This is a genomic window from Micromonospora sp. NPDC048898 (assembly GCF_043198035.1).
In the GTDB taxonomy this organism is placed as follows: domain Bacteria; phylum Actinomycetota; class Actinomycetes; order Mycobacteriales; family Micromonosporaceae; genus Micromonospora.
The window spans coordinates 57206-113666 of record NZ_JBICUF010000019.1; the positions used below are offsets into that span (position 1 = coordinate 57206).

Here is a 56461-nt window from a genome sequence, read left to right on the forward strand (position 1 = left end):
GGCCAAGCACAACCTGCCCGAGCCGACCACCGGGATGACCTGGGAGCAGCACATCGCCTGGGCCGAGCAGGTCACCGCCACGACGAAGGTGCCCGGCACGCAGGACCCGAGCGCCGACTACAAGGCGTTCTGGGTGTGGCTCCGGCAGCAGGGCAAGGATCTCTACAAGGGTAAGGAGCTGGGGTTCACCGCCGAGGACGTGACCACGTGGTTCGACCTGTGGAAGGGCGCCCGGGACCGTAGGGCCACGCCGACCGCCGACGTCATCCACGAGGGCAACTCCAGCGACGTCACCAAGCAGTTGGTGGTCACCGGCAAGTCGGCGACCTCCTGGGTGTGGGCCAACCAGATGCCGGACCTGAAGAAGAACACCAAGGACGAGTTGGGCGTCATCGCGTACCCCGGTGATCCGAGCGCGCAGTGGGCGCGGGCCTCGATGTACTGGTCGGTGTTCCGGGGCAGCAAGAACCGGGACGTCGCGGTCGACGTGATCAACTTCCTGTACAACGACCAGGAGGCGGTCACGCTGCTGGGCACCGACCGGGGCCTGCCGTCCAACCTGGACCTGCGCCGGCTGGTCAGCGAGGGCACCACCGACCCGGCCATGAAACAGTCGATCGCCGTCGAGACCGAGCTGACCCAGAAGTTCGGCCCGTCGCCACAGGTGCCCATCAAGGGACACAGCAAGGTCAAGTCCGAGCTGATCAAGGCCGCCGAGAACGCGCAGTACGGCCGAACGAGCACCGCCGAGGCCGCCGCCCAGTTCCTCGAGGCGAGCAAGTCCGCCATCGCCTGAGCGCCCACCAGCCGAGGAGAGGAGCCGTTCGTGGCGTTGACCACGGCGCCCGACCCGACCCGACGCGACCCCGGAGCCACCCGAGCCCGCGGCCGAGGGCCCGGCCGCGTCCGGCACGGCGAGGGTCGGGCGGGGTACGTCTTCCTGTCGCCGTGGCTCATCGGCCTGCTGGGTGTCACGGCGATCCCCATGCTGCTGTCGCTCTACCTGAGCTTCACCAACTACGACATCCTCACCCCGTTCGCCGAGGTGCAGTGGGTGGGGCTGGCCAACTACGAACGGATGTTCACCGCCGACCCGTCGTACTGGCACGCGGTGCGGGTGACAGTGACCTTCGCGTTGATCGCCGTACCGCTGAAGCTGGCCGCGGCGCTCGGCGTGGCGCTGCTGCTCAACCGCGCCTGGCGCGGCGTCGGGCTGTTTCGTGGGCTGTTCTACCTGCCGTCGCTGCTCGGCGGCAGCGTCGCGCTGGCCATCGTCTGGGTCAGCATGTTCAACCGCGAGGGCGCGTTCAACTCGCTGCTGAGCCTCGTCGGCATCGAGGGCAAGCCGTGGGTCAACGACCCGGACTGGGCCCTGGAGACGCTCATGGTGCTGGCCATCTGGCAGTTCGGCGCACCGATGGTGATCTTCCTGGCCGGGCTCAAGCAGGTGCCCACCGAGCTGTACGAGGCCGCGTCGGTCGACGGCGCCGGCCGGCTCCGGCAGTTTCGCAACGTCACCCTGCCGATGCTCTCCCCGGTCATCTTCTTCAACCTGGTGCTGGAGACGATCAACGGGTTTCAGGGCTTCACCGCGGCGTTCGTGCTCAGCAACGGCACCGGCGGCCCGGTCGACTCCACGCTGATGTACACGCTCAACCTCTACATCACCGGCTTCACCGACCTCGAGATGGGTTACGCCTCGGCGATGGCCTGGGTGTTCCTGCTCGCCATCGCGGTCATCACCGCGATCTTCTTCAGCACCGGGCGGTTCTGGGTGCACTACTCCGACGGGGAGGACCGGTGACGGTGACCCAGGCGCCGGTCGCCCCGCGACGCCCGACCGGTCGGCCGGTGCTGCGACTGCTGATCCTGGTGGCGATCCTCGCCGTGGTGCTCTACCCGCTGATCTGGATGGTGGGCACCTCGGTCAAGTCCCCGGAGGAGATCGTCAACAACGTCGGGCTGCTGCCGGAGCGGTTCACCCCGGGCAACTACACCGCCGGGTGGTCCAACTTCGACGTGAGCTTCGGCCGGTTCTTCCTCAACAGCGCGATGGTCAGCCTGCTCACCGTCGTCGGCAACGGGCTCTCCTGCCTGCTGGCCGCGTACGCCTTCGCCCGGCTGCGGTTCCGGCTGCGCGGGGTGTGGTTCGCCGTCATGATCGGTACGCTGCTGCTGCCGCAACACGTGCTGATCGTGCCGCAGTACATCCTGTTCCGCACGCTGGGCCTGGTCGGCGGCGAATGGCCGTACCTGCCGCTGCTCATCCCGCAGTTCCTGGCCACCGAGGCGTTCTTCGTCTTCCTGATGGTGCAGTTCATGCGCGGCATTCCCCGCGAGTTGGACGAGGCGGCCCGGATCGACGGCGCCGGCCCGTACGGCATCTTCCGGCACATCATCCTGCCGCTGAGCCGCCCGGCGCTGGTCACCACCGCGATCTTCTCGTTCATCTGGACCTGGAACGACTTCTTCCGTCAACTGGTCTTCCTGTCCGAACTCGGGGACTACACCGTGCCTGTCGCGTTGACCCTGTTCATCGACTCGACAAGCCAGAGCGCGGTCGGGCCGATGTTCGCCATGTCGGTGCTGTCGCTGCTGCCGGTCTTCCTGTTCTTCGTCGCCTTCCAACGGATGCTCGTCGAGGGGATCAACACCGGTGGCATCAAGGGCTGAACCGGCAAACACCGGCGGCCGGCGGGACTGGCGCGATGTCCTGCGCGACGCCGCCGACCTGGCGTTGCTCGGCATCCTGCTGACCCTCGCCGCGGCACCGCTGCTCACGGTGGCGCCGGCGGCCGGCACGGCCAGCGCGGCGGTGCACGACTGGACCCGTACCGGAAGCTGGCCGTCGGCACGTGTCACCCTGCGCCGGTTCGGCCGCTCGGCGCTGCCGGGCGTGCCGGTGAGCCTGCTGGCGCTCGCCGTGGCCGGGCTGCTCGCCGCCGACCTGGCGGCGTTGGCCACCGGCCGGGTACCGGGCGGCCCGCCGGCGCTTGTGGTGACCGCGCTGGTCACGGCCGGCCTGACCGGGTACGCCGGGCTGGTCGTCGTCGAGGTAGGCCGCAACGGGGGCGGGCGGTGGCGGGCGGCGGCCGGGTCCGCCGCCCGTGCCTGCCTCGACGCGCCCACCCGCTGGGCCGCGCTCGCCGGGGTGACCGCGCTGGCCGGGCTGCTCGCCGTGCTGGTCACCCCGGTCGCGGTGCCGATCCTCGCCGGCTACACCGTGGTCGCCCTGCACGCCGTCGCCGGCCGTCGGCCGGTCTCCGCCGGTGTCGTCGCCCGCCGGCCGGTCCCTGCCGGTGTCGTCGGCCGTCGGCCGGGCCCTACCGGTGTCGTTGGCCGCCGGCCGGTCCCCGCCGGCGGCGCTGACCGCCGGCCGGCAGCCGCCGACCCGGAGTCGCCGTGAGCGCCGAGCGGGAGCCGGTACGGCTGGTGGTCGGGGCGACGGAGGTGGCCCGGTACGTGGTCGACCCGGAGCTGGACGCGCGGCACGGTCCGCGACCGTACCTGCATCCGGTCCGCACCCTGGGTGGCACGGTGGTCACCGACGCGCTGCCCGCCGACCACGTGTGGCACCTCGGCGCCTCCCTCGCCGTGCAGGACGTCAACGGCAGCAACCTCTGGGGCGGGCGCACCTACGTCCGCGACGTCGGCTACACCTGGCGCGACGACCACGGGCGGATCGCGCACACCGGCTGGGCGCGGCGGTCCGCCGACCGGCTGGCGCACCTACTGGAGTGGCGCGACCCGCGCGGGGCGGTGCTGCTCACCGAGGAGCGTCGGCTCAGCGCCGTCCCGTCGGGCGGGGACGTGTCGGCCTGGCGGCTGGACGTGGACTACACGCTGCGGGCCCCGGACGGGCAGGACGTACGGCTGGGCAGCCCGGCCACCAATGGGCGCCCCGACGGCGCCGGCTACGGCGGGTTCTTCTGGCGGGCGGTCTCGACCGGGCCCGCGTCGGTGTTCAGCGCCTCGGCGACGGGGGAGGAGGCGGTGAACGGTTCCGCCGAGACCTGGATCGCGCTGGTCGGGACCGGGCCGGACGGGCGGGCGTACACCCTGGTCTTCAGTGGTCTCGGCGACGGCGACAGGTGGTTCACGCGGACCGCGATGTATCCGGGCGTCGGGGTGGCGTTCGCGTTCGAGCGGCCGGTGACCATCGCGGCCGGTACGACGCGGCGGGGCCGGCACGCCGTGGTCGTCGCCGACGGTGCCCTGGACCGCGCCACCGCCGCCGCTCTGGCCGCGGGATCGGGGCCGCCGCGCGGGCGTCTGGCGACGTGACCGGGGCGCGGGGTTCGCTTTCTCGGCATCCCCGCCCCGACGGGTCCGCGGCCACCTATCCTCGGGAGGATCCCCAACCGTGGGCGGGTGCCGTCCGCACGACGGCGTGCAGGAGGCCGAGATGAGTGGGACGGATCGACCCGAGGGCATCAGCCCGACAGCGGTGCAGGGGGCACCGGGACTGTGGCGCGTCGATCTCCAGAAACACGATCTCAGCATTCCCGGGCGGGAGGTCATCCAGAGTCGGGTGGAGTTCACCCCCGACTCGCCGCCGTTCAAGCACTTCCATCCCGGCGAAGAGATCATCTGCGTTCTGCAGGGCACCCTGGAATACACGCTGGAGGGCCAGCCGCCGATCGTGTGCAATGTCGGTGACACGCTGACCGTCCCCTACGGCGTCCACCACCAGGCCCGCAACGTAGGCGACGGCATAGCGGTAGAGCTGGCCACCTACGTGGTAGAAAAGGACAAACCCCTCCTAACCAAGGTGGACTAACCCGCCCTCCACCCCCGCCCCCATGATCACCGGGGCGGTGGGTGGGTGGCCGGCAGGGCGGCTGTCACCCGGATGGCCTTCACGATCGCCGGGATCGACCCGATCAACAGCACCAGCCCCCAGATGATCGCGATCACCGCGAAGACCAGCGCCGCCACGTCGTCGACGATGCTGACCAGGATCACCGGCACCAGGTGGTGCAGGAACTCCAGGACGACTGTGCACAGCAGGGTGGTGAGGATCAGCAGGACGAGGCCCTTGTTCTGCAGGAAGCGCGGCTGGGCCAGCACCAGCAGCCCGGCCCACACCAGCTTGAGCAGCAGCACCAGCCCGAGCAGCACCGCCGCCTCGCCGACCGGGAAGAAACCCCACAGCGCCAGGTACGCGATCGTGCCGAACGGGACGGCCAGGAACAGCGACACCATGATCATCAGCTCCACGAACGCGATGACGAGCGCGACCAGCCCGACGATGATCAGGATGATCGAGAAGATCAGGCTGGCGACGCCCTGCACCCGGCCCTGGACCCGCTCGGGCAGCAGCATTCCCAGGCAGAACAGCCCGGTGCTCCAGACCGCCACCGCGTCGATCAACGCCAGGTAGCCGGTGCCCCGGCCGGACGGTTCGCTGACCCCGGACACCTCGTCGAGGTCCACGTCCAGCGCGCCGGCACTGTCGGCCAGCGCCGCGCCGGCGTCGGCACCGCCCAGCAACAGCCCGGCACCCAACTCGACGCCGAGCGCCAGGACGATGGCGAGCATCGCCAGCAACAAGAACGGCTTACGCAGGTCACCCATGTCGGCACCTTCCCTCGGCTCAGGACGTGGCCACGACGACCGTGCAACCACCGAGGCCGGGACAGGTCAGGCCCACCTCGGTGGCCTGGTCGACGGCGACCTTCGCCACCGCCCCGGTGCCGTCGGACGCCGGCTCGACCTCGTCGCGGATGGTGAGCTCGGCGTCGCCGGGCGCCGGCGCGACGACCGTGAACCGCGCCGCGCTGCGCAGCACCAGGGTGCGCAGACCACCCGGGTCGGCGACCCGCACCACGCAACTGCCGGAGAACGTCAACCGGCCGTTCCCGTCGGCGCAGTCGGCGTCGACGGTGGCCGGGTCCACCGCCGCGCGCTCGCCGGCCAGCGCACCGAGCCGGTCGACCAACCCGTGTCGGGCACCCGGATCACCCCGGTCGTCGCGGCCCGCGCCCACCGCCACCACGAACAGCGCCACCAGCAGCACGGCGAGCAGCCCCAGCAGCGTCTTCTGCCGACCACTCATCGCGCCACGGCCTGCGCCACGACCTCGGTGAACCGGATCGTGTCCACCCCGGCGAAGTAGGAGTTCGTGCCCTGTGTCTTGCCCACCACCAGCAGCGTGACCTGGTGCGGCCCCTTGGCCAGCCGGACCGTTCCGACGTCCAGGAAGTCCGTCTTCTGCACCTTCGGGGTGAAGCCGAGGAACGTGCCGCCAACCTGGTTGCCGTCGATGGTGAAGACGGTGTTGGCGTAGTCGGGGGCCGTGGTCCGTGCCGTGGCGAACCGCCAGGTGCCGTCGGCCGGGATCTGCACCGTCACGGTCACCCGGTCGCCGATGGCCAGCCCCGTGAAGAACAGTTGCTTGTCGTCGGACCAGGTCACCCCGCAACAGTTGGCCTGCGCACCCACGGCCGCCTTGCTGTTCTGCGGCGACTTGACCACCACCGCGCCGTCCACCAGGCTCTCCGCCTCGACGGTGACCACCCGCGGCTCGCCGGGGGTCGGCTCGCCGTCGCGGGTCAGCAACACCACAGCCACGGCCACCACCACCAGCACCAACGCCGCCGCGGCGGCGATCCACAACCAGGGGGTACGCCGTGGCGGCGCGACCGCCCGCACCTCGTACGTGACCCGGCCGCTGGACCGGGAGCTCTCCTCCGGCGCGGTGTTCGCCGAGTACGCGAACCCGGTCATGTCGTAACGCCGCGGCGGCGTGCCCGCCGGCACGGCGAGCGTGACCAGGAACGACACCGAGCCCTGGCCGGGCACCACCCGCTGCGGCTCGGCGACGGTGAACCACGCCCGCTGGGAGCCGTCACCGGGCGCCACGTCGAACACCACCGTGTCCGGCGCGGTGCCCGGGTTGGAGACGGTGAAGGTCAGCTCGCCGCCGTTGCGCGGGTCGAGGGTGAACTGCTCGGCGGCGGCGACGACCGCCCATTCGGTGGTCATGACGACTCCTCTTCCAGGACGATCTCGACGGTGGTGGAGGCGGGTTTCTCCGCCTCGACGATGCGGGTGAGCACGGCGAGTTGGCCGGCGGCGGCAGCCGGGACCCGCACCACGACGTGGAAGGGCCGCTCGGCCGGCTCGTCGATCGCGAAGCCCGGCACCCCGGTGGCCAGCTCCAGGGCCCGCCGCATGCCGTACGGGGTGCCGCGCCACCGGGCCAGCAGCGCGGCGTTGGCCACCAGGTCACGCAGCCGGCCCACCGGCAGCGGCAGGGGTGCGTCCGGCCGGGGCGAGGCCACCACGTGGTCCATCGCCACCCAGCGGGTCAACCGCACGACCAGCCCGTCCGGCGCCCGGTACGGGTCGAACAGGGCATCCACCTCGGCGAGGATCGCCTCGTCCGGGGCGTGCAGCCCCTCCATCACGTCCAGCAGTGCCCAGAGCACGCTGCCGGGCACGCAGGCCCGCTGGTAGGCGGCGGGCAGCAGCCGTTCAATCGCCGAACGTCGCATCCTGGCGCACCACCTCTATGTCGTGCTCGCCGGAGCAGAGCAGCCAGGTGTCCGGAACGGTCACCACGTCGGCGGTGGCCTGGTTGGCGCTGGGCACCCAGTCCACGGCGGTGGCGCTGCGGTGCACACCGCGTTCGCCGCCGGCCAGGATCAGCCGCTCCGCCGCGCCGGAGCCGCCGGCCGTGCCCCCGCCAGCCGTGCCCGCCGCGCTGGTGCCGCCGGTCGTGCCAGTCGTGCCGGCCGCACCGCCCGCGCCGCCGGCGGTCGGGCCGCTCACCGCGACGGCGTCGACCGGCACGAACCGGGTCCGGTCCCGCAGCGGCAACCCGCAGTTGACCGACACCGCTTGCCACTGCGGCTGCGCGCCCAGGGTGTCCAACCGCAGCACCCCGCCGCTCTGCGTCGCCGCCACCGCGAGCTGACCGGCGAACGCCAGGTCGCGGCAGGTGCCGCCGACCCAGCCGGTCTGCACCGGCTGCCACTTGACGTCGGACTCGAACAACCGGGTGCGGTGGCAACCCTGCCCGGGCTTCTTCGGGTCCGGCTCGCCGGCACCGCTCCACAGCAGCGTCGCCGGGCCGTCGTACTGCACCGCGAGCACCCGGTTGTCCACGTTGGCCAGACCGACGTGCGCGAAGCTGCCCGGCCGGCCGCCGGCGGTCGACAGGTACACCCCGAAGCTGGCCTGCGCGGCCACCGCCACCCCGGGCGCACCCCGCTCGGAGACGAACGCGCGCACCGCGTAGAACCCCCGGTCGGCGTCGGACGGGTCGACCAGGATCTGCAACGGCACCGCCCCGGGCAGCAGTGACACCTCGAACAGGCCGGTGTCGGTGGCCACCAGCAGCGCGCCCGCGCCGTCGCGGTCCAGCCAGGCCACGTCGGAGATCCGCGCGTCCAGGTCGGTGAGCAGCGACCAGGTCTCGCCCAGGTCGGTGCTCAGGTGCACCCGGGAGCCGCCGGACGACCGCAGCGTCACCACGGCCACCGAACCGGGACGCGCGACGATGCCCGGGCGCACCGGGGCGGGCGCGGGCGCCACCCGCAGCACCGTCTCGTCGTCGAACCGGCCGGCCGGCTCCCACCCCGCACCGCCGTTGCTGGAGCGGAACAGCACCGGGCCGCGCCCGGCGTACCAGGTACGCGGCTGGTACTGGTCGACGGCGAGGGCACGTACCTCGGCGTCGGGGGCCTCGTCGACCACGAACCGCACCGACTCGACGTAGCGCACCCCCGGCTCGGCCTGCTCCAGCAGCCGGTACACGTTGGACGCCCGCAGTGGCTCCCCGAACGGCCAGCCGGTCGGGTTCAGCGCGGTCGGCAGCGGGCTCAACGTCTGGTGCAGCCGGTCGTGGATCCGGCGGCGCACCGCGTCCGCGTCCTCCTCCCGGCGGACCACCACCCGGGCCCGCACCGACACCGCCTTGAACCGGGCCCAGGTGGCCCGGGACCGGATGCCGACCATCCGGCGTTCCTCCAGGTCCGCCTCCACCCGGCGCCGCGCCTCGGGCACCTCGTGCTCGCGCAGCACCGCCACCGGCAGTCGGCCACCGGGGCGGGCCGCCGACGGCACGTACGGCACCAGCACCACCTCGACCTCACCGGGCCGGGCGAAGCTGTACACCGCCGCGCGGGTGAACGCCCGAGCCCGCGCCACCGCGCCGGAACTGGTGGCGAGGACCTCGAAGTCGCGGGCGGTGACCGCCCGTTGCTGGGCGAAGAACTCGTACGGGCCGCGCAGCAGCACCGACTCCAACGCCTCCATCTCCCGGCCGCCGGCCGCCGGCGTGGGGTTGTCGACGCGTACCCCGGGCAGTGGGTCGCGCAGGCTGGTCAGCGTGCCCGCCGCCACGTTGCCGGTGGGCCCACCGCCGGCGCGGTACCAGAGCCGGACCTGCCGCCCGGCCGGCGGCACCGCCGCCACGGTCACCGGGACGGGCGGCGGTGCCGGCGCCGTGTCGCCGGGCGTTGCCGGCGGTCGCAGGTCCAGGGCCGGGGCGAAGGTGACGGTGCCCGAGCAGCGGTCCACCAGGTACGCCTTGGCCTGCGGGCCGAGCCCGGCGAAGCTGTCCACCGGTCGCCAGATCTCGAACGTGCGGCCGTCGTGCTCGCGGGCGGCCGCGCCCAACTCGACGGTCCCGGGTGGCACCTCCACGCCGAGGATCAGGTCCAACGCCTCGGCGGTGTGCGTCAGCGGGGCGTGGGCGGCGCGCAGCACCTGGCCCGGTTGGCCGGTGCCCACGCCGAGCAGTTCCGCGTCGACAGGTTCGCAGTGGTGCATCCGTACCGTCACCGACGCCTCGTCGGCGGGCAACAGGGCCGGCTCGGTGGTGACGAACACGACCGGCCGGGGGTCCGCGCCGCGCGCCGCCGCGACCCGCAGCCCGGCCGGGATCCGGACCGCGGCGCGGTCGGTGCCGCCGCGGGTGAACCGGACGTCCGCCCAGGCCGCGGTGGGTGCGTGCCGGGCGACCCCGAGCAGGTTCAGAAACGAGACGTACGCCTTGTCCGGCAACTGGTTCAGCCGGTAGATCATCACCTCGGTCAGGTGCGCGAACGCCTCCACCAGGGCCATCCCGGGGTCGTGCGCCGACAGGTCGGTCCACGCCGGGCAGGACTGCCGGATCCGTTCCCGGGCCTCGGTGACGAGGTCGAGGAACCCGCGATCGTCCAGGTGCGGCACGGGCAGCGTCATGAGGGTCCTCCCTGCGCGGGTTCGTCGGCCGGGAGCAGGTCCACGGAGAACACCAGTTGCCCGGGGGTCAGGCTGGCGCGCACCCGGTAGTCCAACCGGATCACCAGCCGCCACGCGTCGTCCGGGTCCGGCCCGGCGTCGGTGTCGATCACCTCGACCCGCGGCTCCCACCGGGCGATGGCCTGCCGGACGTAGTGGATGGCCAGCCCGGCCGTGGTGTCGTCGTTGGGCGCGAAGACGAGCCGGTGCAGCCGGGAGCCGTACCCCGGTCGCATCAGCCGCTCGCCCGGCGTCGTCGACAGGAGCAGGAACAGCGCCTGCCGTACGCTCTCGTCGCCCTCGGTCATCGCCAGGCCGCCGGCCGCGGTGAGCGCCGGGCCGCCGCCCCGGCCGGCGTCGAAGCCGGCGCCGACGAACCGGAAGGCCCTCACCGGTCGGCCCCCACGAGGCGCTGGCGCGGGTCGCGCACGACGTGGTGGACCGCGTTGGGCGGGGTGCCGTTGGTGAACCCCTCCAGGTTGTCGAGCACCACCCGGTGCCCGTCGACCCGCAGCCAGTCGCTGTAGCCGACGCGGAGGCTCTCCGTCCTCGTGCACGGCTTGACGGTCGGGCCGTAGTTCGGGCAGGCGACGATCGCGCGTCCCGCCGGGTCGTCGTCCACCAGCACGGGCACACCGGTGACGGTCACCCACTGCTGCGAGGGTCGGTTCTCGACCCGGCCGTCGTGATCGCAGGTGATCACGGAGTCACGGTGGATCCAGCGCATCAGCCGCCTCCTTCGTGGTGGGCGCGGGCCAGCGAACTGGCCTGCCGCGCCGCGGTCGTCGGGTCCTCGGTCGAGTCGGCCCGCAGGAAGTCCACGCTGCGGGCGCGGACCACCATGGCCCGGCCGGGTGCGGAGATCACCAGGTCGGACGCCGCGTGCAGGGTGGCCAGGTCCGGGGTCAGTTCCAGGAAGCTGCCACCCTCGGTGGCCAGCCGCAGACTGCGCCGCACGTCGTCGACGACTATCGACTGCCCGCCAGCGGTGCGCAGCGTCCAGCGGCGGGCCTTTCCGTCGTCGACGCCCGTGTCGTACGGCTCGACGGTGCCGAACAGCGAACCGAGCACGATGCCCGAGGCCGGCTCGCCACCGGGCAGCACCACCAGCACGGTGTCGTCCGGATCCGGCAACGCCACCAGCCCCTTGCCCCGCCCGGCACCGGGGCAGAGCACGGCGAGCCAGCCGGCGTCCAGGTCGCCGTACGCCGGCAGGGTCAGCCGGACCCGGCCCAACCCGTCCGGGTCGGCGACGTCGGTGACGGTGCCGAGGGTGACCACCGCCGCGCCGGGCGGGGCCGCCGGGGTGGCCGGCGGCACCGTGGAGAACCGCGTCAGGTGCCCGTTGCCGTCCACGGTGTGCACCACCTCGGTCAGCACGTACGCCCCGGCGACCGGCTCGGGCACCCCGCCCAGGTCGATCCGTCGGCCCGGCCGCAGTGCCGGATCACCCTCGGCCACCCCCTCGGCCGTGACCAGGGTGGCGGCCCGGGTGTCCAGCCGCGCCTGGGCCAGCGCCGCCAACTCGTCGTCACTGCGACCCGGCTGGTCCACGGCGGTGCGGACCCCGTCGGCGCCGACGTCGGCCGGGTCCGGTCGGTCGAACGCCGGCCGGCCACAGCGCGCCTCGTCGACCTGCTGGCTGATCACCTCGGCCCGCTGCGGGTGCCAACCCAACGCCGCGCTGGCACCGCTGGCCTGGTCGGCGTTCGTGGACAGGCGCAGGGTGTGCACCCCCACACCGAGGGTCAGCGCGACCGGCTCCCCGTAGCCCGCGAGGGTGACCAGCCGGACCCCCTCGCCGTCGGCGGCCAGGTGCAGCCCGGCCCGGCCGGCCACCTCACGCAGCAGTTCCAGATCGCTGTGCCGGTGCTGCGACAGCCGCTCCAACCGTGGCCCGTCGACCTCCGCGCTCACCTCCAGCCCCACCGCACCGCACAGCTCCCGGGCCAGCTCCACGGCGGTCACCGAGGTGAAGACCCGCAACCCCTGCCGCTTGCGCAACCGGTGCAGCCGGTCGTACGCCCGCAGCCGCAGCACCGCCGCCCCGTCACCGGCGTACTCCACCTCCACGGCGGTGACCTCCCCGCCGAACAGGGCGTCGGCATGATCGGCCAGCCGTACGTCGAGGGTCGTCCCGAGGCGCACCGCCGGGTCGAACGCACCGACACCGGCGGCGGTGGCGAGCACCAACTCCGCCTGCGTGGGCTGGTCGAGCCGCGCCGCCACCCGCAGCGAGCGCACGCGCGGACGAACCGCGCCGCTCAGCTCGACGCCGTCGAGCAGGACGACCAACGCCGGGGGCGCGACGCTCGTCACGGCGTACCCCCGGGGTGGGGATCGGTGGGGGAGGGGCCGGTCGGGCCCCAGGCGGCGGGCGCGGTGGCGATCGAGGCTCCGACGAACGCAGCGCCGGCACCCACCCCGCCGGCCAGCGCCCGCGCGACTCCGGTCACCGCGCCCACCACCGATCCGCCGCCACTCGGCGCACCGGGTGGTGGCACGGCCAGGGTGGTGCCGGCCGGCACGGCGAGGGGGTCGGTGATCCGGTTGTGTTCGGCCAGCAGCCGCCAGCGCAGCGGCGAACCGAGCGCGTCGTTGGCCAGCAGGTCGAAACGCACACCGGAACGACCCGGCTCGGCCGCACCGTCACCGGCCGCGATCACCGCGCTGCCCGGCGCGACGGTCGGGGTGTTCGCGGCGGCCAACTCCTCGGCGAAGCCGGCCTCGGCCTGGTCGGCGGTCTCGGCGACGCGAACCAACTTCAGCCGCAGCCAGGAACGCCGGGGCGAGCCGGTGCCGGTGAACGCGTCGAACCGCTCCGCCACCGCGACGATCACACCTGGCACGTTCCAGGTCTTTCCCCACACCAACCGGACCAGCGGCGGGCGCAGCCACCCATGCTCGGCCGTCGAGTTCTCCGCGAGCATCCACAGCGGACGGGTGAGGACCCGCACGTCGACCGGCCGAACCTGCGTCTGGACGAAGTCGACGTCGAAGAGCAGGTCGAGCACCAGCTCGGTCCGGCCGCCGCCGGTGAAGACCAGCGGATCGTCGGCCAGCCCGGCCCCGGAGAGCTGCCCGCCGGCGACACCCCGATGGCGTACGCCGGCGAGCCGGGTCACCTGCACCGTCTCCGGATTCAGCAGGCAGTCGACCCGTTCGCCGGAGGAGTCGATGAGGAAGGCGACACGTTCCATCAGCCGCCCGCCTGTTCCCGATCCAGCCGGGTCAGCTGGGTGGTGTCCCACGCCGCACCGGCAACCGACCACAGTGTGGTGTCGTCGGGCAGTGCCGGCCACGGGTCGAACGCCGTCGCGTCGGCCGTGCTCTCCGGCCCTCGTCCGCCACCCGGATTCCGGTACGCCGAGCCGATCCAGGCCACACCCGCGTCCCGCACGGCCGGACCGTTGCGGGGCCCGGCGTGCCGTCCGCCCCGCTCGCCAACCTGCTGCCCCGACCGCGCCCGCTCGTCCGGCAGCTCCGGCCAAGGCCCGCGGCCGTTCCCCGTCCCGTTGCCGTCCGCCGTCCCACCGCCAGCTGGTCCGTTGCCGTTCGCCGTTTCGCCGCCTGCTGGTCCGTTGTCGTTCGCCGTTCCACCGCCAGCTGGTCCGTTGCCGGCCGCTGTCCCGCTGCCGGCCGCTGTCCCGCTGCCGCCAGCCGTGCTGCTGCCGCCAGCCGTCCAGCTGCTAGGTGTTGTCCCGCCGCTGGCCGCCGCCGCATCGCCGGCTGGTCGCCCGTCCCGAGCTGCCGTCCGGCTCGGCCACGCCCCGCCGAGGCCGGCGGGGTCAGTTGTGGACCTTGGAAGGAAAGTGCCCCTGGAGGGGCCGAAATCTTCCAAGATCTCGGCAGGGAGGGTGTTGCGGGGAACGTTGGCCGGGACGGTTGGCGCTCCGAATCGGGACTGCTCCCTCATGTCGGTGGCCGCGGTGTCGTACCGCGCCGATCCTGTCGCCGCGACCCGTCGGGATGACGCGCGCAGACGACGCCAACCGTCCAACAGCCGGCCCGGCCACCGCCGCCCGGCGTCCGCCGCGAGGAGCGTCACCGCGACCTCGGAGGCGTCGCTGCCGCCCCGTGGGCTGGCGCCGCCCATCCCCGGGCCGCCGGACCGGTCGGCCGCCCCCGACGCGTGCGTCGACCTTCCGGGTGCACCCGTCCAGCGCGACCCGCCCGACCGTCCAACCTCGCTCAGCGACTCCGGTCCGTCGACGCCGTACGCAGCGCCCACCGTGCCGCCGCCACCCATCGCGCCGTACGCCGCGCCTGCGGTGTCTCGTTCACCCATCGTGCCGTAGCCCGCGCCCATCGTGCCGCCGTCACCCATCGCGCCGTATGCCGCGCCCATCGTGCCGCCGTCACTCACCGCGCCGTATGCCGCGCCCGTCGTGCCGTTGTCACCCACCGTGCCCGGACTGGCGGACGCCGGGCGGCCACGCCCGGAGGAGTGCAGGGCCGCGTCGGGGCCGCTCATGCTGGTCGTGCGGCCGGTCCCACTACCCGTGCCGGTGGAACGACGGCCTACCGCGCCCGGGGCGGTACGGCCCACCGTGCCGGTGGAACGACGGCCCACCCAGTCGGCAGGGAACCCGGCACCCTCCCCGGCGGGCCGAGGCGGTTGGGTCACCGCGGTCCACCGGTCCGGCCCGTCCCGATCGATCCGATCGCCGAACCCGGACCCGGACCCGGACCCGGACCCAGACCCAGACCCAGAGCCGGAGCCGGAGCCGGACCCAGACCCAGAGCCGGAGCCGGACCCAGATCCGGGGCCGGACGCGGACCCAGATCCGGAGCCGCTGGCGTGGTCATCGCGCCCCGCCGCCGGTGCGGCAGCGGGGTGATCGAGGTCCAGGTCGTGCAGCAGACCGGGCGCGTGGGCGGCGACCAGGTCCAGCCAGTGCTGCGGGGGTTCCCCGAAGCGGCGCGGTGTCGCCCCGGGAGTCTCCGACGGCGGCTGCGGCGCACGGTGTCCGGCGGGTGACCGGTGCTCGGCGGGCTCGACCTGCCCGGCGAGGCGCTGGGCCGCCCCGGCCGCCGCGCGTAGCCGGCCGGCCAGCCAGTTACGCGGGTGTCGGCGCGGTGGCACCGCCGGTCTCCAACTCCAGACCCTCGTAGCGCAGGGTCAACGCGGCGATGGCGATCTCGTGGCTGAGGGTGTTGAGGTGCGCGCCGCGCCACCGGGTGGGCCAGGCGTCGATCAGGTTCCACCGCAGCACCTCGGCGGTGCCGACCGAGTCCAGCAGCACCACGGAGACGTTGCGGCGGTTGATGGTGCCCTGCGCGGTGGCGTTCACCCAGTCCCACAACTCGCGGGAGGCGGTGAGGCCGAAGTGCAGCGTCACCGGCTCGTACTCGGCCTGGCCGGGCACCATCCGCATCCGGCCCAGGCCGTGCTCCCGGTACGGCTGGCCGGGGATGTTCACCTCCAGCCCGGTCATCTCGGTGAAGTGGCCGTTGGTGACACCGTTGATGAGCAGCCGGAAGTTGTACCGCCGGTACGGGTCGGCCGGGGCGCCGGGCTGCGGGGTGGCTGTGGTGGGCATGTCAGCCTCCGATCGTCTCGGTCTCGGTGCCGCCGGCCCACTGGCTCAGCTTGAACACCACGAACTCGGCGGGCTTGACGACGGCGATGCCGATGTGGGCGATCACCATGCCCGCGTCGCGGACGTCGACCGGGTTGGTCTCCTCGTCGCACTTGACGAAGAACGCCTCCTCCGGGCTGCGCCCGAGCAGTGCGCCGTCGCGCCACACCCGGGTGAGGAACGCCCCGATGTCGCGCCGGATCGAGCGCCAGAGGGTGAAGTCGTTGGGTTCGAAGACCATCCACCGGGTGCCGTTGGCGATGGCCTGTTCGATGGCGATGCTGAGGCGCCGGACGTTGAGGTAGCGCCATTCGCTGGCCTCGGCGGCGAGCGTACGGGCGCCCCAGACGCGGATGCCCTCGCCGGCGAAGTAGCGGATCACGTTGACGCCCTTGGGGTTGAGTACGTCGTGCTCCGGCCGGGTGACCAGGTAGGCCAGGTCGACGGCGCCCCGCACGGGCTCGTTGGCCGGTGCCTTGTGCACGCCGCGCAGGGCGTCCGTGCGGGCCCAGATGCCGGCCAGGTGCCCGCTGGGCGGGGTCAGTTCCAACTCGCCGCTGATCGGGTCACGGACCCGCAGCCAGGGGTAGTAGAACGCGCCGAACTCGGACTGCCGGGGTCGGTACGCGGCACCCTCGTGCCCACCGGAGCCGCCCGGCTGCGCCGAGCCGCCGCCGGCACCGCCCGACCCGCCGCCCGAGCCGGCCGAGCCGCTGCCGGCACCGCCCGAGCCGCCGCCGGCACCGGCCGAGCCGCCGCCCGTACCCTCGGCGGGTTTGGGGGGTTTGCCGGAGGACGGGGTGGCGACCCGGGTCAACGCGGAGATGTCGTCGATGTCCGGTGCCGGGTCGCAGATGGCGACCATGGTGCGGGTGCGCTCGGCCATGCTCAGCAGCGCCTCGTGCGACACCACGTCGTGGAAACCGGGCGCGGCGATGATGGAGATCTCGTCGATGGCCTCCAGCAGTTGCAGGCCACCGCGGCGCTGCCCGGTGCCGGTGATCGCGCCGCCCTCGCCGACGTTGACCACCCAGCAGCGGGCGCCCCCGTTGTCCAGGAAACCGAAGACCGCCCGCGCCAGCGGCGTGCTCTCCACCCGTTCCCCGGCGGCGAAGAGTCGCAGGAACTCCGTCCAGTTGTTGACCGGCACCGCCCTGCCCAGGTGGGCGTCGCGGTCCGGGGCGAGGCCGACGAAGGCGGCGATGCTGGTGCTCGCCGGGCCGATCGGTCGGGCGCCGCTCGGGACCTCCTCGACATAGATGCCGGGGGAGAAGTAGCTGGGCATCGGTCCTCCTGTGCGGGTGGGCGTCAGTGGGTCGGTGGCGCGCAGACGATGACGATGTCGTCCTCGTCCGCGTCGACGTCGGCGGTGAGGACGAGCCCGCGTCCGGTCAGCCGCAACCGGACCGGGCTCGGGCGCTCGGGGTCGTGCGGGACGCCGACGATCCGGAACCGGCCCTGCGGGTCGGTGCGGGTGGCGGATCCGGTGCCGGGCAGTTCGACCCGCATCGCGGCCAGTGGTTGGTCCTCGGGACCGACCACCCGGCCGGCGAGGGTCCGCACCTCGAGTTGCCGCAGCCGCAGCGGTCGCAGCACCGGTGGCGCGGCCGGGGTCGGGTGGTCCACCTGCGCGGCCACGTCGATCAGCAGCGCCGGTCGGGGTGCCGTGCCGAACGCCGTCCAGAGTGGTGGGTCACCCGCCTCCAGGACGACCGCGTAGGTGCCGTCGGTGGTCGCGGTGGTGAGCACCCGGTCCAGCCGGGGCAACCCGCCCGGCCCGGTCACGCAGAGCAGGAAACGGACCTCGAACCGGTACGGCTCGCGGACCGCGCCGCTGGAGCGGGTTTGCCGGGCCGGGCGCAGCTCCAACGGCCAGAGGGTCAACCCGTCGGCGTCGTCGAACGGGCGGGGCGGGCCGATCGGGACGGGTTGCCCCGCCGCGCCGGCCAGCCAGGCGGCCAGCTCGGCGGTGGCCGTCTCGATCGGCCCGCGCCCGCCGGTGCTCATCGCGGCGGCGTCCCCTGGATCCGGTACGCGATGGCCTCGTTCCACACGTGCGGGTAGACGCCGATCTCGAAGTACCTGGTGAACCGGTTGATCGGGGCGTTGGTGTGGTCGTGGTAGAGCAGCCACACCGGGGCGATGGTGAACAGGACGTAGTTCGCCAGCACCAGCGGGATGTAGAGCGGGCCGAGCAGGCGACCCTGGAAGATGTGGACGTCCTCGTGCCGTTGGATGCCCGAGCTGGAGCCGGCGCAGACGGTGCCGATGGTGGTGGCGTAGCGGGGCGAGACCCCCTGCACCACGCTGACCCGGCCGCTGCCGGCCGAGGTGGGCCGGTCCAGCGAGTGCCCGAAGACCAGGTGCACGGTCAGGTAGATGGCGCCGACGACGGTGTTGAGCAGACTCCAGGTGTGGTCGACGACGAAGAGGAAGATGCCGCGGGCGTCCGGGGCGTACACCCCGGCGGAGGCCACCGCCCAGCCGAAGACCGCGCCGACCAGCAGGCCCACGACGGTGCCGACCACGAGCCCGATCGGGCCGCCGGCGAGGAAGCCGAACAGGGCGCCGAGGATGACCTGGACCGTCGCGCTGAGAACTCCGAAGACCATGACGTCACCCCCCTCAGACCCAGGAACGGAAAACTCGGGGCTCGCGACCGCTCGCGACCTGGGTGGGCGTCGCCTGCCGGTTGCCGGGCGGGAACTGGTTGACGCCGAGCGCGGCGGAGAAGATGACGAGCGCGTTGAAGAACGCGATCACCCACTTCTCACCGCCGGCCTCGTCGGCGAACGCCGCGGTCAGGTAGGACAGCAGCAGCGCGATGGCGATGGCGATCCACTTGCGGAGCTTGTCGCCGCTCGGGCCGATCAGCCCGCCGATGACGTTGGTGGCCAGCAGGGTGGCGGCGCTCGCGCCGGCGATGGTGCCCAGGGCGGCCCAGGTGAAGAGATCGTTCATGGCGATCCCCCTTTTCTGCGATGGTGCGACCGGGATGTGGTGGAGGTGCGGTGCTCCCTCGGGGGAGCACCGGGGCCGGTCGCCGTCGTCTCTGGGGGCGGCCGGGGCCGGGCGTGGCCGGCTCAGCCGGCCACCGGGTGGATCAACCGGGCCCCGGGGCGCCGGCGGGCGGCCCCGGCGGTGTCGGACCGGGCACGGTCGGGCCGGGGGCGGCCGGCGCCGTGGGGTGCCGGCGTCGCAGCAGGAGTACGCCCACCGCGGCGAGCAGCAACAGGAGCAGGAGTACGCCGCCGACGATCAGCGGCCAGCCGATTCCGCCGTCGTCGTCACCGGCGGCGACCGACGAGGCGGACGGTCGGGGTGGCGCCTCGGCGACGGCGCGCAGCTCGGTCGGCTTGTCCTGGTTGGAGTTGACCTTCCAGCTGACCGACCGGCCGTTGACGGTGCCATTGCTGTCGATCACCCGGCCGGGAAATGTCACCGAGATCTCGAACGACATCAGCTTGAGGAATGCCTGCTGTTGCTGCGGATTCTGCTGCGCCACCTTTCCGCCGTATTTCGACGGGTCGAGCGGCAACGTGAAACGGTACAAGTCGCCATCCCGGACCAGTTTCACGCTCTCCGTGTCGAAGCCTGCCAGCGGCGCTTTTCGATAACTGATCTGGGAGCCGAAGAGTTTGTCGTCCTCGTAACGGGTCTCTTCCCCCGCGGGCAGTGCGGGAATGTTCTGCCGAAGCTCCGCGAAGGCCACCGGGACGTTCTTGTTGCGCGAGGTCAGCAGGGACTTCTCGGCGGTCAGCAGCAGTTGCCCGTCGACCGTGTCGTCGCTGTTGACGGTGAGCCCCATGTTGAGTTGCATGCAGCCGCTGAGCGCGGCGACCAGAAGGAGACACACCGCGACGCGGAGTGCCTTGCCGCGGTTGACTCTCCTGTTCATGGGCTCAGTGTGTGTGATCCATTTCACCGCGAGCAGTCAGCGATCAGTCACAAAGCAGTCGCCGATTGTACCGACGCACTGTCATATGTGACCGAGGTGAGTCGGGGTGCATTTGACTACTCTGGAGCTTTGGGGCCAAGAACAGTTTCCCGGTGGTGATCCCCCGTGTGGGGGTGGCCGGCCCGCGCCGGGGTGCGGCAGGCTGGATCGCACGTGTTCGACCACCCCCGAGGACCACGATGACGCCGGCTCAGCGCCACACCCCGAAGATCGAACTGCACGTCCACCTGGAGGGAACGGTCCGCCCGCCGCTGCTCGCGGCGCTGGCCCGCGCCCATCGCCTCCCGGTGCCGGCCGAGACACCCGGCCGTTTCGACGACCTGTACGACTTCATCGCCACCTGGAACGCGATGACGGCGGTGCTGCGGACACCGCGGGACTACCAGCGGGCGTTGCTGGCGTACGCCGCGGAAGCCGCCCACGACGGCGCCGTCCACCTGGAACCGATCGTGGACGCCGAGGAGCGGCTCGGGTTGTCCGGCTGGGCGAACGTGCTCGCCGCCCTGGTCGACGCGGCGGCCGAGGCCCGCGAGTCGTACGGGGTGTCGATCGGGTTGACCCCGCAGGTCTGCCGGGGTCACGACGTCGACTTCACCGAGGGCGCGGCCCGGGTCGCCACCCGGTTCGCCGGGCGGGGCGTGGTCGGTTTCGGGCTGTCCGGTGCCGAGGGGCGGCACCCGACCACGCCGTACACCCGGATGGTGGAGCTGGCCCGCGACGGCGGCCTGCCGTTCGTGCCGCACGCCGGCGAGGCGGCCGGGCCGGAGGCGGTCCGCGAGGTGCTGGCGATGGGTGCGGTCCGGATCCGGCACGGGGTGCGGGCCGTGCAGGATCCGGAGTTGGTCGCCGAGTTGGCCGGGCGGGACGTCGTGTTGGACGTGACGCCCACCTCCAACCTGCGCCTCGGCGTGGCCCGAGCAGACCTCCCGCACCCGCTGACCGTGCTGACCGACGCCGGGGTCGCCTGCTCGGTGTCCACCGACGACCCGGCCATCTTCGACATCACCCTGGCCGACGAGTACGCGTTCGCCGCCCGGCTCGGGGTGGACGCCGCGACCGCGTACGCCGCCGGCCTGCGCGGCATGCTCTCCGACGCCGCCGACCGCGCGCGACTGGTGGCGGTGGGGGAGCGGGCGTACCGGGGCGGCAGACCCTAGGCTGAGCCGGTGATCGTCGTCGCGTGTGTGCTGCTCGTGGATCCCGACGGGCGGCTGCTGCTGCAACTACGCGACGCCGACGCGATGTACCACCCGGACGTGTGGGGGCTGCCCGGCGGCCACGCGGAGGTGGGGGAGACGCCGGAGCAGACCGCCGAACGGGAGCTGTGGGAGGAGACCGGCCTGCGTGCCGACGGGCCGCTGCGCCTGATCACCGTGCAGCCGCGACCCGAACTGGACCGGGAGATGCACTACTTCCTCGGCCGCACCCGGGCCCGACAGGAGGACGTGGTGCTCGGTGAGGGCGCGGCGATGGTCTTCGTGCCCCGCGACGAGGTGCTCAACGGTCGCCCCTGGACGCCGGGCACCCAGGAGGTGCTGACCCGGTTCCTCGCCGCGCCCGACCACACCGCGGCGTGCACCGCCCACCCGCCCACCGCGGTGTAGTGATCAGGTGATGAAAAGTAGGTCAGAAGAACTCCTGGGACCTACTTTTCATCACCTGATCACCGTTTGGCGGCGGGTGGGGACACGCGAGCGCCTCGGGGGGTCAGGCCCCGGCATCCCGGCGGCCGGCGGTCCGGCTTCAGGTTGAGGCGCGGGGCATCCCCCGGCGAGCAGGTCTGCCACGTGATGGGAGACGATCGCCCCGGGGTGCCGTGGGCTGGTGGCACGTGGGGAGGAGGGTGGCGGATGGTGCGGCTCGGTGGCCTGCGGACGGCCGGTGGGCGGCTGCGGCACGGTTGGCGGCCGGTGCTGGAGGCGACAGTCGCGGCGACCGTGGCGTGGCTGCTGGCCACCCGGCTGCTCGGGCACCCGCAGCCCTTCTTCGCACCCGCCGCCGCGCTGATCGTTCTCGGTCAGGCTCGTGGTCAACGGATCCGCCGGGCCGTCGAGGTCGTGCTCGGGGTCGCCGCCGGGGTGCTCGTCGCGGACCTGGTGGTGCAGGCACTCGGCCCGGGCAGCACCTGGACGGTCGGCACGGTCATCCTGCTCACGGTCCTGCTCGCGGTGGCCTTCGGCGCCACCGGTGTGACGCTGGTGCAGGCCGCGGTCTCCGCGCTCTACCTGGTGGTGGTCGCCCCGCCGGACGGGTCTCTGGTGCCGTTCCGCTTCGTCGACGCGCTGGTCGGCGGTGCGGTCGCGCTCGCGGTCAGCCTGCTTGTCGACGCCCGGCACCCCCTCGCACCACTGGTCGCCGAGGTGCGGCGGACCTTCGACGAACTCGCCGGGCTGCTTGTCGAGATCGCCGACGCGCTGGACCGGCGCGACGAGGCCGCCGCCGTCGCCGCGCTGACGCAGGCCCGGGGGATGGACGCCCGGGTGGACGGGCTGCGCGACGGGGTGCTGGCCGCCGGTGAGGCGCTGCGGCTCAACGTACGTCGACGTCGGCACATCGGCCGGCTGCGGTCGGTGGACGAGTCGATCCGACAGATCGACTACGCGGTCCGCAACGTCCGGGTGCTGGCCCGCGCCGGCGTGACGCTCAGCCGGCTGCACACCCCGGCGCCGCCCGACTTGGGCGCCGCGCTGCGATCGTTGGCCGAGGCCGTCCGTCAGGCCGGTGCCGCCCTCGCCGCCGACCTCGACGGCCAGGACGAGACCGCCGACCGGCACGGCACCCGCGCCGACGAGGCGGCGTTGGCCGCCGTGCACACCGCCGGGCAGCTCTTCGGCTCCACGCAGACCCTGCCCCTAGCCATGATCATCGGTCAGGTTCGGGCCACGGCCATCGACCTGCTGCGGGGCGTCAACCCGGAGGACGACGCCGCCGTCCTCGCCCGCGTCGACGAAGCCCTCGGCCTGCCCGCCGTCTGAGGGCGGCACGAGGACGTCCGGAGCGTGGGGTGCGGCGGTGAGCCATCCGGTGGCGCGGTCGCGAACCGGTGCGGGGATCTCGTGGCCGCCGGGAAACTCCTCGTAGGTGACGTCGTAGCCGAGGCCGCGCAGGTGGGGAACGAGACGGCGGCTGCACACGTCGATGGGCAGCACCCGGTCGTCGACACCGTGCGAGACGAACAGCCGGGGTCGGCCGTGGGTGCTCGGGGGCGCGGCGAAACCGGGGGAGAAGGCCACCACCGCCTCGACCAGGTCCCCGTTGGCCAGGCCCAGCGACAGCGCGTACGAGGCGCCGTCGGAGAAGCCACCGAAGGCCACCGCGCGTACCGGGTAGCTGTCGAAAACGGTCGTCAACAGCCCGTCGACACGCGTCACGTCCGCGCCGAAGCCACCGGCGACCAGGTCCCAGCTGGCCGCCGACGACTGTGGCGCCACCAGCAGCAGGTGGTGCGCGTCCGCGACGGGCAGCAGCAGGTCCAGGCCCTGCCGTGCCGACCCGCCCGCACCGTGCAGGAGCAGCACCAGCCGGTACGCGGACCCGTCGGTCGCCGGCCGCGGGGCGTACGCCGTCGCCAGCCGTTCCCCGTCGGGGCCGGCCATCGGCACCAGTCCGGTGGGCCCCGGTGCCACCGGCGGGTGGGGACGCGCGGTCAACCGCCCGAGCCGGGGATCCCGGCGCGGCTGCGCGGAGTCGGACACGGCCTGCGCTCCTCGCGGTCGGCGAAAGGTCCGACGCGGTTACCCGGCCCGCCAGGGGTTAACCGTCGAGGGCTCAGGTGCTGGACCGGGCCACCAGGGTGGACGGGAAGAGGGACACCCGGGTGGCCGGACGCCCGTCCAGCAGGGCGGTGGCCGCGGCGGCGGCGATCCGCCCCACCGGATGGCTCGCGGTGGTCAGCGCCGGTGCGGTCATCCCGGCCAGCGGAATGTCGTCGAAGCCGGCCACCGCGATGTCGCCCGGCACCTGCACACCGACGTCCCGCAGGCCGGCGATCACCCCGAGGGCGCTGTCATCGTTGATCGCGTAGATCGCGTCGACGTCCGGCCAGTGCCGCAGCGCCACGCCGGCCGCCGCCCGACCGCGCGCCGCCGTGAAGTCCCCGGGCAGCACCCGCTCCGGCAGACCGGCCTGGCGCATGAGTCGGCGGTACGTCTGCACGGGGCGCTGCGCGCAGGGCAGCCACCGAGGGCCGGTCAGCATGGCGATCCGGCGGCGGCCCGTGGCGTACAGGTGGCGCAGCACCGCCTCGGAGCCGGCGGTGTTGTCGACGTCGAACGACGGCACGGCCGCCGAGCCGTAGCCGATCGAGACCACCCGACCGCGCAGCGACGTCGGCACCGCCGCCAACAGGTCCTCGGTGGTGTTGACCAGGAGCACCCCGCAGACGGTGCGATCCTCGCCGAGTTGGTGCAGGCCACGGGTGTCGCCGAGCGGCAGCCACTGCAACGCCACCCCGACACCGGCGGGCGTGCACACCCGGGCGGCCGCCCCGACCACCTGATGCATGTACGGGTCGTCCAGCACCGCCGCGCTGGTGCCCAGGACTGTCACGACCAGTCGGAGGCCGCCACCGCGGACCAGCGCCCGGGCGGCCGGGTTCGGCACGTAGCCGAGCTGGTCGACGGCGGCCGCGACCTGTTCCCGGGCGGCCGGCGACGCGAACCCGCTGCCGGCGATCACCCGCGACGCGGTGGACCGCGACACCCCGGCGATCCGGGCGACGTCCTCCAGCGTGGCCGGTCGCTGTGCCGCTGTCGTCATCGTCGCCTCCCCGCGGCGGCCCGCCCGGTCGGACAAACGCCTGTTCACATCATGCCCCGGCCGGTCCACCGCCGGTAAGGGGCGGTACCCGGTTGTGGTGGTAGCGCTCTCAGGTGTGCGATCGTGCCAGAAGATCACCCCGAGGAAGAGGACCCGACCCCGTGAGCGCCCCCACCAGCAGACCCGTACCTCCGGACGCCGCACCGCCCGCGCGGGCGGTGCTGATCGCCCGCAACGGTGTCGCCGTCACCTTCACTCTCAACGGGCTGGCCGTCGGCAGCTGGTTCTCCCGGGTGCCGGCGGTCCGTGAGGCGTTGGACCTGTCCGCCGGCCGGCTCGGGCTGCTGCTGCTGGCGATGAGCGTCGGCGCGCTGCTCGCCATGCCCACCTCCGGTCTGCTCGCCCAGCGACTCGGCGCGGCCCGCACCGTGACCCTGGCCACCGTGGTGGTCGCGGTCGGCCTGACCGTGGCCGGGTTGGGTGCCACGCTGGCCGGGTCGTTCGTCGTCGTCGCCGTGGGTCTGGTCGCCCTCGGCTACGGCTCCGGCGCCTGCGACGTGGCGATGAACATCGAGGGCGCGGCGGTGGAACGACGACTCGGGCGCACGATCATGCCCCGTTTCCACGCCGGGTGGAGTCTCGGTTCGGTGGCCGGAGCCGGGCTCGGCGCCGCGGCGGCCCGCTTCGACGTGTCGGTCGGCGTCCACCTCGCCGCCGTCGCGGTGGTCGTGCTGACCGGCACCGCGCTCGCCGCCCGGACGTTCCTGCCCGCCGCCGGCGATCACACCGGCGACCCGGCCGACGCCACCCCGGCCGGCCGTCGCCGGGCGCAGCTCGCCGCCTGGCGGGAGCCGCGCACGCTGCTGATCGGGCTGTTCGTGCTGGTGGCGGCGTTCACCGAGGGCGCGGCCAACGACTGGCTCGCCGTCGCGTTCGTGGATGGACGGGACCTGAGCGAGGCGGCCGGCGCCGCGGTCTTCGGTGTCTTCGTCGTGGGCATGACCGCCGGGCGCACCGCTGGCACCGTCGCGTTGGACCGGTGGGGTCGGGTGCCGGTGCTCAGCGCCACCATCGGGCTCGCCGTGGTCGGTGCCGGTTTGGCCGTGCTGGCCGGTCCGGGGCCGCTGGCCATCGTCGGCGTCGCGCTGTGGGGCCTCGGTGCGTCGCTGGGCTTCCCGGTCGGGATGAGCGCGGCCGCCGACGAGGAGGCCCACGCGGCGGTGCGGGTGAGTGTGGTCGCGGTGATCGGCTACACCGCGTTCCTGGGTGGGCCGCCGCTGCTGGGGCTGCTCGGCGACCAGGTCGGCACGCTGCGCGCGCTGCTGGTGGTGCCGCTGCTGCTGCTGCCGACCCTGTTGCTGGTGCCGGTGCTGCGTGCCCCGCACACCGCCGAGCCGGCTCCGCCAGTACACAAAAACTAGCCCGGCACGCCGCCGGGCGGTATCGGGTGCGCGGCCGACTGCGCCGCGTACCCGCGCTGGCTAGGGTCGCCGAATGCCAATCGACGAGATCACCGCCGCCGCGGCGGGCACCTGGACCCTTGGCGACCGCACCGTGCGCCGGATGGGCTTCGGCTCCATGCGGATCACCGCCAACCCCGACCCGGACCCGGCTGTGGCCCTGCTGCGCCGCGCCGTGGAGTTGGGCGTCAACCACATCGACACTGCCGCGTTCTACGTCTCGCCCGGCGGAACCCTGCGGGTCGGCACCGGCCCGGCCCGCTACGCCACCGAGCTGATCCGCGCGGCGCTCGCCCCGTACCCGGAGGACTTGGTGATCGCCACCAAGGTCGGCTTCGGGTACGACCCGGAGGCCGGTTTCACCGAGGCGTTCACCCCGGCGCAGTTGCGCGCCCAGGTCGAGGAGAACCTGCGTCGGCTGGGCCGCGACCAGCTCGACGTGGTGAACCTGCGCCTCGGCCGGGGCCCCGGCGCGGTGCCGCTCGTCGACCGGTTCGGTGCCCTGGCCGAGTTGCGGGCCGCCGGGCTGATCCGGCACCTCGGGCTCTCCGGTGTCCGGCCCGAGCAACTGGACGAGGTGGCCGGCATCGCGCCGGTGGTCTGCGTGCAGAACAACTACGGGGTGGACGCCTATCGGGCGCAGGACGGGCTCGTCCAGCTCTGCGGTGCGCGGGGGATCGCCTTCGTGCCGTTCTTCGCGCTGGCCGGCACCGGTCGGGAGAGGGGCGCGAGCGCCGCGCAGAGCGAGGCCGTCGAGGCCGTCGCCCGCGCCCACGGCGTCACACCGCAGCAGGTACGCCTGGCCTGGACGCTGCACCAGGGCCCGCACGTGCTCGCCATCCCGGGCACCGCGAACCCGGACCACCTGGCGCAGAACGTGGCGGCCGGAGCCCTCCGACTGACCCCGGAGGACCTGGCCCAGCTTGGTTGAGCGCCCACCGTGCCGAGGTGCACGGCGGGCGTCCGACCTCCCGCCCGGTCAGGCCCGCACGACGTGCACGACGATCTCCTGGCCGTCGCCCACGGTGCCGGCGAAGCCCTCCGACAACGCGCTGACCACCGTCAGCGTGCGCGCGAGGGTCTCGTGCGCGATGAGCGACTGGTGCGTGGCGATCGCCGCGGCGACCTCGGTGGGCGCGGCGATCGCCACCGCGATCCGGTCGGCGACCTCGAAGTCGGCGTCGCGGCGGGCCTGCTGGACGAGGCGGACGACGTCGCGTGCGACGCCCTCGGCTGCCAGCTCGGGGGTGATCTCGGTGTCCAGCGCGATCGTCACCCCGCGCTGGGACTCCACGACCCAACCGGTGCGCGGCACCTCCGTGACCAGGAGGTCGTCCAGGCCCACCTCGACCTGGGCGCCGTCGACCGACAGCGGGAACATCCCGTTCGCCCGGGCACCGTCGACCAACTCGCGGGGGGCCACGGCGGCGATGGCCTTCGCGACGTGCTGGGTGCGGTTGCCGAACCGGCGGCCCAGGGTCCGGAAGTTCGGCTTGACCTGCACGTCGATGACCCCGCTCTGCGGGTCGAGCGGATCGAGGACCTTGACGTTCAACTCGTCGCCGATGTCGTCCAGCAACGCCTGCGGCAGCACGGTGCCGGCCGGCAGTCCCACCAGCGCCCGGCTCAACGGCTGCCGAATCCGCAGACTGCTCGTCTTCCGCGCCGACCGGCCCGCCTCGGCCAACGCCCGCGCCGTGGCCACCTGGGCCGACAACTCCGTGTCGATCAGGCTGGTGTCGGGGGTGGGCCAGGTCGCCAGGTGCACCGACTCCGGGGCCGAGGCGTTGCCGCGCCGGACGACCTGCTGCCACACCTCCTCGGTGACGAACGGAACGAACGGCGCGAGCAGCCGGGTGAGGACGTCGAGGCACTCGTACAGGGTGGCGAGCGCGTCGGGGTCGCCCTCCCAGAAACGCTGCCGCGACCGCCGGACGTACCAGTTCGACAGGTCGTCGATGACGTCGGCGAGCAGTCGGCCGGCGCGGGCCGTGTCGTAGTTGCGCATCCGGTCGTCCACGGCGGCGGCGAGGGCGTGGACCTCGCCGACGATCCACCGGTCCAGGACCGGTCGTTGGGCGACCGGCTGCGCCAGGTGCGGCGCCCACGTGGAGTTCGCCGCGTAGAGGGAGAAGAACGCCGCGGTGTTCCAGTAGGTCATCAACACCTTGCGGACGATCTCGTCGAGTGGACCGGGCCCGATCCGGCGCGGCGACCACGGCGAGCCGGAGCAGGCCATGAACCAGCGCACCGCGTCGGCGCCGTGCGTGTCCATCAACGGGATCGGCAGCAGGATGTTGCCCAGGTGTTTGCTCATCTTGCGGCCGTCCTCGGCCAGGATGTGCCCGAGGCAGACGACGTTCTCGTACGGGGACCTGTCGAAGACCAGGGTGCCCACCGCCATCAGTGTGTAGAACCACCCCCGGGTCTGGTCGATCGCCTCGCAGATGTACTGGGCCGGGTAGGTGCGCTCGAAGACCTCCCTGCTGCCCGGCACGTGGGGGTAGCCCAACGACGCGAACGGCATCGCCCCGGAGTCGTACCAGGCGTCGATGACCTCGGGTGCCCGGGTCGCGACCTGGCCGCAGTCCGGGCAGGCGAAGGTGATCTCGTCGACGTACGGGCGGTGTGGATCCAGCTCGGACAGGTCGGCGCCGGCCAGCTCGCCGAGCTCCCGGCGGGAGCCGACGGCTGTCACGTGGTCGTCCGGGCAGCGCCACAGCGGCAGCGGGGTGCCCCAGTACCGGGAGCGGGACACCGCCCAGTCGATGTTGTTCTTGAGCCAGTCGCCGTACCTGCCGTGTTTGATGTGCTCCGGGAACCAGGTCGTGTTCTCGTTCTCCCGGGTCAGCTCGTCGCGCACCTCGGTGGTCCGGATGTACCAGGACGGCTGCGCGTAGTACATCAGCGGGGTGTGGCACCGCCAGCAGTGCGGATAGGGGTGCTCGAACGGCTCGTGCCGGAACAACCGACCAGAGGTCCGGAGCCGGTCGATGAGCAACGCGTCGGCGTCCTTGAAGAACACCCCTCCGACCAGGTCGATGCCGTCGTTGAACCGCCCGTTGGGGGCGACCGGGTTCACCAGCGGCAACCCGTAGGCGCGGCAGACGGCGAGGTCGTCCGCGCCGAAGGCCGGTGCCTGGTGCACCAGCCCGGTGCCGTCCTCGGTCGTGACGTAGTCCGCGAGGACCACCCGGTGCGCGTCGGGGATGTCCACCAGGTCGAACGGCCGCTCGTACCGCAACCCCTCCAGGGCCGACCCCGGTACGGTCGCCAGGATCTCCGCGTCGTCGCCGAGGACCCGCCGGGTCAGTGGTTCGGCGACGACGAACGTGCCCCGCTCGGTGCGCGCGACGGCGTACGTCACCGTGGGATGGACGGCGACGGCGGTGTTGGACACCAGGGTCCACGGGGTGGTGGTCCAGATCAGCAGCTCGACACCGCTGTGGCCGGCGACCGCCCCGCGCACCGGGAAACGCACGTACACCGACGGGTCGGTGACCGTCTCGTACCCCTGGGCCACCTCGTGGTCGGACAGGGTCGTGCCGTCGCGGGTGCAGTACGGCGCGACCCGGAAATCCTCCACCAGGCGCCCGCTGTCGTGGATCTGCTTCAGGGACCACCAGACACTGTCCACGTACTCCGGTGACATCGTCTGGTACGGGTGCTCCAGGTCGATCCAGTAACCCATCCGCTCGCTGAGCTGGACGAACTCGTCCACGTGCCGGAGCACCGAGGCGCGGCACCGGGCGTTGAACTCGGCGACGCCCATCTTCTCGATGTCGGGTTTGCCGGCGAGCCCCAGCTCCTTCTCCACTGCGAGCTCGACCGGCAGGCCGTGACAGTCCCACCCGGCGCGGCGGGGCACCGAGAAGCCCCGCATCGTCCGGTACCGGGGAAAGAGGTCCTTGAAGACCCGTGCCTCGACGTGGTGGGTGCCGGGTGTGCCGTTGGCGGTCGGCGGCCCCTCGTAGAACACCCACGGCGGGCCGTCGGCGGTCTGCGCCAGACTCCTGTTGAACACGTCGTTGGCCTGCCACCACTCGATGACCGCGCGGTCCAACGCACCAAAGTCGATCCTGGTGGGCAGCGGCACGAATGGTGACTTCGACGGGTCGTCCGTCATCGACGCTCTCCCTACACTCCACATCCGCTGGCGTGGGCATCAACGCACTGCCCACGCGGGGACGAAGTGTCGGGCGTATGGCCAGGACTCCGCGGTACCACCCCGCTTGCGCCCCGATGGTGCGGGCGCCGCTCAATTCCCACGACGTGACGTGCCGCTACGTCCGGGTCTACTGGGGCGGTTGAGCTGCCCGTTCTTCCGGAGGCTCCCCGGTGATGGCCGGATCGGTGCCGATGTCGGCCAGCATAGCTGGCGGGGCACCGAGCGAGGGCGTCGAGGGCGTGACGTCAGCGCGTCCGGTGCGGCCGGAGCCCCAGGGCCGCACCCGGTGCGGCCGGAGCCCTAGGGCCGCACCCGGTGCGGCCGGAGCCCTAGGGGTGCAGCCAGACGCGCAGCGGGCCGGTGGTGGTGAAGCCGTTCTCCCGGGCGGGGGCCAGGTCCGCCGTGGTTTCGTAGCCGACAAGCGACGCGGCGGGCACGGTGGCGCACACCGCGCGCCAGATGTCCCCGGCGCGGTCGGTGCGGGCGAACAGGTTGGAGACACCGTACGGGCCGTCGCCGCTGAGCACCGCGCCGCCGGTGATCGCACCCCGGTCGTCGTGGCGAGCGAGCACCCGTACCCGTGGGTCGGCCAGCAGCGTGGGACGGAACACCTCCCCGCCGCCGTGGGCCGCCGCCCAGGCCGTCAGCCCGTCGGGGATGGTGACCGGGGTGAGCGGTTCGCCGGTCGCCGGAACCGCCGGCGACCGGTGAATCCACTGCGCGTCGAAGAGCACCCGGAACCCGTACCCGGACAGGTCGACGTCGGCGAAGCTGTCCTTCACCGACGCGCCGGGCCCGGCGTCGATCCGGGCCAGCAGGGTCACGGCGTCGACGCCCGGCCGCAGGGTGACCGCGTCCGGGTACCACTGTGGCGAGCGGCGGGGGACCGACCAGGCGTCGGCGTCGGTACGGCCGGTCAGCCCGTGGCTGCCGCAGACGATGTCGCACCACTCGGCGTTGTTGCGGACCGCGGCCGCCCGCGCGTCCTCCCGCACACCCAGCAGCCTAGGGCGCGCGGTCACGGGGCGTAGACCAGGTCCATCGTGTCGGTGTGCCCGGACCAGCGCAGGTCGAGATGCCAGCACCCGGCCTGCGGCATGTCGATGATCGACGGCCCCGGACCGCCGGCGACCTCCCGGGTCACCCTGGTGTCGGTGCCGTCCAACGTCGCGGTGATCACCAGAGTCGCCGGTGCGGTCGGGTTGGGCGAGGTCGTGGCGGCGCGGGCCACCCACAGGATCTTGTTGTTCGACCCGTCCTCGCGGACCTGGCGCAGCGGATGAGCGAACAGCGCCGCCACGATGTCACCCTTCGCGCCGAAGACGTGCGGAATCCGCGCGTCCCCGCTGAACCCGGCGTCCGCCCAGTCGGGCAGCGACGTCGTCTCGACCGGCGAGTGACAGCCCGTCGCGGCGCTCGGCGCGCTCGCGCTGCTCGTGGTGCTCGTCGCGGTGGCGCTCGGCGCGGCCGACCCGCCGCTGGCCGTGGTCGTGCACCCCGCCAGCAGAACCACAGATGCCGCCAGCAGCGCCCTACCCCATGAACCCATCTCGACCCCTCCGGTACGCGTCGACGACTCGTATCTTCAGGACACCTGTCGCGTCCGTCCGGTTCCTAACGCAGTGAGTGGGCGATCTCGATCGCCTCGGCCCGGGTGAGGGCACCCTCGATCCGGTAGCTCACGTCGGCGTCCTGCCAGATCAGGGTCGAGGCGGCCAGCCGGGCGCTCTCCTGGCGGACATTCCCCGCCCGGTCCACGTAGGACAGCACGTGCGGGCCGTCGACCCACACGGCGAAGTCGCCGTTGACCTGGACCCACTCCGCCCCCGGCGGGGTGACCTCCTTGTGGAAGGACAGGTTGAGGCGACCGTCGAACGCGTCCACGCGCAGCGCGCCGCCGTCGTAGAGCAACGTCGCCACCCGGCAGGTGCCCGCGGGGTCGGGGTCGGCGACCAGCACCCGCTCGGGCGGCCCCAGCTTCGCCGGCAAACGGATCGGGAACCGTACCGCCCGCTGTGCCTCGTCCAGGCCGGCGGCGCGCTGCCCCGGCAACGGTGCGGCGCCACCGCTGGGCAGCGTCGGTGCGGGCGAGGTGGCGATGCTGACGCCGGCGAAGCGCAGCAGCCCCGTCACGGCGTCGGCGACGGCGGCCCGGGTCGGCGGCAGCACCGCCACGAGCAGGAGGGCGGCGAGCGCCGCCGCGGCGAGCGGGCGCCACCGGCGCACGGGCCGGTGCAGCCGTACGCGGACGGGGGCGCGCACGTCGGGCGGCTCGGGCGTGTCCAGCCAGGCGGACAGGTCACGCAGTTCCCGTTCGAGGTCACCCATGCCGGACCTCCTCCCGGTCGAGCAGGCCGCGAAGCTTCGCCAGCGCCCGGGACGTGCGCGACTTCACCGTGCCCCGGGGCCAGCCCAGCGCCGCCACCGTCTCCTCCTCGCTGAGATCGAGGAAGAACCGGCAGACGATCACCTCGCGGTCCCGTACCGGCAGTTGACGCAGAGCCCGCACCAGCGCGGTGCGGCGCTCCCCGGCGAGGACCGCTCCCACCGCTCCGTCCTCGGTGATCTCCGACATCGGGTCAGCTGCCGCCGCCCGCAGGACGAGTCCGTCCCGCCGGCCCCGGGAGCGGTGCAGGTTGCGGGTCTCGTTGGCGACGATCGCGAGCAGCCACGACCGGAAGGACGACTCGCCCCGATAACGGGACAACTTGCGGTACGCCTTCACAAACGCCTCCTGGATGACGTCCTCGGAGTCCGAGCCCGCGCCGAGCAGCACCGCCGTCCGGTACGCGGACGCGGTGTGCCGGGCGACCAGGAGGTCGTACGCCTCCAGGTCACCGGAGCGAGCGCGGGTGACGAGAGCGTCGTCGTCCAGGGGAACCTCCGTTCGGATCACACTCATGACACCGCCCACCCGCCGCAGGTTCCAGCCCTCGTCAGATCAGCTGTCTCCCATCGGGCGTGCAGCGTATTGCCAGGAATCGGTGCTGCACTGGAGGGCGTCGAGGGAAAGGGGTTGGCATGAGCTGGTTCAGTCGCCGGTCGCGGGGTGCCGAGGCGACCCCGACGAAGCTGGATCGGGAGGCGACCCGGGACGATCTCGCCGCGCTGGAGGCGTTCGTCACGAGTCGGCACGGGGTGGAGTTCTACCTGGAGCCGGAGACCACCGCGACGGACACCACGGTGGTGGCGATCGCCCACGACGGCGAGTGGATCCGTCGCCGCACCGGCACACCACGCGCGGCCGGGTCCATCGCCCGCAAGCACGCCGTGCCCCTGTACGAGGCGGGCCGCACCGGCTACCCGGAACGAATGCGGGTGTGGAACCGGGCCCACCCGGAGCGCCACGCCCGCTGAACGCCGGCCCGGTGGAGTCTCCGGAGTCAGGATCGGCGCGGGCGGGCCGGCGCAGGTTCGTGGGAGGTGATCGCGCGGGCCTCCACCCGTCGGAATTCGGGCGATGTCACCGTTCGTAACGTCACGGCGAGCACCAGGGCGCAGAGAAGCGCTCCACCCCAGAAGACCGCTCTGACGCTTGCCAGTTCCGCAGTGAGGCCGGCGATCAGAGCCCCGAGCGGCATCGATCCCCAGCTGGTCAGGCGGCTGACCCCGCTGTAGCGCCCCATCATCTGGTCGGGCACGACGAGTGCGCGCAGCGAGCTGTAGGTGACGTTCCACGCACCGGAGCCTGCGCCGCCCAGGACTGTCGTCACGGCTACCAGCCGGGGGGACGAGGTGATCGCTGGTGCTGCCAGCAGCACGGCGAAGCTGGCCATCGACCCGGCGAGGACGACTCGCCGTCCCAGCGAGCGGGTGAGCGCGGGCGCGGCGGAGGCTCCCACGACGCCGCCCACGCCCAGCGCGCCGATCAGCAGGCCGTACTCCGCGCGGCTCAGGTTCATCGGTCCGGGTGCGATCGCGTAGACGACGATGACCGCCATCCAGGCCGCCCAGCATCCGCTCGCCACGCCGGCGACCAGCAGCAGGGTCCGCAGGATCTTCGCCTGCCACACGTACTGGATGCCCTCCCGGACGTCGGTGAGGAGACCCCGGGCTTTCGTCGCCGGTCCGGGGTGACCGTTGCTGCGGTAGTGGCCGGTCATGACTGCCAGTGCGAGCAGTGCGCCCGCGTAGCCGACGCCACCAGCGCCGAGCGCTACGGCCAGCCCGGCGGCGGCCAGCAGTCCACCCAGCGAGGGCCCGATGAACTCGTTGGCGGCGGTCTCGGTCGCGGTCAACTTCGCGAACGCGGATTCCATGCGGTTGCGGGGTACGACCATCGGCACGACCGCCATCCGGGTGGTGTCGGCGAACACCTCGGCGGTGCCCAGAAGCAGAGCGCCCGCGTACAGGCCGGCCAGCGGGAGGCTGCCCAGGACGATGGCACCGACGAGCACGGCGAGGACCAGGGCGCGTCCGGCGGCCATCGTCATGATCAGGCGCCGGCGGTCCACCCGGTCGGCGAGTGCGCCGGCGGGCAGTGAGAAGAGCAACCAGGGCAGGGTGTTGGCCAGGGTGGCGGCGGCGACCAGCGCAGGGGAGTCCGTCATTGACACGGCCAGCAGAGGCAGGGTCAGCTTGACGACGCCGTCAGCCAGGTTGGTGAACGCGGCACCGAGCCACAGCGCCGTGAAGTTCCGCGCGCTCACGGTCGTTGAGTCGCCGGGGTGGCTGTCGCTGTGCATGGCCGGGAGCTTGCGACACTATGCGGCGCCGCCCTACAGTTTCGGCTGGAGGCGAAACGTGGCGGTGTTCCTGGTCGACGCCGAAGTGATGGCGCAGGCGCGTTTCGGCACTTCGCAGCTCGCCGAGACGTTGGGGGCGCTGAATATCCTGCGCCGAGGTCAGCCGCTTCCGTGGCATCGGGTCTGGCGGGACCAGCATGTCGATGCGTTTCAGGGCTGTCTCGACGAGGACCCGGTGACCAGGGTCCTCTTGGCGCACGCGATATCGGCCTCCTGGATGGCTGACTTCCTGACGGTGCCGCCCGCCCGCCCGGACATGACGCTGGATGACGAACTCGTGGAGCTGGAGTCGCTGCCGGATGACCGAATCCGTGCCGATCTGGCCCACGTACGTTCCCCGCTGGCCCCGGAACTGCGGGTTTCGGGGTTAGCGAGCCGGATGGCCGCCCTGGTGCGCTGGGTCTGGCACCACACGATCGAGGCGGACTGGCCGCGCCGCCAGTCGGTGCTGCGGGCCGACGTGGTGTCCCGGATCTCTCGTCTGGGCAGGGACGGATGGTCCGGGGTCATCAACGACATGCGGCCCGGCATGCGCTGGCTGGGCAACGGCCGACTGCAGGTCGAGGAGCGGCCCTACCCACCGTCCGACGTCCGGGGCGGGACGCTGACGTTCTTCGCGGCCCACTGCCGGGGAGGCTGGATCTCCTGGAGGTTGCCCGACCGCTTCGGGATCGTCTATCCGGTGGCGGGAATCTTCGCCGAGGCGGCTCTCCGCACACCGGAATCTCTGCGCCGCCTGCTCGGGAACGCGCGGAGCATGATTCTGGTGCAGGCAGCTGAGCCGGTCAGCACCACGGCCGTGGTCGCCGCGACCCGGCTGCCGCTCGGTACCGTCGGTGGTCACCTGCGGGTGCTGACGGAGGCCGGTCTGCTCCAGAAGCGCCGGTCGGGCCGGGAGGTCCTCTACTGGTGGACGGATGCGGCGCGGGCGCTCGTGGCCGGAGCCTCATCGTTCTGACAGGGCATGGGTCAGGTGCCGTCGACGGCCGAGCGGGTCTGCTCACGTGTCATCGGCTCGGCGTGGCTGGAGACGTACCAGTCGTAGGTGTCGTCGAGCAGACGCCGGACCAGAGCCAGGTCAGGACCGTCCTCCGGGCGGCGCAGGTGTGCCGGCGGCGGGTAGAAGCAGTCGCCCAGCAGCATGACGCCCGAGTCCGGCACCAGCACCACCGTCGAGTCCGGTGCGTGGCCGCCGCCGACGTGACGTAGCTCGACCCCGACCGGCAGCTCGTCCACGTCGGCGAAGACCCGGGCGGGCGGCAGGACGGCGAAGTCCTCCCACGATTCCACCGCGAGCGCCCGAGCCCGGAAGCTCGGGCCGAGGCGTGGATCGGCGCGTACCTGCTCGCGCAGATAGTGGTGGCTCCACGGGCGGGCGGCCTCGGCGCGCAGCAGCGGTACGGCCGTCTCGTGCCCGACGATCTCGACTCCCGGCCAGGCGCAGGCGCCCCAGACGTGGTCCCAGTGGTGGTGGGTGTAGACGAGCCAGCGCGGCTGGGGTAGCCCGGCGGCCGTCAGCGCGGCCTGGATCTCCCGGGCGTGCGCGGGGCTCTGCCCGGCGTCGATCAGCACACTGCCGCGCTCGTCGGCGACGACTGCGACACCGGCCTGGACCGCCTCCGGGTCCGGGTCGCCCGGGCAGAGCCAGACCCGACCGGCGAGGTGGTGGAATCGCATGGCGACGATGGTGATCGACCCCCGAGATCTTTCGCGGACGCTGTTCCGGCGGTCACCGATCCTAGATAACCGGGCCGCTTGCCACCGCCACAAGCACCGAGGCAGGCTACGACCCCTCATGATCCGCGAGTCACAACCTAGCCGGGTGCCGCACGTTCGAGTGATCGTTGGACGAGCGTGAGGACGGGCGGTAGGAGCAGGTCGTTGCCACCGATCGTGGCGACGGAGTGCACGCTGTGGGGGGTGCCGTCGAAGTCGACGACCAGGGCGCCCGCCTCTCGGGCGACCACGACACCCGCGACGGTGTCCCAGGGCTTGTTGCTGAGCATGATGAACGCGTCGATCCTGCCGTGAGCCAACCAGGCGAGGTCGATTGCGGCAGACCCGTGCATGCGGATCCGTTGGACGTGCCGGGTGAGCTGCTCGGTGATGGCGAGTCGTTCGGCGTTCTTCCGGCTGGCCCCAGTGCCGACCGCGTAGTCGCCGATGGCGACGACGGCGTCCCTGAGGTCGGTGACCCGGCTGGCCTGAATGCGTCGATTGTTGGCGTAGGCACCGTGCCCCCTGGTGGCGTGGTAGCGGGTGCCGAGGAACGGCAGGTCGATGACGCCGAGGACGGCGTCTGTGTCGTGGATGAGGCCGAGGGAGATCCCGCACAGGGGTGAGCCGTGGACGAAGTTGACGGTGCCGTCGACGGGGTCGAGTGCCCAGGTCAGTGTGCTGGTGTCGCCGCTGCTCCCGTACTCCTCGCCGAGGAAAGCGATATCAGGCGCCTTGGCGGCCAGATGCTCGCGGACCGCCCTCTCGATGGCGTAGTCCACCTCGGAAGCCATGTCGCGCTCACCCTTGAAGGTCAGCGCACCGGGCTGGAGCGTCCGCATCAGGTCGTGCGCCAGGTCCACGGCCTCCTGCGCGAGGGGGAGGAGGCGGGCGTAGTCGGTCATAGCTGGCGGCTGCGCTCCCAGAGTGAGGTGAACATCTCGTCGAATATCGGGTAGAGGCCGGAGGTGCCCGCGCTGCGTTCGATGAACCATTGTCGGACAGTCGACGCCCCGCATCCGCGGTAGCACGCCCGTTTTCTCGGCTGGCTGTCACTGACTCGCCGGCCGCGCCGGCTCGCCGTCTCGTGGTCAGGCAACCCCGCGCGCCTATATTTTCCCAGGTCAATGTGATGAGCGCGGCCGGGCGACGCCGGGGCCGGCGTTGACCGGCGGCGCGGCGGTGTGGCAGCATTCGCGGCCTGACGGCAGTGAAGGAAGTCGGTGCGATTCCGACGCGGTCCCGCCACTGTCACCGGGGAGTGATCCCCCCTCGTGAGTCACGGCCGTGTGTCTGCGGCTGGAAGGCCGGGGGAGAGCGTCGATCCGGAAGCCAGGATACTTCGGCCGTCGGGACGTACCCCAGGGCGTGGACACCCGAGGAGGACCCGATGACGCACGGCGTCTCATTCATCGACGAGCATCGTCATGACCCGCATCGCGGGCGACACACCGCACCCGGAACCGGCCGCGCCCGCACGGCTGGCGCCGGTTGCCTCGACGCACGCCAGGCCGCTGGCTTCCGCTACCGCTGAGTTGAGCGCCCGCCGCTGACCGGCTCCGACGCCCGCGTCGACGAGTCCGGCAGCGCCGTCGTACCGGCTGACGCCGCACCCACCCGCTTCGTCCAGGTCGCCCCCGCAGCGGCCAGGGCGTCACTCTCCGGAGCCCGCCGTGCGCATCCTGCTGCTCTCCACCGCCGACACCGACCTGCTGGCCGCCCGCGCCAGCGGCGCCGACTACCGGCTCGCCAACCCCGCCCGGGTCACCGCCGACGAGGTGCCCGCCCTGCTCGACGGAGTCGCCCTCGTCGTCGTACGCCTGCTCGGCGGTCGACAGGCGTGGCCGGACGGCCTCGCCACGGTGCTCGGCACCGGGGTACCGACGGTCGTGCTCGGCGGCGAGGCGCTGCCCGACGCGGAGCTGATGGCCATCTCCACAGTGCCGTCCGGGGTCGTCACCCAGGCGCTGTCGTACCTGGTCGAGGGCGGGCCGGACAACCTGGCGCAACTGGCCCGGTTCCTCTCCGACACGGTGCTGCTCACCGGCGAGGGGTTCGCCCCGCCCACACCCACCCCGGCGTACGGCGTGCACGGCGAACACCCGACCGACCCGGACCGGCCCACCGTGGGGATCGTCTTCTACCGGGCGCACGCCCTCGCCGGCAACACCGGATTCGTCGACGTACTCGCGGACGCGGTCCGCGAAGCCGGCGGCAATCCGCTGCCGATCTTCTGCGGCTCGCTGCGCGGGCTGACCACCGGCGCCGGCCCGCTCGGGCTGTTCGCCCGCTGCGACGCGCTGCTGGTCACCGTGCTCGCCGCCGGCGGTGCGGTCGCCGCGGACGCCTCCGGAGGCGGCGACGAGGACGCCTGGGACGTCGGCGCCCTGGCCGCCCTGGACGTGCCGGTCATCCAGGCGCTCTGCCTGACCAGCACCCGGGCGCAGTGGGAGGCCAGCGACGCCGGGCTGTCCCCGTTGGACGCGGCGATGCAGGTGGCCATCCCCGAGTTCGACGGTCGGATCGTCACCGTGCCGTTCTCGTTCAAGCAGATCGACGCCGACGGCCTGTCCGTCTACGCCGCCGACCCCGAGCGGGCCGCCCGGGTCGCCGGGATCGCGGTGCGCCACGCCCGGCTGCGCTACGTGCCCAACGCCGACAAGCGGATCGCCGTGGTGCTCAGCTCGTACCCCACCAAGCACTCCCGGGTCGGCAACGCCGTCGGGCTGGACACCCCGGTCTCGGCGGTCCGGCTGCTCGCGGCGCTGGTCGACGCCGGCTACCACCTGGGCGACGCGCCGGTGCCCGACGACGGTGACGCGCTGATCCACGCGCTGATCGCCGCCGGAGGCCACGACGTGGAGTGGCTCACCCCGGAGCAGTTGGCCGCCGCCGAGGCCCGGATACCGGGGTCGACGTACCGGCGGTGGTTCGACCAGATCCCGGCCGAGCTGCGCGAACGGATGCGGGAGCACTGGGGTGAGCCGCCCGGCGAGCTGTACACCGAGAGCGGGGACATCGTCCTCGCCGGGCTGCGCTTCGGCAACGTGGTGTTGCTGATCCAACCGCCGCGCGGCTTCGGGGAGAACCCGATCGCCATCTACCACGACCCGGACCTCCCGCCGAGTCACCACTACCTGGCCGCGTACCGCTGGTTGGCCGCTCCGAGCGCGGACGGCGGCTTCGGCGCGGACGCCGTGGTGCACCTGGGCAAGCACGGCACCCTGGAGTGGCTGCCCGGCAAGGGCCTCGGCCTGGCCGCCGACTGCGCGCCCGACGCGGTCCTCACCGACCTGCCGCTGGTCTACCCGTTCATCGTCAACGACCCCGGCGAGGGCACCCAGGCCAAGCGGCGGGCGCACGCCGTGGTGATCGACCACCTGGTGCCGCCGATGGCCCGCGCCGAGACCTACGGCGACCTGGCCAAACTGGAGCAACTGCTCGACGAGTACGCGACGGTGCAGGCGCTCGACCCGGCGAAGGTGCCCACCGTGCGGGCGCAGATCTGGGACCTCGTCCGCGCCGCCGAGCTGCACCACGACCTGCACGCCGAGGCGATGCCCGACGCGGACGACTTCGACGACTTCGTGCTGCACCTCGACGGGTACCTGTGCGAGGTCAAGGACGTGCAGATCCGCGACGGGCTGCACATCCTCGCCGACGCGCCCACCGGTGAGCCCCGGGTCAACCTGGTCCTCGCGGTGCTGCGCGCACCGCAGATCTGGGGCGGCGCCCGCGCCCTGCCCGGCCTGCGGCAGGCGCTCGCCGTTGCGTACTCCCTCGACGAGCAGGAACTGCTCGCGGCACCTGGCGAACGACTGGCGCTGCCCACCGCGCTGACCGACGTGGTGGACGGGCCGGCCGGCACCGCCGCCGACGCGATCGACCTGATCGAGGCCCTGGCCCGACGGTTGGTCCTCGGCATGGAGACCCTGGACTGGGCCGTGGACGGGGTCGACGCGGTGGTGGCCGAGGTGACCGGGCAGCCCATCCCGGACGTCGCGGCGGTGCTGCACTTCGCCGCCACCGAGCTGGTGCCCCGGCTCGGCCGGACCACCGACGAGCTGACCAACACCCTCGGCGCGCTCGACGGCCGGTTCGTGCCGCCCGGCCCGTCCGGCTCACCGACCCGGGGCCTGGTCAACGTGCTGCCCACCGGGCGCAACTTCTACTCCGTCGACCCGAAGGCCATCCCCAGCCGCAACGCCTGGGACGTCGGGGTGGCCCTCGCCGACTCGCTGCTGGCCCGGCACCTCGCCGACACCGGGGCGTACCCCCGCTCGGTGGGTTTGACCGTGTGGGGCACCAGCGCGATGCGCACCCAGGGCGACGACATCGCCGAGGTGCTGGCGCTGCTGGGCTGCCGGCCGGTGTGGGACGAGCGGTCCCGGCGGGTCACCGGCATCGAGGTGGTGCCGACCGCCGAGCTGGGCCGGCCCCGCGTCGACGTGACAGTGCGCATCTCCGGTTTCTTCCGCGACGCGTTCCCGCACGTGGTGGCGCTGCTCGACGACGCCGTGCGGCAGGTCGCGGCCCTGGACGAGCCGGAGGCGGAGAACTACCTGCGGGCGCACGTCGCCGCCGACCTCGCCGAGCACGGCGACGAGCGGCGGGCCACCGCCCGGATCTTCGGCTCCAAGCCCGGGGCGTACGGCGCCGGCCTGCTGCCGCTGATCGACGCCCGGACCTGGCGCAGCGACGCCGACCTGGCCGAGGTGTACGCGGTGTGGGGCGGCTACGCCTACGGCCGGGGCCTGGACGGGCGGGAGGCGCGCGCCGACATGGAGCGCTCGTTCGCCCGGATCGCGGTGGCGGTGAAGAACCAGGACACCCGCGAGCACGACATCGTCGACTCCGACGACTACTTCCAGTACCACGGCGGGATGGTGGCGATGGTCCGCCACCTCACCGGGACGTCACCGCAGGCGTACGTGGGTGACTCGGCGATGCCGCACGACGTGCGCACCCGCACGCTGGGCGAGGAGACCCGGCGGGTGTTCCGAGCCCGGGTGGTCAACCCGAAGTGGATCGCGGCGATGCGCCGGCACGGCTACAAGGGCGCGTTCGAGCTGGCGGCCACAGTGGACTACCTGTTCGGCTACGACGCCACCGCCGGCGTCGTCGACGACTGGATGTACGAGCACCTGGCCGCCGCGTACCTCTTCGACGACACCACCCGCGAGTTCCTGGAGCGGTCCAACCCGTGGGCGCTGCGCGGCATCACCGAGCGCCTGTTGGAGGCCGCCGACCGGGGGCTGTGGGCCAAACCCGAGCCGGCCACCCTGGACCGGCTGCGCGACACGTACCTGGCCAGTGAGGGCGATCTGGAGGACCGGGCATGAGCGTGACCACTTACCCGTTCAGTGCGGTGCTCGGCATGGCCGACATGCGGCTGGCGCTGCTGCTCAACGCGGTGTCCCCGGCGATCGGCGGGGTGCTGGTCCGGGGTGAGAAGGGCACCGCCAAGTCCACCGCCGTGCGCGCACTGGCCGCGCTGCTGCCCCCGGTCCGCCGGGTCGCCGGCTGCCGCTTCGGCTGTGACCCGGCCGAGCCGGACCCGGCCTGCCCGGACGGGCCGCATCCGGCCGACGCCGCCGCCGAGACGCGTCCCGCCCGGCTGGTGGAGCTGCCGGTCGGTGCCGCCGAGGACCGGGTGGTCGGTTCGCTGGATTTGGAGAAGGCCCTCGGCGAGGGGGTACGCGCCTTCGAGCCGGGCCTGCTCGCCGCCGCGCACCGGGGGGTGCTCTACGTCGACGAGGTCAACCTGCTGCACGACCACCTCGTGGACCTGCTGCTGGACGCGGCGGCGATGGGTCGCAGCCACGTCGAGCGGGAGGGCGTGTCGGTCAGTCATGCGGCCCGGTTCCTGCTGGTGGGCACCATGAACCCGGAGGAGGGGGAGCTGCGCCCGCAGTTGCTCGACCGGTTCGGGCTCACGGTGGAGGTGGGTGCCAGCCGGGACCCGCAGGTCCGGGTCGAGGTGGTCCGCCGCCGGCTCGCCGCCGACGCCGACCCGGCCGGGTTCGCCGCCCGCTGGGCCGACGCCGACGCGGAGATCGCCGCCCAGGTGGCCGCCGCCCGCCGCCGGCTTCCCGGGGTACGCCTCCCGGACGCCGCGTTGCGGCAGATCGCCGAGGTGTGCGCGGCGTTCGACGTGGACGGGATGCGCGCCGACATCGTCACGGCCCGTACCGCCCTGGCCCACGCCGCCTGGCACGGTCGGGACCGGGTCACCATCGACGACGTCCGGGTGGCCGCCCGGCTGGCCCTGCCGCACCGCCGCCGCCGCGACCCGTTCGACACCCCCGGGCTGGACGAGAAGCGCCTCGACGAGGCGTTGCAACGGGCCCAGGACGCCCACCCCGACGACCCGGACGACAACGGCCCCGAGGACCGCGGCCCAGACGGTGGCGGCCCGAACGGTGGCGGCCCGAACGGTGGCGGCCCGAACGGTGGCGGCCCGAACGGCGGGGGCCCGGCTGGTGGCGGCCCGCAGGGCGGCGACGGCAGTGATGATGGTGCCGGCCAGGGCGAACCCGGGCCGGCCGGGCACTCGCCGGCACCTGACGGCGTCGGCCCGGATGGGCCCGCGGACGGGCCGGACGGCGCCGACGGCTGGCCGCCGCGCTCGGCCGAGGACCGGGGCGCAGACGACTGGCCCCAGCGTTCGGCGGAGGACCGGGGCGCAGACGACTGGCCGCAGCGCGGGACGGACGAGCGGGGCGACGACGGCTGGCCGCAGCGCTCGGCGGACGACCGGGGCGGTGCGAACGCGCGCCCGCGCGGTGGCCGGGAGCCGGTGGCCGGTGACGACGATCCGATCCGGAGCGGCGGGAAGTCTCAGCCGGTGGCCGTACCCCGGGGTGGGCTGCGGGCGCGGGTGCTCACCGCGCCCGGCGTGGGTGACGGGGTGCCGGGCCGGCGTTCGCGAGCCCGCACCGGGCGGGGGCGTACCACCGGGGCGCGGGTGCCGACGGGCCGGGTCGGGGCGTTGCACCTGCCGGCGACGGTCCGTGCCGCCGCGCCGCACCAGGCCGCTCGGGGGCGGCTGACCGGCCCGCTGCGGTTGCGCCCGGACGACGTGCGCGAGGCGGTGCGCGAGGGCCGTGAGGGCAACCTGGTGCTGTTCGTGGTGGACGCCAGCGGCTCGATGGGTGCCCGGCAGCGGATGACCGCCGTGAAGGACGCGGTGCTCGCCCTGCTCACCGACGCCTACCAGCGGCGGGACAAGGTCGCGGTGATCGCCTTCCGCGGTGCCGGCGCGCGGACGCTGCTGCCGGCGACGTCGTCGGTGCTGGCCGCCTCGACCCGGCTGGCCGAGTTGCCCACCGGCGGGCGTACGCCGTTGGCCGAGGGCCTGCTCGCCGCCGCCGATCTGCTGCGGGTGGAGCGCCTGCGCGACCCGAAGCGCCGCCCGCTGGTCCTCATCGTCACCGACGGCAGAGCCACTGCGGGTCAGCGTCCGCTCGACCGGGCAGCGGCAGCCGCGAAGGTCCTGGCGGCGACGGCCGCCCCCTGCGTGGTCGTCGACTGCGAGGCCGGCCCGGTCCGCCTGAACCTGGCCAATCGCCTGGCAACCCAGCTGCAAGCCCCCCGCCACGAACTGAACGACGTGGCCCAGACCCGAGGAGATCTTGGAAGGAAATGGCCCCTGGAAGGGCGGATTCCTTCCAAGATCTCGACCGGCACCACCATCACGCCAGCCAGGGGAGATCGCTGATGCCGCAGGGACAGCCGAGTCACGTGCCTACTGACGGGTTGACCACCCGGCAGCGGCGGCACCGACCACTGCTGATCGTCCACACCGGACAGATGAAGGGCAAGTCGACCGCCGCCTTCGGGCTGGCGTTGCGGGCGTGGACGGCCGGCCTGCCGGTGGGCGTGTTCCAGTTCGTCAAGAGCGCCAAGTGGCGGGTGGGGGAGGAGAACGCCTTCCGCGCGCTCGGCGAGGTGCACGAACGCACCGGCCAGGGCGCACCGGTGGCCTGGCACAAGATGGGCGAGGGCTGGTCGTGGATCCAGCGCGGCGGCGAGGCCGACCACGCCGCCGACGCCCTGGAGGGCTGGCGGCAGATCCAGCGTGACCTGGCCGCCGAGCGGTACGGGCTGTACGTGCTCGACGAGTTCACCTACCCGATGAAGTGGGGCTGGGTGGACGTCGACGAGGTGGTGGCCACCCTGGCCGACCGGCCCGGCTTCCAACACGTGGTGATCACCGGCCGGGACGCCGACCCGCGCCTGGTCGCCGCCGCCGACCTGGTGGCCGAGCTGACCAAGGTCAAGCACCCGATGGACGCCGGCCAGAAGGGCCAGAAGGGCATCGAGTGGTGACCGCGACGCCCTGGGCACTGCCCCGGGTGGTGGTGGCCGCCCCGGCCAGCGGGCACGGCAAGACGACTGTCGCCACCGGGCTGCTCGCCGCCCTGCGTCGGCGTGGCCTCACGGTCAGCCCACACAAGGTCGGCCCCGACTACATCGACCCCGGCTACCACGCCCTCGCCGCCGGCCGGCCCGGCCGCAACCTGGACCCGTTCCTGGTCGGGGCCGACCGCATCGCCGCTCTGCTGCGGCACGGCGCGAGCGTTCCGACGCCCGCCGACATCGCCGTGGTGGAGGGCGTCATGGGCCTGCACGACGGGGCGGTGGGCCGCCGCGACTACGCCTCGACCGCGCACGTCGCCCGGCTGATCGAGGCACCCGTGCTGCTGGTGCTGGACACCACCGCACAGGGCCGCTCCGCCGCCGCGCTGACGCTCGGCATGGCCGCGTTCGACCCGGCGGTACGCATCGGCGGTGTGATCCTCAACCGGGTCGGTTCACCCCGGCACGAGACGCTGCTGCGCGACGCCCTCGCCGAGGTGGGCGTACCGGTGCTCGGTGCCGTCACCCGCGCCGCCGAGGTGGCCGCGCCGGCCCGACACCTCGGCCTCGTCCCGGTCGCCGAGCGGACACCCGAGTCCCTGGCGATCGTCGCCGCCCTCGCCGAGCTGGTCGAGGCCACCGTGGACCTCGACGCGGTGCTCGACCTGGCCCGCACCGCCCCGCCGCTGACCGGCCCGGCGTGGGACCCGGTCGCCGCCGTCGGCGGGCCGGCCGGCGTCGAGCGGCCACGGGTCACCCTCGCCGGTGGTCCGGCCTTCACCTTCTCGTACGCGGAGACCGCCGAACTGCTCACCGCCGCCGGCGCGGACGTGGTCACCGTGGACCCGCTGCGCGACCCCGCCCTGCCCGCCGGCACCCGGGCGGTGGTCATCGGCGGCGGGTTCCCCGAGGCGTACGCCCAGGCGCTGGCCGACAACACCGCGCTGCGCGCCGAGCTGGCCGACTTCGACGGGCCGATCGTGGCCGAGTGCGCCGGGTTGCTCTACCTCGGACAGTCCCTGGACGGCGTGCCGATGTGCGGCCGGCTGGACCTGACCGCCCGGATGACCGGCCGGCTCACCCTCGGCTACCGCGAGGCGGTGGCCGTCGCCGACTCCCCGGTGGCCGTCGCCGGCGGGCCGGTACGCGGCCACGAGTTCCACCGCACCACCACCGACCCGGGGCACGGCGACGCGCCGGCGTGGCGTTGGAACGACACCGAGCACGGCTTCGTCACCGGCCGGGTGCACGCCTCCTACCTGCACACCCACTGGGCCGGTCACCCCGACGCGGCCCGCCGCCTGGTCGAGGCGTGCCGATGAGCGCCGACGACCGTGCCGCCGGCGGATCGGCCGACGCCAGGCTGACCGGGGCCGGCGGATCGGCCGACGCCACGCTGACCGGGATCGGTGTCGGCCCCGGTGACCCGGAACTGCTCACCGTCAGGGCGGTGCGGTTGCTGCGCGAGGCCGACCTGGTCTTCGTACCCGTGATGGCGGACCGGGTCGCGCCCACCGCGACCGCCGCGCCGACGCCGGCGGGTGCGGACGCCGGGCGGGCCGAGGCGACGGTACGGACACACGTCGCGGCGGACCGGCTGCGCCGGCTGCCGTTCGCCCTGGACGACCGGGGTGGGGTGACCGCCCGCCGGGCGGCGGCCTGGGACGACGCGGCCCGGGCGGTGGTCGACGCGATCGACGCGGGCGCACGGTCACTGGCGTTCGCCACCATCGGCGACCCGAACGTCTACTCCACCTTCGGCTACCTGGCGCAGAGCGTGCGCGCGCTGCGCCCGGCGGTGCGGGTGGCGACGGTGCCCGGCATCACCGCCATGCAGGAGTTGGCCGCGCGCAGCGGCACCCCGCTCTGTGAGGGACGCGAGCCGTTGACCCTGCTGCCGGCCACCGCCGGTCTGGCGCTGTTCGCCGACGCCCTCGCCGGGCCGGGCACCGTGGTCGCCTACAAGGGCTGGCGGCGGCATCCGGAGCTGCTGGCCGAGCTGCGCCGGCAGGGCCGCCTCGCCGACGCCGTGCTCGGGCGCAACCTGGGGTTGCCCGGCGAACGGATCGGCCCGGTCGACGACACCGCGCACGACCTGCCGTACCTGTCGACGCTGCTGGTCCCGGCCCGCCGCGAGCACCGAGGAGGAAAACTGTGACAAGCGACGGCAAGGTGTGGTTTGTCGGCGCCGGCCCCGGTGCGGCGGACCTGCTGACCCTGCGGGCCGCCCGGGTGATCGCCGACGCGGACATCGTGATCTGGGCGGCCAGCCTGGTGCACGCCGACGTGCTCGGTCACGCCCGCGCGGGCGCGGAGATCGTCGACTCGTCGCAGCTGCCCATCGAGGGTGTGCTGCCGCTCTATCAGCGCGCCGCCGAACAGGGGCTGACCGTGGCGCGGATCCACTCCGGCGACCCGGCGCTGTGGGGCGCCGTGCAGGAGCAGCTGGACCTGTGCCGGGCGCTCGGCCTGGCCGTCGAGATCGTGCCCGGGGTCTCCTCGTTCACCGCCGTCGCGGCGATCGTCGGGCGGGAGCTGACCGTGCCCGAGGTGGCCCAGTCGGTGATCCTCACCCGCCTCGAAGGCGGCAAGACCCCGATGCCGCCCGGTGAGCGGGTCCGCGACTTCGCCCGGCACGGCACCACCATGGCGCTGTTCCTCTCCGCCGCCCGTTCCGGGCAGGTGCAGGCCGAGTTGCTGGCCGGCGGCTACCCGCAGGACACCCCGGCCGTGGTGGCGTACCAGGCGACCTGGCCGGACGAACTGGTGGTGCGCTGCACGGTCGGCACCCTGGAGGCGACGGTCAAGCAGCACAAGCTGTGGAAACACACGCTCTTCCTGGTCGGGCCGGCACTGGCCGCCGAGGGCACCCGCTCGCACCTGTACCACCCCGGGCACTTCCACACCTTCCGCCGGGCCGAGCCGGCCGCCCGCGCCGAGCTGCGCCGCCAGTCCGGCACCCGCGCCGGAGGAACAGGCACACCGTGACGTACGCCGAGCCGCCGCTGCGCGAGCCGGACCTGCCGCGTACCGCGAAGGTCCGGCCCACCGCGCTGCGCACCGGCTGGACCACCGGCGCCTGTGCGACGGCGGCGGCCAAGGCGGCGGTCACCGCCCTGGTCACCGGGGAGATCCAGCCGGACGTGGAGATCGGTCTGCCCGCCGGTCGGCGGGTGCGCTTCGGAGTGGAACGCTGCGAGCTGACCGGCGACCCGCCGGTGCGGGCCGAGGCGGTGGTGGTCAAGGACGCCGGCGACGACCCGGACGTCACCCACGGGGCCGAGCTGACCGCGACAGTGGACTGGACCGACGTTCCCGGCCTGCGGCTCGCCGGTGGCGCGGGCGTCGGCACGGTCACCAAACCCGGCCTCGGGCTCGCGGTCGGCGGCCCGGCGATCAACGACACCCCCCGCCGGATGATCGGCGAGGCGGTGGCCGAGGTGGTCGACCTCACCGAGGTCGGCGTACGGGTGGTGATCAGCGTGCCCCGGGGCGAGATCATGGCCCGCAAGACCACCAACCGCCGACTGGGCATCCTCGGCGGCATCTCGATCCTCGGCACCACCGGCATCGTCCGCCCGTTCTCCACCGCCTCCTGGCGGGCCAGCGTCGTGCAGGCCGTGCACGTGATGGCCGCCCAGGGTGAGCCGACGGTGGTGCTGTGCACCGGTGGGCGTACCGAGCGGGCCGCCCGCGCGCTGCTGCCCGACCTGCCCGAGGTGTGCTTCGTCGAGGTCGGCGACTTCACCGGGGCCGCGGTGACCGCCGCGGTGGAGGACGGCATGACCGGTGTGGTCTTCGTCGGCATGGCCGGCAAGCTGGCCAAACTCGCCGCCGGCATCCTGATGACCCACTACACGCGCTCGAAGGTGGACCTGTCCCTGCTCGGCGCGGTGACCGCCGAGGCCGGTGGCGACCCGGCGCTCGTCGCCGCCGTGACCGAGGCGAACACCGGGCGGCACGCGTACGAGCTGTGGGAGGCCGCCGGGCTGCTCGGCCCGGCCGGCGACCTGCTCTGCCAACGGGTCCGCCAGGTGCTGCGACGCTTCGCCGGACCGACGGTCACCGTGGACGTGGCGATGGTCGACTTCGCCGGAGCGCACGTGGTCGCCTCGTCGGGGCGGTGGCCCCGATGAGCCGGACGTCCCCGGATCCCCTGGCGAACCCGGCGGCACCGGACGCGCTGGCGAACCCGGCAGCACCGGCCACGCTGGTGGCCACGGCCGGCCCGGAGGCGCTGGTGTCCGCGACCGGCCCGGAGGCGCTGGTGTCCGCGACCGGCCCGGAGGCGCTGGTGACAGTGGTCGGGCTGGACGCGGCCGGGGCGCCGCCGCACCCCGCCCTCGCACCCGCGCTGGCCGAGGCTGGGCTGGTCGTCGGGGCGGCCCGGCACCTGGCCGCCGTTCCCGTGCCGGCCGGCGCGGGCACCGTCGCCCTCGGGCCGCTCGCCCCCGCCCTGCACCGGCTGACCGAGGTCGTCGCCGCCGGGGTGCCGGCCGTGGTGCTCGCCAGCGGGGACCCGGGCCTGTTCGGCATCGTCCGCCGGCTGCGCGCGGCCGGGCTGCCGCTGCGGGTGGTGCCCGCGGTGTCCAGTGTGGCCGCCGCGTTCGCCCGCGCCGGGCTGCCCTGGGACGGTGCCGCCGTCGTCACCGCGCACGGGCGCGACCCGCGACCGGCCCTGAACGCCTGCCGGGCGCTGCCGCTGGTGGCGGTGCTCACCGCACCCGGTGCCGGTGCCGCCGAGCTGGGTGCGGGCCTGATCGGCTGGCCCCGCCGCCTGCTCGTCGCCGAGCACCTGGGCACCGCCGCCGAACGGATCCGCCCGGTGACCCCCGAGCAGGCCGCCACCGAGACCTGGTCCGACCCACACGTCCTGCTCAGCCTCGCCGACTCGGATCGGGTCGCGCCCGGTGGGATGCGCGCCGACAACCAGCCGGCCGCCGCGCCGGCCGGTGGGTGGGCGCTGCCGGAGAGCCGGTACGCCCACCGCGACTCCATGATCACCAAGTCGGAGGTGCGCGCCCTGGTCGTCGCCCGGCTGCGCCCCCGACTGGGTCGGCTGGTGTGGGACGTCGGCGCGGGCAGCGGTTCGGTCGGCATCGAGTGCGCCCTGCTCGGCGCTGCCGTACTCGCCGTCGAACAGGACCCCGGAGCCGGCGCGACCATCCGGGCCAACGCGACGGCGCACGCGGTGGACGTCCGGCTCGTCACCGGGCGGGCACCGCAGGCGCTGGCCGGCCTGCCCGAACCGGACGCGGTCTTCGTCGGCGGCGGAGGTGTCGACGTGCTCGCCGCCGTGGTGACCCGCCAACCCGAGCGGGTGGTGCTCACCCTGGCCGCCCTGGACCGGGTCGCACCGGCCGTTGGCCTGCTGCGCGCCGCCGGCTACACGGTGCAGGGCTGTCAGCTCTCCGCCGCCCGCCTCGCCGACCTGCCCGGCGGGTCGATCCGCCTCGCGGCCACCAACCCGGTGGTCGTCCTCACCGGGGAGCGCCCGTGACCGACCAGAACCCGCCCCCTCGCATCGGTCTGGTGGCGGCCACGGCCGCCGGCCGACGGCACGCCCACACCGTCGCCGCCGCCTGGCCGCACGCCCGCCTGGTCGAGGGGGAGAGCGTCGCCGACGCGCTGCGGACCGCCTGGGTGGACAGTGACGCGGTGGTCGCGTTCCTGGCCACCGGCGCGGTGGTGCGGATCCTCGCGCCGCTGCTCGCCGACAAGCACGGCGACCCGGCCGTGGTGGTCGTCGACGAGGCCGCCCGGCACGCCGTGGCGCTGCTCGGCGGGCACGCCGGCGGCGGCAACGACCTCGCCGAGCGGGTCGCCGCGCTGCTGGACGCCCGACCGGTGATCACCACCGCCACCGACGCGGTCGGCCTACCGGGGCTGGACACCCTCGGCTGGCCGGTGCAGGGCGCGGTCGCCGCGGTGTCCCGGGCCATCCTGGACGGCGAGCCGGTCCGACTGGTCGCCGACGCCCACTGGCCGTTGCCCGCCCTGCCCCCGAACGTCCGGCCCCAACCCGCCGCCGCACACTCCCGGGTCGCCGCCGACAGCGGGGCCGCCGACAACGCCGTCGGCGACAACGCCGTCGGCGACAACGGGATCGCCCCCGTCGACGGGGCCGCCGCCGACAACGAGGCCGGTGGTGTCGACTCCGGTTACCGACTGTTGGTCACCGACCGGGTGGTGCCGCTCGACGGGCGGACCGCCGTGCTCCGGCCGCCGTCACTTGTCGCCGGCGTGGGCGCGAGCCGGGGCGTACCGGCCGCCGAGGTGGCGGAGCTGCTGCACCGGGTGCTGGCCGAGGCCGGCCTCAGCGCCGCGAGCCTGCGCTGCCTGGCCAGCGCCGACGTGAAGGCCGACGAGGCGGGCATCCGCAGTACCGCCGACGCGCTCGGCGTACCCCTGGTGACCTGGCCGGCGACGCGGCTGGCGGAGGTCGACGTGCCGCACCCCAGCGAGGTGGTCCGCGCGGCGGTCGGCACGCCGAGCGTGGCCGAGGCCGCGGCCCTGCTCGGTCCGGACGGCCGCCCGGACGACGCCACGTTGCTGGTGGGCAAGACCGCGACGGCGATGGCCACCGTGGCGGTGGCCCGGCACGCGCCACGCGGCCGGCTGGCCGTCGTCGGGCTCGGACCGGGCGCCGCCGACCTGCGCACCCCCCGCGCGGTGGCCGAGCTGCGTCGCGCCGCCGTGGTGGTCGGCCTGGACCAGTACCTCGACCAGGTCCGCGACGTGCTCCGGCCGGGCACGCGGGTGCTGTCCAGCGGGCTCGGCGCGGAGGAGACACGGGCCCGCGCCGCCGTCGCCGAGGCCGTCGCCGGCCGCGCGGTCGCGCTGATCGGCTCCGGCGACGCCGGGGTGTACGCGATGGCCAGCCCCGCCCTGGAGTACGCCGACGAACGCATCGACGTCGTCGGCGTGCCCGGGGTGACCGCCGCACTGGCCGCCGGGGCGCTGCTCGGTGCCCCCCTCGGCCACGACCACGCCTATGTCAGCCTGTCCGACCTGCACACCCCGTGGGAGGTCATCGAGCGACGGGTGACCGCGGCGGCCGAGGGTGACTTCGTGACGCTGTTCTACAACCCGCGCAGCCGGGCCCGGGACTGGCAACTCGGCAAGGCGCTCGGCATCCTCGCCGGCCACCGCCCACCGGACACCCCGGTCGGTGTGGTGCGCAACGCCAGCCGCCCCGGCGAGCGGCTGCACCTGGCGACCCTGGCCACCCTCGACCCGGCCGTGGTCGACATGTACAGCGTCGTGGTGGTCGGCAACAGCGACACGAGGGTGGTCGCCGGTCGGATGGTCACGCCCCGGGGGTACCGATGGCGATCGTGACGATCGACGCCTGCCAGGGCTGTGGCGCCTGCCTGCTCACCTGCCCCACGCACGCGATCCGACCGGTCGCCGGCGGCCTGACGGTCCGCGCCGACAGGTGCACCGGCTGCCTGGAGTGCCTGGAGATCTGCCCGGTCGACGCGATCCGCGTGCTCGACCCCGACCCTCGTGAAGGAGCCCCGATGAGCCGGATGGTGCACCCGATCGAGGTCGAGTCGTACCGCATCCTGCGGGAGCGGGTCGACCTGTCGCACCTGCCGCCGCTGAGCCGGGCGGTGACCGAACGGGTGGTGCACGCCAGCGCCGACCTCGCGTACGTCGACGAGTTGGTCTGCGACGAGGCGGCGCTGGAGTCGGGGCTGGCGGCGTTGCGCGCCGGGGCACCGGTGGTCACCGACGTGGCGATGGTCGCCGCCGGCATCACCCGGGCGGGCCTGGAGTTGGTCTGCCCGGTCGGCGAGCCGGCCGCCGCCGAGTTGGGCCGCGCGGCCGGGATCACCCGCTCGGCGGCGGCCGTGCGGATCGCCCTCGACCGGGTCGGGCCGGGCGCGGTCTGGGTGGTCGGCTGCGCACCCACCGCACTTGTCGAACTACTCACCCTGGACGCCGCTCCGGCGCTCGTCGTCGGCCTGCCGGTCGGCTTCGTCGGAGCCGCCGAGTCGAAGGCGGCGCTGCGGGCCAGCGGTCTGCCCGCCGTGTCCAACGTGGGGGAGAAGGGCGGGTCGGCGGTCGCCGCCGCCGCCCTCAACGCCCTGCTCTACACCGAGGAGAAGTCATGACCGGGTTGGTCATCGTCGGGCACGGTACGCGCAGCGCGGCCGGGGTCGACCAGTTCGCCGCGCTTGTCGGGCGGGTCCGTCGTCGCGGTGACGTCGGCGACGTCGAGGGCGGCTTCATCGAGTTGTCCCGCCCGCCGCTGACCGACGCGGTCGGCGCACTCGTCGCGCGCGGGCACCGGGCGCTCGTGGCGTTGCCGCTGGTGCTCACCGCCGCCGGGCACGGCAAGGGTGACATCCCCGCCGCGATGGCCCGCGAGCAGGAGCGTCACCCCGGGCTGACCTACCGCTACGGCCGTGCACTCGGCCCACACCCCCTGCTGCACGACGCCCTCGAACAGCGCATCGACGCGGCGCTGGCGGGTGCCGACCGGGCCGGCACGGCGCTGGAGGGTGCCGACCGGGCCGGCACGTGGGTCGCGTTGATCGGTCGGGGGTCCACCGACCCGGATGCCAACGCCGAGGTGGCGAAGGTCGCCCGGCTGCTCTGGGAGGGGCGCGGCTACGCGGGTGTGGAGCCCGGCTTCGTCTCCCTCGCGTCTCCGTCGGTGCCGGCGGTGCTGGAGCGGCTGCGCCGCCTCGGCGCGCGGCGGATCGTCGTCGCCCCGTACTTCCTGTTCGCCGGGGTGCTGCCCGACCGGATCGTCGCCCAGTCGGCGGAGTTCGCCGCCGCCCACCCCGACCTCGACGTGCGGGTGGCCGAGGTGATCGGCGACTGCGACGCCCTCGCCGACCTGGTGCGGGAACGCCACACCGAGGCGCTGGCCGGGGACATCCGGATGAACTGCGACACCTGCGCGTACCGGGTGTTGATGCCCGGCTTCGCCGACAAGGTGGGCCGCCCGCAACGCCCGCACGACCACCCCGACGACCCGGTCGGCCACCACCACCACGGGCACGACCACCACCACGGGCACGACCACGGTTCGGTCGCGGTGGTCGGCGGCGGGCCGGGACCCGACGACCTGATCACGGTACGCGGAAGGGCGCTGCTCGACGCGGCGGACGTCGTGGTGGCCGACCGGCTGGCCCCCACGGGGTTGCTCACCGGGCTGCGCCCCGACGTGCTGGTCATCGACGCCGCGAAGGTGCCCCGTGGCCCGTCGATGGCCCAGGAGGCGATCAACGCGGCCCTGGTCTCGCACGCCCGCGCCGGTCGCCGGGTGGTCCGGCTCAAGGGCGGCGACCCGTACGTCTTCGGACGTGGCCACGAGGAGGTGCAGGCCTGCGCGGCGGCCGGTGTGCCGGTGACGGTGGTCCCCGGGGTGAGCAGCGCCATCGCCGCGCCGGCCCTCGCGGGCGTGCCGGTGACGCACCGGGGCGTGGCGCACGACGTCACGGTCGTGTCCGGACACCTGCCGCCCGGGCACCCCGACTCGCTCGTCGACTGGGCGGCGCTGGCCCGCGCCCGAGGCACCGTCGTGCTGCTGATGGCCGTCGACACCATCGCCAAGATCGCGTCAGTGCTGATCGAGCACGGCCGGGCCCCGGAGACCCCGGTGCTCGCCGTGCAGGACGCCGGGCAGCCCGACCAGCGGTCGCTGCCCGCCCGGTTGGACGAGATCGGCGCCCTCGCCGCCCGGGAGGAGATCCGTCCGCCCGCCGTCTTCGTCGTCGGCCCGGTGGTCGCGCTGACGACCACCGGGCCCACGGTCTGACGACTACTCGCTGCGGGCGGTCTCCGGGCCGGTGATCCGTTCCAGCAGCGGCAGGGTCGAGGCGATGACACCGAGGCAGGCTGCCAACCCGACGACGACGATCACGTAGAAGCGTGGCTCCGGCGCGATCAGCGTGTAACCCATCTGTGCCCGCAGGAACAGGTGGGCGGCGAGGAGTCCCATCCCGATGGCGACGGCGGCGACGGCGAGCATCGGTACGGCGCTCTCCAACGCCACCACCCGACGCAGGACCCGCACCGGTGCGCCGCTGAGACGCAGCAGGCTGAACGGGCGTCGGCGTTCGGTGAGCCCGCCGATGACGCTGACCGCGAGGCTGCACCCGCCGAGCGCGAGGCTGGCGATGATGACGACGTTGGCCAGTTGTTCCCAGCCGCGCAGCGTGTTGGCGAACTCCGACTCGAAGTCACCGGGCACGTTCGGCGCCACCCGGAAGGCCGGCAGGGCGGTCTCGAGCGCGGTGCGCGAGCGCTCGATGGTGGCGGCGGAACCGTCAGTGTCGACGACGATCGACATCACCGGCAGCTGTTGGAGTTCGCCGAGTGGAACCGATGCGGCGGGCCAGACCCTGCTGGACGACGCCGACTCCCGGAAGGGGATGAGACCCGTCGCTACCTCGGCGACGGTGGCGCCTTCGGCGCACCGGCCGTACGCGCTCGGGATCTCGGCGCACGCGATCAGGCCGGGCTCGCTGGCGCTCATCCGGTCCGGGTTCTCGCGCACCGCGAACGCGGACCGCACGCCGGTGATCGAGCGTAGGTCGGTGAAGAGCGAGTCAGGCGTCGCCGGTGCATCCTCGGGAAGGTAGAGCGACACCTGTCCCGCCTCGGTCGAGCCGACCGGTGCCGGGCCGCGGTTGGCGACGATCGTGGTGATCACGCCGACGGCCACGCTCGTCACGAAGAGCGCGAGCATGATGCCGCTGATCGCCCGGAAGCCGGCCTTCGGGTTGTCGGCGAGGCGTCGCGCGGCGATGAGGGTGGCGGGGCGGTTGGCGAACCGGGCCATCACCCGGGCGCCGACCATCGTCAGCCACGGGCCGGCGAGGATCAGGCCGGCCATGATGAGCAGCAGGCTGGGAAGGAACACCGCGGCCTGGCCATCGGATGTCGGGGGCCGGAACCCGATGGCGAAGAACAGCACGGCGACACCGAGCAGGATCGGGATCAGCCGGTACGCCCGCGGGGCGCGGGGAGTGACCCGGCGCGTCACGCCCAGCGGCGAGATCCGTACCCGGCGCAGCGAGACCTGGGCAGCCACCGCCGCGCCGGCCGGAACGCCGAGCGCCACCAGCAGGGCGTCCAGCACGCCCAGCGACATGTCGCTGGGGAAGAACGGCATGCCCGTGAACGGGATGGCCGCCATCGGGCCGCGGAAGGCGTAGAACAGGCCGAAGCCGACGGCGGTGCCGACGACGGCCGCGGTGGTCGCCTCCACCGCCGCGACCACCGAGATCTGCTTCGGGGTGGCGCCGACCAGGCGCATCGCGGCGAAGCGCTGCTCCCGGCGGGCCGCGTTGAGCCGGGTGGCGGTGCCGACGAAGATCAGCAACGGGAACAGCAGCCCGCCTGCGATCACGCTCAGGATGAGGTTCACAGTCGTCTCGGGCAGCGCGGGAGTGTCGCCGACGGTGGTGAGCTGCCTGGCGAGGGGCAATGTGGCCACCTCGTCGGGGGTGCCGCCCCGG

50 protein-coding genes, 2 pseudogenes and 1 riboswitch (2 of these 53 cut by a window edge) are annotated in these 56461 nt (G+C 73.6%); of the genes and pseudogenes, 25 read left to right on the forward strand and 27 right to left on the reverse strand.

Features of this window, described 5'->3' with window-relative positions; translation table 11 throughout:
* The 6 genes from ACGFIQ_RS31885 to ACGFIQ_RS31910 all read left to right on the forward strand — a co-directional run.
* Window positions 1-796, forward strand: partial view of an ABC transporter substrate-binding protein gene (locus ACGFIQ_RS31885; RefSeq protein WP_393249303.1) — the 3' portion only. 542 nt of this gene lie to the left of the window's left edge; the window shows 796 of its 1338 coding nt (coding positions 543-1338); its start codon lies off the left edge, out of view; it ends in the stop codon at window positions 794-796.
* 30 nt (window positions 797-826) lie between these two features.
* On the forward strand, window positions 827-1804 hold the full coding sequence (locus ACGFIQ_RS31890; protein WP_393249305.1) for a carbohydrate ABC transporter permease: 978 nt from the start codon (window positions 827-829) through the stop codon (window positions 1802-1804).
* Window positions 1805-1806: 2 nt separating this feature from the next.
* The gene (locus tag ACGFIQ_RS31895) at window positions 1807-2673 is read left to right on the forward strand and encodes a carbohydrate ABC transporter permease (protein WP_393249427.1); all 867 of its coding nucleotides are present in this window, start codon (window positions 1807-1809) and stop codon (window positions 2671-2673) included.
* Complete coding sequence (locus ACGFIQ_RS31900) at window positions 2657-3406, forward strand: hypothetical protein (protein ID WP_393249307.1); 750 nt, start codon at window positions 2657-2659, stop codon at window positions 3404-3406. The genes ACGFIQ_RS31895 and ACGFIQ_RS31900 overlap by 17 nt, the downstream gene beginning before the upstream one ends.
* On the forward strand, window positions 3403-4284 hold the full coding sequence (locus tag ACGFIQ_RS31905; RefSeq protein ID WP_393249308.1) for a PmoA family protein: 882 nt from the start codon (window positions 3403-3405) through the stop codon (window positions 4282-4284). Before ACGFIQ_RS31900 ends, ACGFIQ_RS31905 begins: the two co-directional genes overlap by 4 nt.
* Window positions 4285-4390: 106 nt before the next feature.
* On the forward strand, window positions 4391-4780 hold the full coding sequence (locus tag ACGFIQ_RS31910) for a cupin domain-containing protein (RefSeq protein WP_393249310.1): 390 nt from the start codon (window positions 4391-4393) through the stop codon (window positions 4778-4780).
* A gap of 26 nt (window positions 4781-4806) precedes the next feature.
* On the opposite strand, the gene ACGFIQ_RS31915 is transcribed toward ACGFIQ_RS31910, so the two are convergent.
* The 16 genes from ACGFIQ_RS31915 to ACGFIQ_RS31990 form a co-directional block, all read right to left on the reverse strand.
* Window positions 4807-5577: a hypothetical protein gene (locus ACGFIQ_RS31915; protein ID WP_393249312.1), complete on the reverse strand. Its 771-nt coding sequence runs from the start codon at window positions 5575-5577 to the stop codon at window positions 4807-4809.
* A gap of 19 nt (window positions 5578-5596) precedes the next feature.
* Complete coding sequence (locus ACGFIQ_RS31920; RefSeq protein ID WP_393249314.1) at window positions 5597-6058, reverse strand: hypothetical protein; 462 nt, start codon at window positions 6056-6058, stop codon at window positions 5597-5599.
* Window positions 6055-6987 carry a hypothetical protein gene (locus tag ACGFIQ_RS31925; protein ID WP_393249316.1) on the reverse strand — a complete coding sequence of 311 codons (933 nt, stop codon included), beginning with the start codon at window positions 6985-6987 and terminating at the stop codon, window positions 6055-6057. Before ACGFIQ_RS31925 ends, ACGFIQ_RS31920 begins: the two co-directional genes overlap by 4 nt.
* A complete protein-coding gene (locus ACGFIQ_RS31930) occupies window positions 6984-7499 on the reverse strand; it encodes a phage tail protein (RefSeq protein ID WP_393249318.1) in 516 nt (171 codons plus the stop codon). Before ACGFIQ_RS31930 ends, ACGFIQ_RS31925 begins: the two co-directional genes overlap by 4 nt.
* Window positions 7480-10194 (reverse strand): putative baseplate assembly protein, encoded by a 2715-nt coding sequence (locus ACGFIQ_RS31935; RefSeq protein WP_393249320.1) that lies wholly within the window; start codon window positions 10192-10194, stop codon window positions 7480-7482. The genes ACGFIQ_RS31930 and ACGFIQ_RS31935 overlap by 20 nt, the downstream gene beginning before the upstream one ends.
* Entirely contained in the window at window positions 10191-10625 is a 435-nt protein-coding gene (locus tag ACGFIQ_RS31940) for a GPW/gp25 family protein (protein WP_393249322.1), read from the reverse strand. The genes ACGFIQ_RS31935 and ACGFIQ_RS31940 overlap by 4 nt, the downstream gene beginning before the upstream one ends.
* Entirely contained in the window at window positions 10622-10960 is a 339-nt protein-coding gene (locus ACGFIQ_RS31945; protein ID WP_393249324.1) for a hypothetical protein, read from the reverse strand. Before ACGFIQ_RS31945 ends, ACGFIQ_RS31940 begins: the two co-directional genes overlap by 4 nt.
* Window positions 10960-12552 carry a phage baseplate assembly protein V gene (locus tag ACGFIQ_RS31950; protein WP_393249326.1) on the reverse strand — a complete coding sequence of 531 codons (1593 nt, stop codon included), beginning with the start codon at window positions 12550-12552 and terminating at the stop codon, window positions 10960-10962. The genes ACGFIQ_RS31945 and ACGFIQ_RS31950 overlap by 1 nt, the downstream gene beginning before the upstream one ends.
* Window positions 12549-13433, reverse strand: a complete 885-nt coding sequence (locus ACGFIQ_RS31955; RefSeq protein ID WP_393249328.1) for a hypothetical protein — start codon at window positions 13431-13433, stop codon at window positions 12549-12551. Before ACGFIQ_RS31955 ends, ACGFIQ_RS31950 begins: the two co-directional genes overlap by 4 nt.
* Window positions 13433-14707 (reverse strand): hypothetical protein, encoded by a 1275-nt coding sequence (locus ACGFIQ_RS31960; RefSeq protein ID WP_393249330.1) that lies wholly within the window; start codon window positions 14705-14707, stop codon window positions 13433-13435. Before ACGFIQ_RS31960 ends, ACGFIQ_RS31955 begins: the two co-directional genes overlap by 1 nt.
* 586 nt (window positions 14708-15293) lie before the next feature.
* Entirely contained in the window at window positions 15294-15776 is a 483-nt protein-coding gene (locus ACGFIQ_RS31965; protein ID WP_393249332.1) for a phage tail protein, read from the reverse strand.
* A gap of 1 nt (window position 15777) precedes the next feature.
* Window positions 15778-17100: a phage tail sheath family protein gene (locus ACGFIQ_RS31970; RefSeq protein ID WP_393249334.1), complete on the reverse strand. Its 1323-nt coding sequence runs from the start codon at window positions 17098-17100 to the stop codon at window positions 15778-15780.
* A gap of 23 nt (window positions 17101-17123) precedes the next feature.
* A complete protein-coding gene (locus ACGFIQ_RS31975; protein WP_393249335.1) occupies window positions 17124-17822 on the reverse strand; it encodes a carboxypeptidase-like regulatory domain-containing protein in 699 nt (232 codons plus the stop codon).
* Window positions 17819-18427: a glycine zipper family protein gene (locus ACGFIQ_RS31980; RefSeq protein WP_393249337.1), complete on the reverse strand. Its 609-nt coding sequence runs from the start codon at window positions 18425-18427 to the stop codon at window positions 17819-17821. Before ACGFIQ_RS31980 ends, ACGFIQ_RS31975 begins: the two co-directional genes overlap by 4 nt.
* Before the next feature lie 13 nt (window positions 18428-18440).
* The gene (locus tag ACGFIQ_RS31985; RefSeq protein ID WP_357063193.1) at window positions 18441-18776 is read right to left on the reverse strand and encodes a hypothetical protein; all 336 of its coding nucleotides are present in this window, start codon (window positions 18774-18776) and stop codon (window positions 18441-18443) included.
* Window positions 18777-18918: 142 nt separating this feature from the next.
* Window positions 18919-19713, reverse strand: coding sequence for an LppM family (lipo)protein (locus ACGFIQ_RS31990; protein ID WP_393249339.1), 795 nt, complete (start codon window positions 19711-19713; stop codon window positions 18919-18921).
* Window positions 19714-19952: 239 nt separating this feature from the next.
* Between ACGFIQ_RS31990 and ACGFIQ_RS31995 the strand changes: the two genes are divergently transcribed.
* The 3 genes from ACGFIQ_RS31995 (at window position 19953) to ACGFIQ_RS32005 (ending at window position 22748) form a co-directional block, all read left to right on the forward strand.
* Complete coding sequence (locus ACGFIQ_RS31995; RefSeq protein WP_393249341.1) at window positions 19953-20930, forward strand: adenosine deaminase family protein; 978 nt, start codon at window positions 19953-19955, stop codon at window positions 20928-20930.
* A gap of 9 nt (window positions 20931-20939) precedes the next feature.
* Window positions 20940-21377 carry an NUDIX domain-containing protein gene (locus tag ACGFIQ_RS32000; RefSeq protein WP_393249343.1) on the forward strand — a complete coding sequence of 146 codons (438 nt, stop codon included), beginning with the start codon at window positions 20940-20942 and terminating at the stop codon, window positions 21375-21377.
* A gap of 246 nt (window positions 21378-21623) precedes the next feature.
* Complete coding sequence (locus tag ACGFIQ_RS32005; RefSeq protein WP_393249345.1) at window positions 21624-22748, forward strand: aromatic acid exporter family protein; 1125 nt, start codon at window positions 21624-21626, stop codon at window positions 22746-22748.
* 84 nt (window positions 22749-22832) lie between these two features.
* Here ACGFIQ_RS32005 and ACGFIQ_RS32010 read toward each other — a convergent pair.
* Window positions 22833-23369 (reverse strand): annotated as a pseudogene (locus ACGFIQ_RS32010) (alpha/beta hydrolase); the annotation flags it as partial.
* Between the two features lie 172 nt (window positions 23370-23541).
* Complete coding sequence (locus ACGFIQ_RS32015; RefSeq protein WP_393249347.1) at window positions 23542-24531, reverse strand: LacI family DNA-binding transcriptional regulator; 990 nt, start codon at window positions 24529-24531, stop codon at window positions 23542-23544.
* A gap of 161 nt (window positions 24532-24692) precedes the next feature.
* On the opposite strand from ACGFIQ_RS32015, the gene ACGFIQ_RS32020 reads away from it, so the two are divergent.
* Window positions 24693-25952: an MFS transporter gene (locus ACGFIQ_RS32020; RefSeq protein ID WP_393249349.1), complete on the forward strand. Its 1260-nt coding sequence runs from the start codon at window positions 24693-24695 to the stop codon at window positions 25950-25952.
* Between the two features lie 73 nt (window positions 25953-26025).
* Window positions 26026-26922, forward strand: coding sequence for an aldo/keto reductase (locus ACGFIQ_RS32025; protein WP_393249351.1), 897 nt, complete (start codon window positions 26026-26028; stop codon window positions 26920-26922).
* Window positions 26923-26970: 48 nt separating this feature from the next.
* On the opposite strand, the gene ileS is transcribed toward ACGFIQ_RS32025, so the two are convergent.
* From ileS to ACGFIQ_RS32050, 5 genes are all read right to left on the reverse strand, one after another.
* Complete coding sequence (gene ileS / locus ACGFIQ_RS32030) at window positions 26971-30117, reverse strand: isoleucine--tRNA ligase (RefSeq protein ID WP_393249353.1); 3147 nt, start codon at window positions 30115-30117, stop codon at window positions 26971-26973.
* 371 nt (window positions 30118-30488) lie between these two features.
* Window positions 30489-31154, reverse strand: coding sequence for a hypothetical protein (locus tag ACGFIQ_RS32035; protein WP_393249355.1), 666 nt, complete (start codon window positions 31152-31154; stop codon window positions 30489-30491).
* Between the two features lie 23 nt (window positions 31155-31177).
* Complete coding sequence (locus tag ACGFIQ_RS32040) at window positions 31178-31708, reverse strand: hypothetical protein (protein ID WP_393249357.1); 531 nt, start codon at window positions 31706-31708, stop codon at window positions 31178-31180.
* Window positions 31709-31773: 65 nt separating this feature from the next.
* On the reverse strand, window positions 31774-32487 hold the full coding sequence (locus ACGFIQ_RS32045) for a hypothetical protein (protein ID WP_393249359.1): 714 nt from the start codon (window positions 32485-32487) through the stop codon (window positions 31774-31776).
* Window positions 32480-33061 carry an RNA polymerase sigma factor gene (locus ACGFIQ_RS32050; protein WP_393249361.1) on the reverse strand — a complete coding sequence of 194 codons (582 nt, stop codon included), beginning with the start codon at window positions 33059-33061 and terminating at the stop codon, window positions 32480-32482. The genes ACGFIQ_RS32045 and ACGFIQ_RS32050 overlap by 8 nt, the downstream gene beginning before the upstream one ends.
* A 119-nt stretch (window positions 33062-33180) precedes the next feature.
* Here ACGFIQ_RS32050 and ACGFIQ_RS32055 point away from each other — a divergent pair, with 119 nt between their 5' ends.
* Entirely contained in the window at window positions 33181-33516 is a 336-nt protein-coding gene (locus tag ACGFIQ_RS32055; RefSeq protein WP_393249363.1) for a hypothetical protein, read from the forward strand.
* 26 nt (window positions 33517-33542) lie between these two features.
* On the opposite strand, the gene ACGFIQ_RS32060 is transcribed toward ACGFIQ_RS32055, so the two are convergent.
* Window positions 33543-34844 carry an MFS transporter gene (locus ACGFIQ_RS32060; RefSeq protein WP_393249365.1) on the reverse strand — a complete coding sequence of 434 codons (1302 nt, stop codon included), beginning with the start codon at window positions 34842-34844 and terminating at the stop codon, window positions 33543-33545.
* Between the two features lie 58 nt (window positions 34845-34902).
* Here ACGFIQ_RS32060 and ACGFIQ_RS32065 point away from each other — a divergent pair, with 58 nt between their 5' ends.
* A complete protein-coding gene (locus tag ACGFIQ_RS32065) occupies window positions 34903-35862 on the forward strand; it encodes a transcriptional regulator (RefSeq protein WP_393249367.1) in 960 nt (319 codons plus the stop codon).
* A gap of 11 nt (window positions 35863-35873) precedes the next feature.
* On the opposite strand, the gene ACGFIQ_RS32070 is transcribed toward ACGFIQ_RS32065, so the two are convergent.
* Together ACGFIQ_RS32070 and ACGFIQ_RS32075 are read right to left on the reverse strand one after the other, a co-directional pair.
* Window positions 35874-36581, reverse strand: coding sequence for an MBL fold metallo-hydrolase (locus ACGFIQ_RS32070; RefSeq protein ID WP_393249369.1), 708 nt, complete (start codon window positions 36579-36581; stop codon window positions 35874-35876).
* Window positions 36582-36718: 137 nt separating this feature from the next.
* Window positions 36719-37525, reverse strand: a complete 807-nt coding sequence (locus ACGFIQ_RS32075; protein WP_393249371.1) for an inositol monophosphatase family protein — start codon at window positions 37523-37525, stop codon at window positions 36719-36721.
* Between the two features lie 308 nt (window positions 37526-37833).
* A riboswitch (cobalamin riboswitch) is annotated at window positions 37834-37963 on the forward strand.
* Between the two features lie 330 nt (window positions 37964-38293).
* On the opposite strand from ACGFIQ_RS32075, the gene cobN reads away from it, so the two are divergent.
* The 12 genes and pseudogenes from cobN (at window position 38294) to cobA (ending at window position 54756) form a co-directional block, all read left to right on the forward strand.
* Entirely contained in the window at window positions 38294-41962 is a 3669-nt protein-coding gene (cobN, locus tag ACGFIQ_RS32080; protein WP_393249373.1) for a cobaltochelatase subunit CobN, read from the forward strand.
* Window positions 41959-44340: a VWA domain-containing protein gene (locus ACGFIQ_RS32085; protein WP_393249375.1), complete on the forward strand. Its 2382-nt coding sequence runs from the start codon at window positions 41959-41961 to the stop codon at window positions 44338-44340. Before cobN ends, ACGFIQ_RS32085 begins: the two co-directional genes overlap by 4 nt.
* Window positions 44340-44951, forward strand: a complete 612-nt coding sequence (cobO, locus tag ACGFIQ_RS32090; protein ID WP_393249377.1) for a cob(I)yrinic acid a,c-diamide adenosyltransferase — start codon at window positions 44340-44342, stop codon at window positions 44949-44951. Before ACGFIQ_RS32085 ends, cobO begins: the two co-directional genes overlap by 1 nt.
* Entirely contained in the window at window positions 44948-46303 is a 1356-nt protein-coding gene (locus ACGFIQ_RS32095; protein WP_393249379.1) for a cobyrinate a,c-diamide synthase, read from the forward strand. The genes cobO and ACGFIQ_RS32095 overlap by 4 nt, the downstream gene beginning before the upstream one ends.
* Entirely contained in the window at window positions 46300-47139 is an 840-nt protein-coding gene (gene cobI / locus ACGFIQ_RS32100) for a precorrin-2 C(20)-methyltransferase (RefSeq protein WP_393249381.1), read from the forward strand. The genes ACGFIQ_RS32095 and cobI overlap by 4 nt, the downstream gene beginning before the upstream one ends.
* Window positions 47136-47969 carry a precorrin-4 C(11)-methyltransferase gene (cobM, locus tag ACGFIQ_RS32105; RefSeq protein ID WP_393249383.1) on the forward strand — a complete coding sequence of 278 codons (834 nt, stop codon included), beginning with the start codon at window positions 47136-47138 and terminating at the stop codon, window positions 47967-47969. The genes cobI and cobM overlap by 4 nt, the downstream gene beginning before the upstream one ends.
* Window positions 47966-49117, forward strand: a complete 1152-nt coding sequence (locus ACGFIQ_RS32110) for a cobalt-precorrin-5B (C(1))-methyltransferase (RefSeq protein WP_393249385.1) — start codon at window positions 47966-47968, stop codon at window positions 49115-49117. The genes cobM and ACGFIQ_RS32110 overlap by 4 nt, the downstream gene beginning before the upstream one ends.
* Window positions 49114-50481: a precorrin-6y C5,15-methyltransferase (decarboxylating) subunit CbiE gene (gene cbiE, locus ACGFIQ_RS32115; protein ID WP_393249387.1), complete on the forward strand. Its 1368-nt coding sequence runs from the start codon at window positions 49114-49116 to the stop codon at window positions 50479-50481. The genes ACGFIQ_RS32110 and cbiE overlap by 4 nt, the downstream gene beginning before the upstream one ends.
* Window positions 50478-52322 carry a precorrin-3B C(17)-methyltransferase gene (gene cobJ / locus ACGFIQ_RS32120; RefSeq protein WP_393249389.1) on the forward strand — a complete coding sequence of 615 codons (1845 nt, stop codon included), beginning with the start codon at window positions 50478-50480 and terminating at the stop codon, window positions 52320-52322. Before cbiE ends, cobJ begins: the two co-directional genes overlap by 4 nt.
* Window positions 52310-52510: pseudogene (locus ACGFIQ_RS32125) on the forward strand (DUF362 domain-containing protein); the annotation flags it as partial. The gene cobJ and the pseudogene ACGFIQ_RS32125, both read left to right, overlap by 13 nt.
* Window positions 52505-53101, forward strand: coding sequence for a precorrin-8X methylmutase (locus ACGFIQ_RS32130; RefSeq protein ID WP_393249429.1), 597 nt, complete (start codon window positions 52505-52507; stop codon window positions 53099-53101). The pseudogene ACGFIQ_RS32125 and the gene ACGFIQ_RS32130, both read left to right, overlap by 6 nt.
* Window positions 53098-54756, forward strand: a complete 1659-nt coding sequence (cobA, locus tag ACGFIQ_RS32135) for a uroporphyrinogen-III C-methyltransferase (protein ID WP_393249391.1) — start codon at window positions 53098-53100, stop codon at window positions 54754-54756. The genes ACGFIQ_RS32130 and cobA overlap by 4 nt, the downstream gene beginning before the upstream one ends.
* 3 nt (window positions 54757-54759) lie before the next feature.
* On the opposite strand, the gene ACGFIQ_RS32140 is transcribed toward cobA, so the two are convergent.
* On the reverse strand, window positions 54760-56461 hold the 3' portion of the coding sequence (locus ACGFIQ_RS32140; RefSeq protein WP_393249393.1) for an FtsX-like permease family protein. 455 nt of this gene lie beyond the right edge of the window; the window shows 1702 of its 2157 coding nt (coding positions 456-2157); its start codon lies beyond the right edge, outside the window; its stop codon occupies window positions 54760-54762.

Bases quoted from the DNA above. Each gene is read 5' to 3' on its own strand.
- ACGFIQ_RS32130 (WP_393249429.1), top strand. From the start codon at position 52,505: ATGAGCCGGATGGTGCACCCGATCGAGGTCGAGTCGTACCGCATCCTG.
- ACGFIQ_RS31945 (WP_393249324.1), bottom strand. From the start codon at position 10,960: ATGCGCTGGATCCACCGTGACTCCGTGATCACCTGCGATCACGACGGC.
- ACGFIQ_RS31975 (WP_393249335.1), bottom strand. From the start codon at position 17,822: ATGAGCACCGGCGGGCGCGGGCCGATCGAGACGGCCACCGCCGAGCTG.
- ACGFIQ_RS31955 (WP_393249328.1), bottom strand. From the start codon at position 13,433: ATGGAACGTGTCGCCTTCCTCATCGACTCCTCCGGCGAACGGGTCGAC.
- cobO (WP_393249377.1), top strand. From the start codon at position 44,340: ATGCCGCAGGGACAGCCGAGTCACGTGCCTACTGACGGGTTGACCACC.
- ACGFIQ_RS32045 (WP_393249359.1), bottom strand. From the start codon at position 32,487: ATGGGTGACCTCGAACGGGAACTGCGTGACCTGTCCGCCTGGCTGGAC.
- ACGFIQ_RS31935 (WP_393249320.1), bottom strand. From the start codon at position 10,194: ATGACGCTGCCCGTGCCGCACCTGGACGATCGCGGGTTCCTCGACCTC.
- ACGFIQ_RS31960 (WP_393249330.1), bottom strand. From the start codon at position 14,707: ATGAGCGGCCCCGACGCGGCCCTGCACTCCTCCGGGCGTGGCCGCCCG.
- ACGFIQ_RS32075 (WP_393249371.1), bottom strand. From the start codon at position 37,525: ATGACCGACTACGCCCGCCTCCTCCCCCTCGCGCAGGAGGCCGTGGAC.
- cbiE (WP_393249387.1), top strand. From the start codon at position 49,114: ATGAGCCGGACGTCCCCGGATCCCCTGGCGAACCCGGCGGCACCGGAC.
- ACGFIQ_RS31920 (WP_393249314.1), bottom strand. From the start codon at position 6,058: ATGAGTGGTCGGCAGAAGACGCTGCTGGGGCTGCTCGCCGTGCTGCTG.
- ACGFIQ_RS31925 (WP_393249316.1), bottom strand. From the start codon at position 6,987: ATGACCACCGAATGGGCGGTCGTCGCCGCCGCCGAGCAGTTCACCCTC.
- cobA (WP_393249391.1), top strand. From the start codon at position 53,098: ATGACCGGGTTGGTCATCGTCGGGCACGGTACGCGCAGCGCGGCCGGG.
- ACGFIQ_RS32040 (WP_393249357.1), bottom strand. From the start codon at position 31,708: ATGGGTTCATGGGGTAGGGCGCTGCTGGCGGCATCTGTGGTTCTGCTG.
- ACGFIQ_RS32055 (WP_393249363.1), top strand. From the start codon at position 33,181: ATGAGCTGGTTCAGTCGCCGGTCGCGGGGTGCCGAGGCGACCCCGACG.
- ACGFIQ_RS32015 (WP_393249347.1), bottom strand. From the start codon at position 24,531: ATGACGACAGCGGCACAGCGACCGGCCACGCTGGAGGACGTCGCCCGG.
- ACGFIQ_RS31965 (WP_393249332.1), bottom strand. From the start codon at position 15,776: ATGCCCACCACAGCCACCCCGCAGCCCGGCGCCCCGGCCGACCCGTAC.
- ACGFIQ_RS31930 (WP_393249318.1), bottom strand. From the start codon at position 7,499: ATGCGACGTTCGGCGATTGAACGGCTGCTGCCCGCCGCCTACCAGCGG.
- ACGFIQ_RS32025 (WP_393249351.1), top strand. From the start codon at position 26,026: ATGCCAATCGACGAGATCACCGCCGCCGCGGCGGGCACCTGGACCCTT.
- ACGFIQ_RS31995 (WP_393249341.1), top strand. From the start codon at position 19,953: ATGACGCCGGCTCAGCGCCACACCCCGAAGATCGAACTGCACGTCCAC.
- ACGFIQ_RS32085 (WP_393249375.1), top strand. From the start codon at position 41,959: ATGAGCGTGACCACTTACCCGTTCAGTGCGGTGCTCGGCATGGCCGAC.
- ACGFIQ_RS32005 (WP_393249345.1), top strand. From the start codon at position 21,624: ATGGTGCGGCTCGGTGGCCTGCGGACGGCCGGTGGGCGGCTGCGGCAC.
- ACGFIQ_RS31970 (WP_393249334.1), bottom strand. From the start codon at position 17,100: ATGCCCAGCTACTTCTCCCCCGGCATCTATGTCGAGGAGGTCCCGAGC.
- ACGFIQ_RS32060 (WP_393249365.1), bottom strand. From the start codon at position 34,844: ATGCACAGCGACAGCCACCCCGGCGACTCAACGACCGTGAGCGCGCGG.
- ACGFIQ_RS31915 (WP_393249312.1), bottom strand. From the start codon at position 5,577: ATGGGTGACCTGCGTAAGCCGTTCTTGTTGCTGGCGATGCTCGCCATC.
- ACGFIQ_RS32050 (WP_393249361.1), bottom strand. From the start codon at position 33,061: ATGAGTGTGATCCGAACGGAGGTTCCCCTGGACGACGACGCTCTCGTC.
- ACGFIQ_RS31985 (WP_357063193.1), bottom strand. From the start codon at position 18,776: ATGAACGATCTCTTCACCTGGGCCGCCCTGGGCACCATCGCCGGCGCG.
- cobI (WP_393249381.1), top strand. From the start codon at position 46,300: ATGAGCGCCGACGACCGTGCCGCCGGCGGATCGGCCGACGCCAGGCTG.
- ileS (WP_393249353.1), bottom strand. From the start codon at position 30,117: ATGACGGACGACCCGTCGAAGTCACCATTCGTGCCGCTGCCCACCAGG.
- ACGFIQ_RS31980 (WP_393249337.1), bottom strand. From the start codon at position 18,427: ATGGTCTTCGGAGTTCTCAGCGCGACGGTCCAGGTCATCCTCGGCGCC.
- ACGFIQ_RS32070 (WP_393249369.1), bottom strand. From the start codon at position 36,581: ATGCGATTCCACCACCTCGCCGGTCGGGTCTGGCTCTGCCCGGGCGAC.
- ACGFIQ_RS31990 (WP_393249339.1), bottom strand. From the start codon at position 19,713: ATGAACAGGAGAGTCAACCGCGGCAAGGCACTCCGCGTCGCGGTGTGT.